Genomic DNA, 56,885 nt, shown 5'->3' with positions numbered 1-56,885 from the left:
GCCCAGCATCACGCCCAGCGACTGGCTGCCGAACTGCCAGCTGGAATAAAACCCGCGCTTGTCCGCGGGCGCGTGCTCCACCAGCAAGGTGGTGGACGCACCGACTTCGCCGCCTGCGGCAAAGCCCTGAATCAGCCGCGCCAGCACCATCAGCACCGGGCCGGCGACGCCCATCTGGGCGTACGTGGGCGCGGCAGCAATCAGCGCACAGCCCAGCCCCATCAGCCACAGCGTCAAGGTCATGGCGGCGCGGCGGCCGTGGCGGTCGGCATAGGAACCTATCAGCATGCCGCCCACCGGGCGCATCAGAAAGCCCACGCCGAACGTGGCGGTGGTGAGCAGCAGCTGGCCGTACCCCGAGGCGGCCGGAAAGAACAGCGGCCCGATCACCAGCATCAGGAACGTGAAGACGGTGAAGTCGAAGAATTCCAGCGCGTTGCCAATGGTGGTGCCGGCGATCACGCGCCGGCGCATGGCGCTCGAATGCAAATCCTGCCGGCCAGGCGCGGCGGCAATGGCGATAGACATGTTTTCCCCTTGATGTCCGTTTTTCCGGGCGGCCGGTCCGTGAACCGGACGCTGTGGCCGCCCTGACTGGATGAATATACGGATGGCGCACGATAAGGAAAAGACAGTATTTTTATTCCAGTGAAACCTTTTTCTTATATCCCCCCAGTTCGCTGACCCGTGATCCACCACCCGGCCCTATCTCTGGCCGCGGCCACGGCTGCGGCTACGTCCGACCCCGTCTTGAGACCTCGCCCATGAACCTGCGCCAGTTGCGCGCCTTTGTCTTGATTGCCGAACACCGCAGCATCCGCGCCGCGGCGCGCGCCCTGTTCGTGACCCAGCCCGCCGCCACGCGCAGCCTGCGCGACCTGGAGCAAAGCGTGGGCGCGGAGCTCGTGCGCCGCAGCGCACGCGGGGTCGAGCTCACCACTTATGGTGAAGCGCTGTACAAACGCGCCGTCATCATCCTGCAAGAGACGCGGCGCGCGCAGGAAGAGATCGGCCAGATGCTGGACGGCGAAGGCGGCACGTTGAATCTGGCCATCAGTTCGTCGGCGCTGACCGCGCTGCCCGCCGCGTTGATGGCGTTTCGCGCGCGCATGCCGCGCGTGGCCGTGTCGTTCAACGAAGTCGCCCCGCCCTATAGCCACGAGCAACTGGAATCGGGCCGCTACGACCTGCTTGTGCAAACCGAGTACGACGGCGACATCGAAGACGGCTTCGCGCGCCGCACCCTGTTCACGCTGCCGATGGCGATTGGCGCACGCGCCGGCCACCCCTTGCGCCATGCGCGCAGCCTGGCCGACCTGCACGGCGCGCTGTGGCTGCTGCCGGGCAATATTCAAGCGCCGTCGAACCTGCTGCGCCTGGCGTTCGACGCGCATGGTTTGCCGCCGCCGCGCGACGTCATCCCGTGCCAGTCCATCGCCATTGCGTTGGCCATCATGGCCGAAAGCGATGCGCTGGGCATCTTTGTGCGCGCCTTGTTCGACCATCAACTGATGCCCCGGCCCCTGCGCATGATGCCGCTCACGCACGCGCTGCCCGCCGCCCGCGTATCGATTCTGACGCGGGCCGATTCGCCGCCCACACCGGCGGCGCAATGTTTTATCGACTGCCTGATGGCGGCGCGTTCCAGTCCGGCGGGCAAGCGTCCAAAGGCCGCCGACAGACCGGTTATCATTGGCGCCGGGCCACGCCGATGACGTTTTTATTGGCCAGTCGCCCCCACTCTGCGGTTCTCATCCATGGCGTTTCCACGACTTCCCTCCCCGCCCACCTTGACCGATACGGTCGCCAAGCGCCTGCTCGCCGAAATTGACGAGGGCCGCGTGCTGCCCGGCGAAAAGCTGCCCACCGAAGCCGCGCTGGCGGAACAGTTCGGCGTCAGCCGCACCGTCATCCGCGAAGCCGTGTCGCGGCTGCGGCAGGATGGCATCGTTGAAGCGCGGCAAGGCAGCGGCGTCTATGTCACCGGCTTGACGGGCAACCGTGCGCTGCGCATCGACGCCGCCGACCTGAGTTCGCTGGACGCCGTGCTGCACATCGTGGACCTGCGCCGCGCGCTGGAAACCGAAATCGCCGCCCAGGCCGCCGCCATGCGCAAGAAGCGCGACATGGCCGAGATCGACGCGGCGCTCGCCGCGATTTCACAAGCGGTGGCAGACGGTGGCGACGGCGTGAAGGAAGACGTGGCGTTTCATCGCAGCATCGCACGCGCCACGGGCAACCCGTACTTTCTGACGACGCTGGCCTTTGTCAGCCAGTTCCTGGAAGCCGCCACCCGCGTGACGCGCGGCAACGAAGCGCGCCACGCGGACCTGATGCGCGACGTGCTGCAAGAGCACAATGCCATCGTTGAAGCCATCCGCCGCCAAGATGTGGAAGGCGCCCGCGAAGCTGCCCGCATCCACATGGTGAATGCGGCCAAGCGGCTTAGCCGGGCGCACCGCTGACTTGCAAGCCGCGCCTGCGCGTACCGATTTCCCAGCGCTGCGCGACCAGACCCATCACGACGATCACCCCCGCCAGCAATGACGTGTAGGCGACTTCGTTGCGGTACGTGCCTTCGACCACCATGGTGATCAACGCGGCGATGATGCACACGATGACGGCATAGGTCAGCCACGGGAACAGCCACATCTTGAACGTCAGCTCAACGCCTTGCGCCTGCAACCGGTAGCGCATGCGCAGCTGCGACAACGCAATCGCCAGATATACGAACAACGCAATGGTGCCCGTGGCCTGCATCAGCACGTCGTACAGATCCATCTTCGACGTCGCCATCATCCAGATCGCCACGAACGCGAACACGCTGGACACCAGCACCCCGACATAAGGGGTGCCGGTGCGCCGCCCCGTCACTTGCATGATGCGGTGCGCGTCGCCGCGCCGCGACAGCGAATACAGCATGCGCGACGCCGTGTACAACGCGGAATTGAAGCAGCTGCACACCGAGGTCAACACGATGAAGTTGACGATGGCCTGCGCATGCGGCACGCCCAGCCTGCTCAGCGCCACGTTGTAGCTGCCGTGGGTGGGTTGCGACAGCAACGGGTCGTTGTACGGCACCAGGCACACAATCAGGAAGATCGAGCCCACATAGAACAGGCAGATCCGCCACACCACCGACCGCGTGGTCTTGATGATTTCGCGGGCGGGGTCGGCGGATTCGGCCGCGGCCACCGTAACGATTTCCGCGCCAATGAACGCGAACATCACGCCCAGCATGGCCACCACCACCGACTTGACGCCATTGGGCATGAAGCCCTGCGCGGTCAATTGCGACACGCCGCGCGCCTCACCCCACGGCCACAGATGCACCACGGCCAGACTGCCGATGATCAGGAACGCCACGATGGCGATAACCTTGATCAGCGCGAACCAGAATTCGAATTCACCGTAGTTTCGAACATTCATGAAGTTGACGATGATGAGCGACACGGTGATGAATAGCGCGTAGCCCCAGTCCGGCACCTGCGGAAACCAGCCGTGCAGGATCTGCCCGGCCACATAGGCTTCCCAGCCCATCAGAAACGCCCAGAAGTACCAGTACAGCCAACCGATGGTGAAGCCCGCCCACCGCCCGATAGCGCGGTCCGCATAGGTGGAAAACGAACCCGTATCGGGCTGCGCAACGGCCATTTCTCCCAGCATGCGCATCGCCAGAATGACCAGAATGCCGCCGCCCAGATAAGCCAGGATGACGGCCGGGCCAGCCAGTGCGATCTGCTTGCCCGAGCCGACGAACAGCGCCGCCCCGATGACCCCGGCGATGGACATCATCGTCAGGTGGCGCGATTTCAAACCGCCTTTAAGCGTATTTTTCGGGGTGGTCGTCTGGTTCTGGTTTCTGGACAATGCCCTGTCTCCTGCCTGTCTGAATAGCGGAATCGCGTCGTCAGCGAAACGCCTTGATGAAGAAGTCCTGCGTGCCGAAGTTGCCCGACTTCAGCGCGATGCTGACGTCCGCATTCGCCACCGGCGTGTAACCCGCGCACCACGGCACGCCAGGGTCGATCTGTTCGCCAATGGCGATCTGCTCCAAGCCCAGCGCCTGCACCACTGCGCCCGACGTTTCTCCGCCGGCCACGATCAACTGGCGCACGCCGCGTTCGACCAGGCCCACCGCAATGCGCGCGATGGCCGCTTCGATCATTGCGCCCGCGCGCTCCACGCCCAACTGCCCTTGTGCGGCCTTGACCTGATCCGGCTGCGCGGTGGAATAGACCAGCACGGGGCCGTCTTGCATGCGCGGCTCGGCCCATGCCAACACGTCCGCCACCACGTCATCGCCGGACGCCAAGCGCATCGGGTCCAGCGCGTAGGCCGGCCGGCCGCTGCCGATGAATGCGGCGACTTGCCCGTTGGTCGCGGTGGAGCAGCTGCCTGCCACCACGGCCTGCAAGCCCGCTGAACGGGTTTGCGTCGCGGCCTGCGCGGCGCTCAGCCCCCAGTTGCCCGGCAGCCCGATCGCCACACCCGAACCCGCGGTGACCAACGGCATGCCGCACAACGCCGGCCCCAGAGTCAGCAGATCCTGGTTCGACACGGCGTCCACGATGGCGATCTCGACGCCGTCTTCCTTCAACGCTTGAATGCGTGCGCGGATCGCGTCAGCGCCCGCCGCCACCACGGTGTAATCGATCAGGCCGACTTTGCGTGAGGTCTGCGCAGACAAGACGCGCACCAGGTTCGGGTCCGTCATCGGTGTCAGCGGATGATGCTGCATGCCCGATTCGTTCAACAGCACATCGCCCGCAAACAAATAGCCCTTGAATACCGTGCGCTTGTTGTCGGGGAAGGCGGGCGTGGCGATGGTGAAGTCCGTGCCCAGGCGCGTCATCAGCGCATCGGTCACGGGGCCGATATTGCCCTGCGCCGTGCTGTCGAACGTGGAGCAGTACTTGAAGTAGATTTGCTTGGCGCCCTGCTGTTGCAGCCATTCCAACGCCGCCAGCGATTGCGCGACGGCCTCGTCGGCGGGCAACGTGCGCGTCTTCAGCGCGACGACCACCGCGTCGGCGTCATCGCGCAGCGGCGCGCCGGGAATGCCGATGGTCTGCACCGTGCGCATGCCCGCGCGCACCAGGTTGTTGGCCAAGTCGGTGGCGCCCGTGAAGTCGTCGGCAATACAGCCCAGTTTGATGCTCATTTTTCCTCCGGCAGCGTGATGCCCGGGAATATTTTGATGACGGCGCTATCGTCTTCGCGGCCATGCCCGGCGGTGGACGCCTGCATGAACATCTGATGCGCGGTGGACGCCAGCGGCAGCGGAAATTTGGTGTGGCGTGCGGTGTCCAGCACCAGCCCCAGGTCCTTCACGAAGATGTCCACGGCGGACAGCGGCGTGTAGTCGCCCGCCAGCACGTGCGCCATGCGGTTTTCGAACATCCAGCTATTGCCCGCGCTGTGCGTGATGACTTCGTACAAGGCGTCGGCGTTCACGCCTTCGCGCAGGCCCAGCGCCATGGCCTCGGCGGCGGCCGCAATGTGCACGCCGGCCAGCAGCTGGTTGATGATCTTGACCTTGCTGCCCGCACCCGCGCGGTCGCCCAGGCGGTAGACCTTGCCCGCCATGGATTCCAGCACCGCGCCGCAGGCGTCGTACGCCGCCGCGCTGCCTGCCGTCATCATGGTCATCTGGCCCGACGCCGCCTTGGCTGCGCCGCCCGAAATCGGCGCATCCAGATACAGGACGCCCTGCTCGGCCAGCCGCGCTTCCAACGCCACAGACCAGTTGGGGTCCACGGTGGAGCACATCACGAACACCGCGCCGGGGCGCAGGGCCGCGGCAATGCCGCCATCGCCGTACAGCACGGCTTCGGTCTGCTGCGCGTTGACGACCACGCTGATGATGATGTCGCACGCGGCGGCCAGTTCGGCCAGCGTGGCGCAGGCCACGCCGCCCTGCGCGGCAAAGGCGGCGGCCGCTTCGGCGCGGATGTCGTAGACGTGCACGTCGTGGCCCGCGCGGCGCAGGCTTTGCGCGATGCCCGCGCCCATGGCCCCCAGGCCAATGACGCCAACGCGGCGGGAAGTCGATTGCGAAGAGTTCATGTTGGGTTCGTCCGGGTAGATCGTCGGGGCGCGAGCGCTGCGCTTAACGCGTCAGGTCGTCGGCCATGTAGGCGCGGATGATGTCGGCGAAGTCCTTATCGCCCGCCAGGCCCAGACGCGCCGCGCGCGTGGTGTCCCAGCGGCCCGGCCAACTGCCAACGATGCGTTCGACGCGCTCGTCGCGTTGCCACGTAATGCGGTCGGCCACGGCGTCGCCCGCCACCTCGCGCAGCGCCTGCGCCATCTCGGCAACAGAAACGGATACGCCGGGCAGGTTGATCGGTGCGCGGTCAGCGACCGCTTCTGCCGGCAATTCGCAACCGGCAATCAAGGCCTGGATCGCGCCGCGCGGCGACAACAGCCACAAGCGCGTGTCGGCGCCCACGGGGCACACGGCGGGTTCGCCGTTCAACGGTTCGCGAATGATGCCGCTGGCAAACGATGACGCCGCGGCGTTCGGGCGGCCCGGCCGCACGCTGATGGTAGGCAGGCGCAGCACACGGCCGTCAACAAAGCCGCGCCGCGTGTAGTCAGCCAGCAGCAGTTCGGCAATGGCCTTTTGCGTGCCGTAGGACGACTGCGGATTCAGCGCGGTGTCGTCCTGCACGGTGTCCGGCAACGCGCCGCCGTACACCGCCACCGAGCTGGTGAAGATGACGCGCGGCTGGTGACCCAGCGCCCGGCATGTTTCCAGCAAAGCGCGCGAGGCGTCCAGGTTGATGCGCATGCCCAGATCAAAATCCGCCTCGGCTTGCCCGCTGACAATGGCTGCCAGATGGAAGATGGCGCGCGTATTCTTGTCGATGGCCTGGCGCAGCACGGCGGGGTCAGCGATATCGCCCACCAGCGAGTGCACGCGCGGGTCGGTGAAGGCATCCGTCTTGACCACATCCAGCAGATCGATCTGCGTGATGGGTTGCGGCCCGATGGCGTCCAGCGTCAGCGAGCCTTGCTCCAGCAGTTTGCGGGCCAGCCGCTGGCCCAGGAATCCGGCGCCGCCGGTGATCAGGATCTTCATGATGGGATGCTCATTGATTGTGTAGGTAAGGACGGGCCCAGCCCAGGCCGGCGGAGGTGCCGGCGCGCGGCCGGTATTCGCAGCCGATCCAGCCCGTGTAGCCCAACGCGTCGATGCGCTCAAACAGATACGGATAGTGCAATTCGCCAAGATCAGGTTCGTGCCGGTCTGGCACGCCCGCGATCTGGATATGGCCGATGCCTGCGATGTCGCGCTGCAACTTCACGGCGATATCGCCTTCGACGATCTGGCAGTGATAGCAGTCGAACTGCACCTTCAGATTGTCGGCGCCGACCTCTGCGCAAATGGCTTGCGCGTCGTCTTGGCGGTTCAAAAAGAAGCCGGGGATGTCACGCGTGTTGATGGGTTCGATCACGATGGTGATGCCGGCGGATGCCGCAGCAGCGGCGGCGCGCGCCAGGTTCTTCAGATAGACCTCGCGATGCGCCGCGCGGTTCTGGTCAGCGCGAATCAGCCCCGCCATGACGTGCAGGCTGCGGTTGCCCAGCTGTGCGGCGTATTCCAGCGCTTGATCCAGCCCGCGCTGGAACTCGGCCTCGCGGCCGGGCAAGGACGCAATGCCGCGTTCGCCAGCCGCCCAGTCGCCCGGCGGCGCATTGAAGAGCGCTTGCGTCAGACCGTTGTCTTGCAAGCGCGCCTTCAGGTCCGCGGCCGCGAACTCATACGGAAACAAAAACTCCACGCCTTGGAACCCGTCGCTGGCGGCCGCCTTGAAGCGGTCCAGAAAGGCGTGTTCGGCGTACATCATGGTGAGGTTGGCGGCCAGGCGCGGCATGGCGATTCCTTATGAATAATGCAGTTCAGCGGTTGACCAGCTTGGCCGGCGTGAACCAGACCGCGATGGCGCCCACCACCAGCACGGCGGCCAGCACGTACATGCCGGACGCGGTAGAGCTGGTGACGTCTTTCAGGTAGCCGATCATGTAGGGGCTGGCGAAGCCGGCCAAGTTGCCAACCGAGTTGACGATGGCGATGCCTGCGGCAGCGGCGGTGCCAGACAGGAAGGCGGTGGGCAAGGACCAGAACAATGGCGCGCACGTCAGCACGCCGGCGGCGGCCATCGACAGGCAGATCAGCGAAATCACGGTGTTGTCGGCAAAGGACGCCGCCGCGGTAAAGCCCACGGCGCCCGCCAGCGCCGGCACGATCAGGTGCCAGCGGCGTTCGCGGCGCTTGTCGGCCGAGTGGCCCAGCAGGTTCATCACGACGATGGCGCACAGGAACGGAATGGCGCTAAGCAGGCCGATGTTGAATGCACCGGTCACGCCAGTGGATTTGATCAGCGTGGGCATCCAGAACGTCAGGCCGTACTGGCCGGCGACGAAAGCAAAGTAGATCAAGCACATCCACCACACGCGCGCGTCCGCAAACACGGCGCGCAGCGAATGCTTTTGCGTGCCGGTCTGCTTCTGGTCTTGTTCGATCTCGCGGGTCAGGATCTGTTTTTCATCGGCAGTGAGCCACTTGGCGCTGGAGATGCCGTTGTCCAGATACATGACGGTGACGACGCCGATGAGCAGCGCCGGAATGGCTTCAATCAGGAACATCCACTGCCAGCCTTGCAGGCCGTGCGTGCCGTGAAACGCTTCCATGATCCAGCCCGACAGCGGGTTGCCGAAAATGCCGGCCACCGGAATCGCCGACATGAACAGCGCAATGATCTTCGCGCGGCGATGCGCCGGATACCAGTAGGTCAGGTACAGGATGACGCCGGGGTAGAAGCCCGCTTCAGCCAGACCCAACAGGAAGCGCAGGATGTAGAAGCCGGTGGGCGTCTCGACGAACATGAACATGCCCGACAAGATGCCCCACGTGATCATGATGCGCGCAATCCAGATACGCGCGCCCAGGCGGTGCATCAACAGGTTGCTGGGCACTTCAAAGAGGAAGTAGCCGATGAAGAACACGCCCGCGCCCAGGCCGAAGACCGTTTCGCTGAAACCCAGGTCTTGCGACATTTGCAGCTTGGCGAAACCGACGTTGACGCGGTCCAGATAGGCGATCACATAGCAGAGCATCAAGAACGGCACGAGCCGCCAGAACACCTTGGCATAAGCGCGGGCGGTCTCGCGGGATTCAGGCTGTAAGGCCGCAGCGGGTGCGGCGGTCGACGCCAAGTCCATCGGGGGCATGAAAAGTCTCCAGGGATGCGCCGTGCGGGTCCGCGCGTGTTGGCGTGGCGGCCTGCCGGCTTTGTACGGGTATGGGGAGTAATGCGAGGGTGGTCAGTACGGCGAAATCAGTAGCGCGCGCCGAAGGTCACGCGCAGGTCTTCGATGGCTTCGGCGGACAGCGGCGCGGGGCGCGGGTTGGACATCAGCCACAAGCGCGCGGTCTCTTCCAGTTCTTCCAACGCATACGAGGCGTGGGCGACCGAACGTTCCCATACCACCGGGCCCAGCCGCTCGAACAACGCGCCGCGCACCTGGCTTGCGACCGCGGCCACGTCGGCCGCCGCTTGCGCGTCGCCGGGCCGGCGATAGCCGATCAGCGGAATGCGGCCCACCTTCATCACCTGATACGGCGTGATGGGCGGCAGCACTTCATCTGGCCGCCACACACCCGCCAGCGTCAACGCAACCAGATGCGTGGAATGCGTGTGAATGATGCCGCGCGACTCGGGGCTGGCGCGGTAGATGCCTTGATGCAGCACGAGCGTCTTGGACGGCTTGGCGCCCGACACCCAGTTGCCGTCCAGATCCACCTTGGCCAACTCGGCCGGATCTAGCCGGCCCAGGCAGGCGTCGGTGGGCGTGATGAGCCAGCCGTCGTCCAGGCGGGCGCTGATATTGCCCGCTGCACCAACGGTGTAGCCGCGGTTGTAAAGGCTGGCGCCGACGGTGCAGATTTCTTCGCGGACGCGGTTTTCGGCCTGCATGATGATGTGTCTCTTGAGTAAAAGTTATCGGGTCATCATACAAATTTTGGCTTTGCCTGCCATACCGGGTAAACCCTAGTCAGACATAAAAAAGGCCCGGACTGCTGCCCGGGCCTGACCTGCATTCCAGATGACGAACGACGTTTATTCCAGCACGCGCCCCTTGGTTTCAGGCAGCAGCAACACGGTCACGATCACCACCGCATACGCGCCCGTGGCGAACGCGCCGATGGCCCAGCCCAGCCCATGCGTCTGGCTCAAAAAGCCCACCAAGCTTGGGAACAATGCGCCAATGCCGCGCCCGAAGTTGTACGCGAAGCCTTGGCCCGATGCGCGCACGCCAGACGGGAACAGTTCGGTCAAATAAGCGCCGATACCGCTGAAGATGCCCGACGCCGCAAAGCCCAGCGGAAAGCCCAGGAACAACATCTGATGATCGGTCAGCGGCAGCTGCGTGTAGGCGTAGACGCTGATGGTGGACAGCACCGAGAAGATCAACAGGTTTGCGCGGCGGCCCAGGCGGTCGGCCAGATACGCGCCCGCGATGTAGCCGCAGAACGAGCCGAAGATGATGACCATCAAGTACCCGCCGGTGTTCAGCACCGACAACTGGCGCTCCACCTTCAGGTAGGTCGGCAGCCAGGTGGTGATGGCGTAATAGCCGCCTTGCACGCCCGTGCACAGGATAGCGGTGATGACCGTGGTTTTGATCAGCGCGGGCGAGAAGATCGTCCAGAACGAGGCGCGCGCTTCTCCCGCCTGCACCTTGGCCTGCGCACGCTGGAACACTTCGGGTTCAGGCACGTTCTTGCGGATGTACAGCACCAGGAAGGCGGGCAACACGCCAATCCAGAACAGACTGCGCCACGCCCATTCGGACGGCAGCACCGAGAACGCCACGGTGTACAGCACCGCCGCTGCGCCCCAGCCCACGGCCCAGCCGCTTTGGACCGTGCCGACCGCTTTGCCGCGATGTTCCGCGCGCACGATTTCGCCCATCAGCACCGAGCCCACGGCCCATTCACCGCCAAAGCCCAGGCCTTGCAACGCGCGCAGCACGAACAGCTGTTCGAAGCTCTGCGCAAAGCCAATGGCCACGGTGCACGCCGAGAACCACAGGATGGTGTATTGCAGCACGCGCACGCGGCCGTAACGGTCGGCCAGAATACCGGCCAGCCATCCGCCAATGGCGGAGAACAGCAGCGTGACCGTACCCAGCATGCCCGCCTGGCCCTTGTCGATGCCCCACAGCGTCATCAGCGTGGCGATCACGAAGGTGAACACCATGAAGTCCAACGCGTCGATCGCCCATCCGCCAAACGCCGCAATAAACGTGCGGCGTTCGGTTTTGTTCAATTCTCTGTACCACTGCATGATTTGCCTCGTTCGTTGTTGTTGTGAGGGGCTTATTTCGACGGCGCGAAGCCGTACAAGCGTTCCGGATTGCTGACCAGAATGCGGTGGCGGATGTCAGCATCGGGCGCCCACAGCGCCAACTGGTTGCGCAATCGGCCCGTGTTGACCATGCGCGTCAGATGCACGTGCGGCCAGTCGCTGCCCCAAAGCATGCGGTCGGGTGCGGTGTCGATCAGCGCTTGCGCCCACGGCACGACATCGCTGAAATCATCGACGCGTTCGCTGATGCGATACGCGCCCGACAACTTCACCCACCAGCCGTGATCCTGCACCAGATGCTGCAAGGCCTGGAACCCGGCGCTGTGAATGCCTTCGGCAACCGGCATGTGGCCCATGTGGTCGACCACGCCCGGCACCGGCAGCTTGCGCATGCGCGGCAGCAGCTCGGGCAGTTGGCGCGCGTCCAACAGAAACTGCATGTGCCAGCCAAAGTCTGCAATGCGGTGCGCCAGCGTTTCCATCGCATCAAAACCGATGCCGCCGCCAAACAACACGTTGATGCGCAAGCCGCGCACGCCCGCGGCATGCATGGCTTCAAGCTCGGCGTCGGTGACGGTGGGCGCGACCACGCCGATACCGCGCAGCTGGTCGGGATGACGGCGCAGCACCTCAAGCATGTAGCGGTTATCGGTGCCGTAAACGCTGATCTGCACCAGCACACCGCGCGACATGCCGGTTTGCTTCAGCATGGCCAGATAGGCGGATTCGGAAGCCGGCGGCGGCGTGTAGCTGCGTTCTGGCACCAGCGGATAGGCGGTGGCGTCGGTGGCGATGACGTGCGCGTGCGTGTCGCAAGCGCCCGCGGGAATATCGAACGTGGCCGCGTCCATGTCGGGCAGCGGCGCAAGGCAAAGGGGCGGTTCCTGCTGAGGCAGGCCAGAGGGCGTCGAGCTCATGCGTTTGTCTCCTTGATGGCCGGGGCGGCGGTCTTTAAATCGAGTAGTGGTATTCGCAGGTCAGCGTCGCCTTGAGCGGGCTGTTGGTTTGCGCACCCGCCGCCGAGCGCGGACGGGGCGCCGTCAGCTTGGCCTGGAACGTGCCGGCGACTTCGCCATCGGCCTTCTTTTCAATCGCCACGCTGGACGGCAGCGCGTACAGCGTCAGCGCGACGCCCTCGGCGGGCACCAACAGCGTGAACACCGATTGCGGGAAATCTGACACGACATAGCTGTTGGAATTCGTGTCCGACGTGAACGCCAGATTCGCGTCGAAATAACGCAGGGTCACGTTCAGGTCTTCCGACGACGGCGACGGGATGACGCCTTTCAACGCGACGTTGCCGCTTTCCGATACGCAAGACAGTTCGGCCGGCGCGGAGCCGGCGTGGGCGACGCCCGCCAGCAGCATGCAGGACAGGAACCAGGTGGCGCGTGCAGTCATGGGCGTTTCCTTGCGAATGGGTAGCGGGAAGAAGGCGCCCAGTTTATGCGGAAACGGCGGCCGCGCACGAGGGCGAGATTCCGCGACGTTCAGCCCCGATCAGTCCCGTTCAACCGCGTTCAACCGCGTTCAACCGCATGCAGCCGCATTCAGCCGCGTTCAGCCACCCATGGCCCGGCAGAACGCCTGCGCGTCGCCATCGATGATCACGCCCGACGGCAGATAGCCTTCGCGCTGCTTCGTGGCCCGCAGTTGCTGCGCCAAGGCCGCATCCCCGCCCACCGCGTAGACGAAGACGCGCACCGATTGGGCAGCCGCGTCGCGCAACAGTTGCGGGTTGGCGGCCAGCGTCATTGCGTCCACATGCACGCCCACGGGCGCGCCCACATTGGCCGCCAGGTTGGCCAGCCATTGCCGCGTGAGCTTGGGCGCGGTGGCGCGTTGCGCCACGTACTTGCCCAGCGGGTTGGCGCTGACCGACTCCGCGTGGCGCGGGTCAAAGACGATCAGGCCCAGATAGCCCTGGCGATCGGTGCCGCGCACGCAACGCAGCGCCTCGGGAAAGGCCGACGTGATCATCCAGTTGCCATGCGGCAGCGCCTGCTTCATGCCCGCCACCAGTTGCCCCACTGGCGCGCAGTCGCGATACACCACCTTGAGTTCCGCATTGAACGTCTTGGCGGGCTGCGCCGCCGCCACGCGCAACGCGTCATCCAGGAACGGCGGCGGTGAACCCCCGCCCTGCCCCAACAGTTTGGCCCCGCGCCAATCCGCGCTGCTCAGTTGCAGCACCGCCTTGCGCCCGACGCCGCCCACCGTGCGGCCCGTCAGCATGTCGTGATGCAGCACCCAGCGGCCGTCCTTCAGCCGTTGCATGTCGATCTCGACGCCATCCCAGCCGCCCGCATACGCCGCGCTGATCGACGCCAGCGAATTCTCTGGCAGCGTGGGCGCGCCCCGGTGCGCGTGCACCTGCATGCCCAGGCAGGCGGCGCTTGCGCCCGACCACGGCAGCGCAGCGGCAAGCCCCACCGCGATCACACGCTTGGCCCGCGACGCCGCGGCAAAACGCTTAGCCGGCAACGCCGCAAGCCAATGCTTAGCCCGCACCGCCGCAAGCAAGTACTTAGCTCGCATCGCCGTGATATCCGTACTTGATGCCGCCCAACACGCGCGTGCGCACCGTTTCGTTGAACGGATAGGTGTAGGCCTGGCCCACCACCACCACGTGCGCCACATTGGCCAGCACGCGGCGGCGCAGCGCCTGGCCGATCGATTCATCATCGCGGCCGGATTCCACCCGCGACATCTGCTGAAAGAGTTCGCTCTTGGTCACCCCGTTCTGCATGAACGAGAACGCCGTCCACACGCAGGCGAGCGTCAGCACCAGCGCCAGCCCGGCCGCGCGCGTGGCGGTGCGGCCCGGCTCCTGGCCGGCCGGCGTGCGCCACCACACCACCAGTTTCGCGATCAGGTACAGCAGCTTGGCAAAGTGGCCCACCGCGCCCAACAGCGAGAACAACAACGCCACCGGCGGCACGATGGCCGCGCGCGCCGCGTCTTCACCCAGCTTGTAGTGCTGGCCGCCGCGTGCGAAGTCGGCATTCGTGGCCGAGAAGCGCGGCATCGCTTCGTCCACCGCGCGGTCCAGCATGCTGTCGTACAGGCGTTTGAAGCTGGCGGCATCCGTGTAGTTCGACGCGACAGGCATGTTGACCGGCACCATCAAGGTTTGGCGCAACAGTTTCTGCACGCCGGGGCGCCCCACGAAATCCTCGTACGACAGGCCCGGCGGAATGGCGTCGCCTTCCACATGCACGGTGCGGCTGCGCATCGTCTTCCAATACTGCTGCGCAACCGCGGCATTGAAGGTGGCGCGGTCATGCGGCTGCCAGTCGCCCGGCACCGGAATGCGCTTGCGCACGTCTTGCACGACCCGGCCTTGATAGCGGGCAGGCACGTTTTCCGGCGTCCAGCCGCGGCGCGACAGGTTGCGGCGGTAATCGCTCCAGGCGCTGTCCTGCTCGCGCGCCAGACCGATATCGGACGCAACCGGCACGCCCGCGTATTTCTTCCAGCGGTCAGCCACCGACTGCATCACGCTGGTGTAGACCTGGTGATAGCCCCGAATGCCCGGCGCCGTCATGCGGACTTCGCGGTCATCGAACGTGAAGGTCTTCATCTGGCGTTGCAGATCGGTGCGGATGACCTGGCGCTTCTTGGGCTCGACCTTCTCGTCCAGGTTCTCGATGTTGGACAGCAGCACCTGGAACACCGCCAGGAACGCCTTGCCCTCGGGCCGCGCATAGACCTCGTCGTCGACCAGCCCGTCCAGATGCAGATCGCCCTGGACCAGCGAGCGTTGCAGCAAACCGGAATTCGTGGCGATGCGGCGGAAGTCGCCATCACGCGTATCGACCAGCACATTCACAATCAGCTTGATGGCGCTGAACACCAGCAGCGCGGTCACGGCGCAGGCGACGGCGATCTTCAGATACGACGGCTGGCCACCTGTGCGCAAGCGCCGGGTCAGCAGCAGTTGCAGCACGACCAGGGCGGCCGCGATGCCGGACAGCGTGCGGCCGAAGAATTCGAGCTCTTCGATGTCGTGCGGCGTGGCGCGGCTGCCCACCACGTCCAGCAGGCGGGCGTTGAATCCCAATTCAAAGCTGAGGTAAATCACCGTCAGCACGATCAAGAAAAGAATCTGGCGAATCTGAGCTTGGCGCACGTCAATCCCTCAGATCAAGGCGAGTCGAGGTGATTTCCTCGTCAGGCAGATCCAGCTTGGCCGGCGTGCGCGATGCGCTGGCGCTGCGGGAAGAGGCTGCACCGGTGGCGGCGGCCGTCGGCGCATCGCCGCCCGGCACGCGTTGCGGTGGCGGCGGAATGACCCGGCCTGCGGATTGGGCGCTGGTCTGCATCGGCGCAGGCGCATCGGGCGTGGCCGAACGCGACGGCGCGGCAGATGGCGTTGACGTTCCCGGCTTGCCAGGCTTTCCCGATTTGCCCGATCGGCCCGATTTCGCGGCGGGCGCGGCCGGTGGCGGATACACCCCATACAGGCGCAGCGAATCCATGTACCCCGGCGGGTACAACGATTCGTCGGCAAAGGGCTTTGCGCGCGGGTTCATGCCCGCCACGGTCTTGACGTCGCCCCGGCGCATGCGGCCGTCCTGCGTGTAGACGAAACGCTCGATGACGGAGCCCTTCGGGAAGTCGAACGTCAACGCGCTGCGGTCGTCCTGCACCAGCACGGCGGGCCGGTCGCGGCAGTTGCCCAAGTCCCACGACAACACGTCGGACCCTTCAATCGCCAGCACGGTGTAGCGGTAGTCGCAGTTACGCCGCTGCGTTTCGATGACGACAACGGTGCGCGGCCCCACGTTCTCGGTACGCGCGATGCGGGCCGAATCCACGTTGTTCAACGGCACCACGCGCTGGTTGCCCGACAGCTTGACCGAGAAGTTCTTGCCCTCGCGGCGCAGCGTGCCCAGCCCCCCGTCCTGCAAGGGGAACTGGCCGATCTCGGTGCCGAACAAGGCGGCGGTATCCACGCCATAGACCAGCCCGCCCCGCGAATTGGTCTTGACCGCGCAGGCGCTCAGCGTCCCCAGCAACAGCAGCATGGTCGCAAGGCGCAGGAGCAGAGAACGGGAAAAGAACTGCGGAGACAAAGACGAACGGGATAAGGGCAGGCGCATCGACATCATCGTGGTGGCGGGAAATCCAGCGGCGGCAAGGCGCAATTTCCGTCAAAGCCCTGCAATGTATCGCAAAGTTACAGCGCAGGGCCAGGGCTGTTTCAATTCCGCCTTGCCGGTTTGGCCTTTATTGCGAGGCCGCTTGCTTGAGCTCCAGCGCGTCTTTCACCAACTCGCCAGCGCTGTGGCGGATGACCGACACGCAACGCGCCACGATGGCGCGCAGCAGCGCTTCGGCGGGCAAGGTGTCGGGCGCGGCCACAAAGCTTTCCAGCGAGGCCGACACGCGGCCGGCCTTGCCGCCACGGTCTTGTTGCAGGCTCAGCTTGACGGCCTTGCAGCGGTTGTTCACCGCGTTGATGACTTCCAGCAGCTGAACGCGGGTCATGCCCAGTTCCTCGGCGTCGACAAAGCTCGGGTAGACCAGGCGCAGGAATTCCGGGTCCGACTCGCTCAGGCTGAAGAACATGGTGCCCAGGTCGGGATAACGGAACTGCACGTCGCCGTCGTCGTCAACGCGGGCGACCAGGCCCAGTTCTTCTTGCACGACGGTCTGGTACAGGGCGGCAAGCGGGGTGGGGTTCGACATGATTGGACTCTCCGGGTGGATGGTTGGCGGCGGGAATTGCGCGCCCTTGTCCCCTGCTACGCGCCAGCCGCGAAAAGGTTCGAAAAATTTTTATCGAAAAATAAATCGAACCTTTTTCGCCGCCATGCATAGCTAGGGGTACAGGCACCCCGCCACCACTAATAAGGAAAGACCATGCAAGAAGCGAAAGAGCCGCGCGACGTACTGACCCAGGCCAAGGCGCACGGCGCCCGCTGGGCGTCCCTCTTCGTCCAGCGCGTGAACCGGGGCGACGCCGTGGGCGCCGTCCTGTTCCTGCTGGCCACCACAATGTTCTCGGTGATTTCCGTGCGCATGATGGGGTCGAACGCCAGCTTGAGCTTCTATGACCTGCTGCGTTTGCAGAATGGCGGCAACGTGCAGGGCGCAATGGCCGGTCAAGGCTCGGGCGCCGGTATCTATGCGCTGCTGTGGCTGCTGGCGGTTGTGGGCCCGCTGTTGCCGTCGCTGTTGAACCATCGCGCCGGCCGTCTGGGCTATTTCGCCCCGCTCGTGTTGTGGCTCATTGCGTTGGCCGGTGTGGTCTCGCAAGTGCGTGAAGTGATGAACGCCACGCGCCAGTTCGCCGGTTTCATGGGCAATTCGCGCGCCAGCCGCAACCTGGCGGGCGACATGGCGTCGAACCTGTGGAACAGCATGAGCTTCGGTTTTGGCTTCTACCTGTCGCTGGCGATCGTCATTGCGTTTACCGTCCGCGGCGTCGCCGTGCTTCGGCGCCGCGCTTGATTTTCCGCCCCTGCACGGCTAAGGTGCCGCAGCCCTCGCCCTGGAGGGCTGCGGCATTTTCCGCCGATGGGCTGACGTTCCGCGTCCAGTTCGACACCAAGAATCTGAACCATGAACACGCTCGATCCCAAGCGCTACGTCATCAACAACGTCGACGCGTTGCTGCGCATCATGCATGCCGACCCGCGCTACGCGCTGGAATTCCGCAACAAAGCCGAGCAGCACATCACGCTGAAGCTGCGCAAGAAGTTCTTCAACACCTCGCCGGAAGGCGTGGTGGACGCCTTCAATAATGCGCTGATGAAGTTCCTGCAAACGCGCACGTTCAAGGACGAAGGCTTCCAGCATGGCCAGCCGCCGGGCGGCTGGGCCGCGCATGAACTCGCGGTCAGCAAGCTGGGCGGCTACCTGTATCGGGGGTCGCTGCACGAGCTGATCCAGATGCATCGGCGCACCCGGCACGAAGTGCGATGGACCGGGGCGGACGGTGACGGCGGGCCCGACGACACTGCCTTCGACGACGCGGAAGACGTGGGCGACCCGTCGCCCTTTGCCGACCCCGCGCACGCCTACGAGCATCTGTCGCTCGTCAAGCGCATGCGCGACTGCCTGAACAAACTCAGCGATACCCTGCGCGCCACGATGTTCCTGTATCTGGACGAAGTCCCGATGGAGCAGATCGCCAAGCAGCAGGACCTGCACGTGCCTACCGTCAAGAGCCGCCTGCATGCCGCACGCAAGCTCGTGGCCGAGTGCACGCGCAAAGGAATGGACTGATCATGTCTGAAGACCGAGTGCTGTCCTATTTGTCGGGCGAGCTCGACGACGACGCCCGCCGCGCCTTCGAAGCCGACATGGCGCGCGACCCCGCGCTGCACGCCGAAGTCGAAGAATGGCGCACGCTGTCCCAGGCGCGCCAGCTGGCCCACAACGAAATCGGTCAGGCCGACCGCGACTCCGCGTTTCTGCGCGCGCTGGCCGAACGCCCGCAGCCTGCCCCCGCCGCGCCTTCGCGCGCGCGCCGGCTGTGGCAATGGCTGTGGCCCACGCCCGCCAGCCCGCTGATGCCGTTGGGCTGGGCGCTGGCCATCATGTTGTCGGTCATCGTGGTGCAACAAGCCCCGCTTGACGTCGCCGCGCCGGACGGCGTGCTGACGCGCGGCGGCGGCTCCTGCCCACGGCTTGTCGTGGACCTGCCTGACGCGCTGAGCGCCAAACAGCTGCGCAACACCTTGTCCCAGTACGACGTGTCGATTGTGGACGGCCCCGACGCCGATGGCCGCTACGTGCTGAGCGCCGCGCGCGAGTCCTCGTTGCAAGATGCCGCCCGCGCGCTGGGCGTGCTGTCCGCCACCCCCGGCCCGGCCGGCGTTTGCCCCCGTCCCTAAGGTCCGGCATGAAGACGAATCCGCTTCCGGTTGCGATGCCCTTGCCTATGCCTTGCTCTGTGCCTTTGACGCGCCGGCGGCTGCTTGCCGCCATGCTGGGCGCGGGGTTGTTGCCGCTGCATGCTGGCGTATTGGCCAACCCGGCCGGGGCAGACTCGCCCACACCCGCTCCCAAAGCCGCGCCGACACCCACCGCCGCCAAGCATCGCTACGCGCTTGTCATCGGCAACGCCCGCTACGCGGTGCCGGCCAACGCGCTGGTCAACCCGGTCAACGACGCGCGCTTGATTGCCGAGTCGCTGCGCAAGCGGCAATTCGACGTCACGCTGCTGACCGACCTGACCACGGCGCAAATGGAAGACGCCGTCGACGAATTCGCCACGCGCGCAACGGGCGCCGACCTTGCGCTGGTGTATTTCGCCGGCCACGCGGTGGCGGTGGACGACGTGAACTACCTGTTTGGCGTGGACCTGGCGTTGCCGTTGGGCGAAGTCCGCATCCGCACCGCGCAGCAAAGCTCACTGAGCCTGAAGCGGGTATCGCAAGCGATGCGCCGCGCCAACGTGCGCGCGCGGCTGATGGTGCTGGACGCCTGCCGCACGAACCTGACGCGCGGCGCGTCTTCGGCCGGGCTGGTCCACACCGTGCCGGCGGGAGGTGAACTGATCGCCTTCTCCACGCAGCCCGGCGCCACGGCCGAAGACGGCTTTGGCAACGACGGCCCGCGCCATAGCCCCTACGCGTATTACTTCGCGCAGGGCTTGGACGACCTGCCCGCCTCCGCCCCGGTCGAGAACTTCTTCAAGCAGCTGACGGGCGACGTGCAAGTCGCCACCGCTTACCGCCAGATTCCGCACTACGCCAGCAGCCTCGTCGGCACAGTCACGTTCACGACGCTGGCCGACGGGCAGACGCCCGCTGTGCCGGGCGGCAAACCCGGACAAGCCGGCCGCGGGCCGTCGCCCACGCTGGGCCGCGACTTGATCAAGGCGCGCATGAGCGCGTGGGAATTCGAAATTGAACGGGGCGCGAAGTACCTGGACGAGCCCCGCCTGGCCTCGCTGCAAGCGCGCGCCAAGGCTGGTGACGTCGTCGCCATGACCACGCTGGGCCTCATCGCCGAAAACGGCGAACACGTCGAGCAGGACTACAAGGCGGCGGCCCGCTGGTATCAACGCGCCGCCGACCAGGGCTTCGCACCCGCGCAAACGTACCTGGGCGAACTGACCGGCATGGGCCGGGGCGTACCCAAGAACTACAACGTGGCCGAGCGCCTGTTCCGCGAAGCCGCGGAAGCCGGCCACCGCCGCGCCGCGCTGGATCTGCTTGATGTGCGCGCGCGCATGGGCGAACCGATGGACCCGCGCGAATGGATGACCGTGTTGCAAGACGCCGCGCTCAACCCCCTGGGCATGCCCACGCCGGGCATGCCGCAGATCCAGGGGCTGCCCGATATGCCATGGATGCGCGCGCCGGTCATGCGTGCGCCCGGCCGGCCCTGAACTCGTCGGCGCGGCGCACTTCGGCTAGGATGGAGCACTTGTCCCGCCAAAGGAAACCGCCATGCCCTTGATGAAACATCTGGCCTGCGCCGCCGCCCTGGCCCTGTCGCTGCCCTTGGCCGCGCACGCCGAAACCGTCACCCTGCAAGCCGCCAGCGCCACGCCCAGCGCCGACCCGCACACCGGCGCCCGCGTCGTCGACGTGGCCTTGAAACCCGAAAGCCAAAAGGCCCTGGCCGACTTCACGCGCAACCGCGTGGGCAAACGCATTCAGCTGCGTTCGAATGGCGTGCTGCTTACGTCCGCCACCTTGCAAAGCCCGCTGGAAGGCGACAGCTTTCGCATCACGGCAGGCGAACACGGCTTTGCCGGCAAGAGCGCCGAAGACATCGCGCAAGGCATCATGAAAGACGGTGGCCTGACCGTGGACGACGAGAACACGGCCAAGTAGCCCTTGCAGTCAACGCTGGCAGGCGGGCAGCGGGTTCAGTTCGTGATTTCGAACAAGCCCGCCGCGCCCATGCCGCCACCCACGCACATCGTGACGACCGCGTAGCGCACGCCGCGCCGGCGGCCTTCGATCAGCGCATGCCCTGCCATGCGCGCGCCTGACATGCCGTAGGGGTGGCCAATGGCAATGGCGCCGCCGTTCACGTTCAATCGGTCGTCCGGAATGCCCAGCTGGTCGCGGCAGTACAGCACCTGGCAGGCAAACGCTTCATTCAATTCCCACAAGCCGATATCGTCGATCTTCAGGCCATGGCGCGCCAGCAAGCGCGGCACCGCAAGCACCGGGCCTATGCCCATTTCCTCGGGGCCGCAACCGGCGACCGCCATGCCTCGGTACGTGCCCAACGGCGTGAGTCCGCGCCGGCGCGCCTCGGCCGCGTCCATGATCACGCAGGCCGACGCGCCATCGGACAGCTGCGACGAATTGCCCGCCGTGATGTGTTCCCCGGTCTGAAGCCGCTGGCCGTTCTTGAACACCGGTTGCAGCTTCGCCAGACTTTCCAGCGACGTGTCCGGGCGGTTGCCTTCGTCACGCGCCAGGGTCACGGCTTGCGTGGACGTCTGGCCCGTGGCGCGATCAGTCACTTGCATCAGGACGGCAAGCGGCACGATCTCGTCATCGAAACGCCCCGCGGCTTGCGCCGCAGCGGTGCGCTGTTGCGAACGCAGCGCGTAGGCGTCTTGCGCGGCGCGCGGAATGCCATAGCGGCTGGCCACGATCTCGGCCGTTTCCAGCATGCTCATGAAAATTTCGGGTTGCTCGCGCATCAACGCATCATCAAACCAGCGGTGGCGGTTCATCGTGTCGTTCTGCACCAGCGAGATGGATTCCAGGCCGCCCGCCACCACGATGTCCATACCTTCTTGCGTGACTTGCCGCGCGGCCGTGGCAATGGCCATCAAGCCGGACGCGCACTGGCGGTCCAGCGTCATGGCGGCCACGTGCGCGGGCAAGCCGGCGCGCAATGCCGCCTGGCGCGCCACGTTCATGTGGGTCGTGCCTTGCTGCAGGGCCGCGCCCAGGATCACATCTTCCACCTCGCCGGGCGCAATGCCCGCGCGCGCCACCGCATGTGAAATCGCGTGGCCGCCCAAGGCAGGCGCGGTGGTGTCGTTGAACGCCCCGCGATAAGCGCGGCCAATCGGCGTGCGCGCGGTGGAAACGATGACGGCTTCTCTCATGATTGGGTCCTGTGACTTAGCGATGCCAGACGGTGTGGCTTTGTTCACGTGCGAATTGGGCGACGTAGTACGGCCCCAGGCCGCCCTTGCCGGTCATGCCTGAACCCTTCCAGCCGCAAAACGTCTGGATGCCCGGCCACGCGCCGGTCGTCGCGCCGCTGGCCCGGTTCACGTACAGCGCGCCGGCTTGGGCGCGATGCAGGAACAGGTCGATTTCGTCCTGCTCTTGCGCGTAGCAGCCCGCCGTCAGGCCGTAGTCGACGTTGTTGCCGTCGTCGATAGCGGCATGCAGATCGGTAAACGGCAGCACGGAGACGAAGGGCAGGAAGAGTTCCTTGCGATTCAAGCGGTGATCAGAGGGCAATCCGGCCGCCACCGCAGGACGCACGTAGTGGCCATAGGCCAGTTCGCCCGCGCTCAATCGGCGCCCCCCGGCCAGCAGCCGGCCCGCGGCGCTGACGTCTTCGCACGCCGTGCGGTAGCGCCGCCAGGCGGCTTCATCGATCAGCGGCCCCATGAACACGCTGCGGTCGCGCGGGTCGCCCACGGACACGGCTTCGGTCGCGGCGCACAGCCGTTCCAGGAAGGCGTCGTGCACGGACGCGTGCGCATAGACCTTCGAGCCCGCCGAACACTTTTGCCCTTGCAGCCCAAAGGCCGATCGCACAACGCCTTGCACGGCCACATCCAGATCGGCGCTGGCCGTGACGTAGGTGGGGTTCTTGCCGCCCATCTCAGCTATCACGGGCCGCGCATGGCGGCCTTGGGCCACGGTTTGCAGCAAGTCCATGCCCACTTCCAGGCTGCCGGTGAAGGCATAGCCGTCCACATCCGCGTGATGCGCCAGCATCGCACCGGTCTGCGCGCCGCCGAATACGCCATTCACGCAACCCGGCGGCACGCCCGCCGCATCGCAGGCGCTGAGCAGCAGCGCGCCCGTCAAGGCGGCGCGGGGCGACGGTTTGTAGACGACCGCATTGCCCGCCAGCAAGGCCGCGCACACCATGTTCACCGACAAGGCCAAGGGAAAATTGAAGGGCGCAATCACGGCGAAGACGCCATAAGGGCGCAACACATCGTGCGTGCTTTCATTGTCGAAGGCGCGCGCAAGCGGCTGGCGATAGCCGTCGCTGCGTTCGGCCTGATCGCAGTAATAGCGGATCAGGTCCACCGCTTCTTCGGCTTCGCCCAGCGCTTCCATGCGCGACTTGCCGATCTCGATCATCGTCGCCATGGCGAAGTCGTACTTGCGTTCAGACAGCACCATCGCCAAACGGCGCAACACGGCGATGCGCGCCGTCCAGCCCTGCCCGGCCCACGCGGGCTGCGCGTGGCGGGCGCAGGCGATGGCCTGGTCGACGGTGTCTGCGCCCGCGCTGGGAAAGCGGCCAATCAGCAGCCAGTGATCAATCGGCGAATACGATTCCTGCAACGGTTCGCCCGCCACCGCGCGGCCATCGAAGCGATGGCGGTAATCCAGGCCCAGCATGCGAGATTCAAAATCGGGCAGGCGCTGGTCCAGCACGTTGTGCACCGCTGAAAAGTCGGTATGGATGTTCGAGTACGTGACGCGAGGCAGGGTGTGGTCGATCACAGTCGCTCCCGAAGCGGCGTTCAGGCCGAGGCGCGCACCAGCGGTTCCAACGCGCGCCGCAAGGCCGGCGGCAATTCGACGGGCCGGCTGCTGGCGCGGTCGACATAGGCGTGCGTGTAGCTGCCTTGGGCGGCGGCGCTGTCGTCGTCGCCGCGGAACAGCGCAAATTCGTACGTCACGCTGGTGCGGCCCAGGCGGCCCACGCGCAGGCCCAGCACGACTCGGTCGGGGAATGACACCGGGCGGAAGTACGACGTCTGGCTGTGCACCACCAGGCCAATCACGTCGCTCTTTTCCAGGTCCAGCACGCCCAGCTCGACGAGTGTCTGGTTGACCGCCGTATCAAAGTACTCGTTGTAGACCACGTTATTCATGTGGCCGTAGACGTCGATATCGCGCAGCCGCGTGGTCATCGCCAGCACGCGCGAATAGTCGGCGCGCACGTGCGGCGCGGCGCGTTGGGGTTGGGCGTGGTCGCTCATGCGGCCTCCTGTGCGCGCTTCAAGATGCGCGCCACATGCGCCAGGCCTTCGGGCGGTTCGATGGGGCGGGACAGGCTGGCGATCTCGTCAAAATTCGCAGCGATGTTCTCCGGCGTGCGTTCACCTTCGGGGAAATACATGCCCTCGCTTTCGACAATGGCCAGGCGCGCGTAGGTGCCCGCGCCCGCCAGCAACGCCGTGCGGCTGGGCGCGCCCTCGCCCACCAGGAACAAAGCGGCGGGGGTAACGAACGCCGGGTCCAGCGCCCGCAGCGCATCGGCATCAAACATCTCGGCCGTCATGCGGGTGGCGGCGGTGGGCACCAGTGCGTTGACGTGGATGCCGTGCTTTTGCCCTTCGAGGTGYAGCACGTTCATCAAGCCCACAACGCCCGCCTTCGCCGCACCGTAGTTCGACTGGCCGAAGTTGCCGTACATGCCAGACGTGGAGGTCGTCATCAGGATGCGGCCGTAGCGCTGCTCGCGCATGATCGGCCACACGGCGCGCGCGCAATTCGCCGAGCCCAGCAGGTGCACGTCGATCACGGCGTTGAAGTCGTCGGCGCTCATCTTCGCGAAGGTCTTGTCGCGCAGGATGCCGGCGTTGTTGATCAGGATGTCGACGCGGCCCCAGGCGTTCATGGCGCGCGCCACCATGGCGTCCACGTTGGCGCTGTCGCACACGTTGCCGTCGTCAGCAATAGCCTGGCCGCCTGCGGCCACGATCTCGTCCACCACGGTTTGTGCGGCGCCGCCAAAGTCGTTGACCACAACCCGGCAGCCGCGCGCGGCCAGTTGCAGCGCATGGCTGCGGCCCAGGCCTTGGCCGGCGCCCGTCACGATGGCGACGCGTTCATCGAAGCGAATGCTCATGGAGTTCATCCTTGAAGAATGGTCATGGTGATCCAGTCGGCCACCAGCGCGGGGCGCGGGGCGCCCTCGATCTCGACGGTGACGGCGTACCGGGTCGTGAATTCTCGCGCGTTGCGCGGCGTGAATTCGCTCAACACGAAGCGGCCCCGCACGCGCGCGCCCACCGGCACTGGCGTCAGGAAGCGGACTTTGTCGAAACCGTAGTTGATGCCGATGGCGCCCTCGAACGCGGGCAACACTTTCTGGCTCAAGGCCGTCAACAGCGATAGCGACAAGAAGCCATGCGCGATGGGCCCGCCAAAGGCGCTTTCGCGTGCGGCGCGCGCCGGGTCCACATGGATGAACTGGTGGTCATCGGTGGCGTGGGCAAACAGATCCACCTGCGCCTGCGAAATGGTCACCCATTCCGATACGCCGATTTCCTGCGACACCTGATCGGCCAGGGCTTGGGGGCTTGCGGGAGCGTGAACAAGGTCTGTGGTCATGGGCTGCTGGGAGTCGAATGCGAGGGGGATGGCAGGCTAAAAGGCCAAAAACATACCGAGTAGTATAAACTTCGATTTTCTGATTTGTACAGCCATTCGGCCACACGGACGAGGCCGCACCCCACCACGCGTTCAAGCCAGGGGTTCGGCCATGTATTGGCGGGCAATTGGCTAAACTGGCGCTTTGCCGTAACGCATGGATGGAGGAAGGCGCATGAAGGGGGAACCTACGGTGACGGCTGCACGCGATGACGGCATGGGCAACATTGAACTGCTGACCGCGGCGGCTGAATGCTTCATGGAGCAAGGGTTCCACGCATCCAGCATCGACGACGTCGCCCGCCGGCTGGGGGCTACCAAGGGCCGCGTCTACCACTACTACCGGTCCAAGACCGATCTGTTCTTCGACGTGCACCGCGAAGGCATGCGGCGCAACTTCGAAGCCGTGCGCCCAGTCATGAAGGAAAAAGGCACGGCCGCCCACCGGCTGGCGCTGATGCTCAAGCACCACGCGCTGTCGATGATGGAGAACCTGGCGTTCGAGACCGTCGTGGTGCAAGGCGTGCATATGCATCGCCTGGGCGCGACCACCCCGGCTCAGCGCCAGACGCTGGCCGAACTGATGACCATCCGGGATGACTTCGAAGCGCTGTTCAAGCGCGTGGCGTACGAAGGCGTGGAAGATGGGTCGTTGGCTATTGACGACGTTTCCGTGGCGGTGAAGGCGGCGCTGGGCGCCATCAACTGGCTGGCCGTGTGGTACCGCCCGCGCCTGGGCGAAACGCGCGATGACCGCGAGATCCTGGCGGGCAAGGTGGTGCACACCATCATCGCGGGCTTGGGCACGCGCGGCTGAGGGCAACACGGCGCGCTTCTCGTCGAAGCGCGCCGCACACTATTGCTATCGCTTTCAGGCCAGCCGTTTCCGACCAGCCATTTCAAGTCAGCCGCTTTCTGGCCAGCCGCTTTCAGGCCAGCCGCTCACGACGCAACCGTATCCCCGCCGCGTCACGGTCCCACGTGCCATCGGCCAGCCCCTCGCTGCGCAGCACATGCTTTTGCAGCTTGCCGCTGGCGGTCTTCGGCAGTTCTTCCACCACCCGCACGTAGCGCGGCACCATGTAATGCGGCACGCGTTCGGCCAGCCAGTTCACCAGCGCGCCAGGCTCGATTTCCGCACCGTCCACCGCCGTCACCACCGCCAGCACTTCGTCTTCGCTATGTTCGCTGGGGACCGCCACGGCAACCGCTTCGCGCACGGCAGGGTGCGCGCAGATTTCTCCTTCCAGCTCGAACGACGAGATGTTCTCCCCACGCCGGCGGATGACGTCTTTCAGGCGGTCCACGAAAAAGAACGTGCCGTCTTCGTCGCGCCGGAACGCGTCGCCCGTGTGGAACCAGCCGTTGCGCATAGCGGCAGCGGTGGCCTCGGGGTTGCGGTAGTAGCCGGAGAACAGCGCCCAGGGCCGATGCGAGCGGATCAGCAGTTCACCCACCTGGCCGTCTGGCACCGCGCGGTCTTGCGCGTCGCCCACGCGCAGTTCAAACCAAGGGCGGGGCTTGCCGCAGCGCCCGGCTTCGGTGAGCCCGGGGCCCGCGCTTAACGGACTGGCGATTTCGGTCATGTTGTAGACCGTGTACAAGTCCACGCCAAAGCGCGTCTTGAACGCCGGCGCGTCTTCGCCGAAGGGCACGATGAACGCCTTCTTCAAGGTGTGCTCGTGGTCGCGCGGCGATGGCGGCTGCTTGAGCAAAAAGTTCGCCATCACGCCCAGCAGCAGCACCACCGTGCTCTCGGTGTCGCGGATGGCGTCCCAGAATTCGGCCGTGCGGAACTCCGGCACCATGGCGATCGAGCCGCCATAGGCCAGCATCGCGTACACGTACAGCGTGCTGCCGCAATGGAAGATAGGGCCCGCGATCATGCAGCGGTCATCCGGCGTGATGCAGTCAAACGCGTCCGGCCCCATGGTGTAGATCTGCACGTATGACGTGACGACGCCCTTGGACAGCCCGGTGGTGCCGGACGTGTACATGATGGATTGGGTATCCCAGGGTTCGATGGGCGTTTCGGTAGCCAACAAGTCCGCTCCCGGTTCGCCCGATGCATCCACCAGCGCGGCAAACGAAACGCCCGCGGGCGCCGCAGGGGGAGCTTCCCCTTCACCCGTCAGCAGCACGCGGCTAAGCGCCCCCGGCGACAGATCCTGCAAACGCCCGACCAGCGCGCGGTGCGCGAGCATCAGCTGCGCCTGCGCGTTGTCCAGCACATGTTCCAGCGGCCGGCCGCGCAAAGCGGTGTTCAGCGGCACATACACCGCGCCCAGGTAATTGATGGCAAACCAGTTGGTCAGCAGCTCTGGGCCGTTACCCATCCAGCACAGCACGCGGTCGCCCTGCTTGACGCCTTCGCGACGCAGCGTGGCCGCGCGGCGGCGAACCTGCGCCAGCGTTTGGGCATAGGTCCAAGTAGGTCCCCCATGGAAACGGACAAAGATTCTGTCCGGTATCTTTTTCGCCTGGCTTTCCAGCAGATAGCGCAACACGCACGCCTGGCGGTCGGGAACGGCCGCCCGAGCCTCGTCGTTCATCAACTGTCTCCTCGCTTTGTTATTTCGCTTATTTTTCATGACTTTTCCGCCGCCATCCAGCGCGGGCAGATGCGGACTTACCCGCACACCCCCCGCCAGACACCCCGCGGAGTCTTGCGACTTTCAACATACTTGGTAGTATATCCACGAAATAAACCTGAAGGACAGCGGATGAGCATGGTTTCAATCGAGCGCGATGACGGCGTGGCGGTGGTGCGTTACGACCGCGGCGGCAAGGCGAACGCGCTGAATCTGGCGGCTATCGAAGCGTTGATCGACGCCGCGCACGAACTGGCGCGCGATGACCGCATCCGCGCCGTGGTGCTGACAGGCACGCCCGCCATCTTCAGCGCGGGCATCGACCTGAAAGACCCTGCGCTCTGGCAGCAGGGCGACCCCCTGGCCACGCAACGCGCGCTGGCGCGTGGCGAAGCGCTGTGCCGCGCCTGGAGCGAACTGCCGCAGGTGACCATCGCCGCCATCGAGGGCGCGGCGGTGGGCGGTGGTGCGGTGCTGGCGCTGGCGTGCGACTGGCGCGTGCTGGGCGCCGATGCGTTTCTGCGTTTGCCGGAAGTGCGCCTGGGGCTGCCGCTGGCCTGGGGCGGGCTGCCGCGCCTGGCCAGCCTGGTCGGCCCGGCACGCGCGAAGCGGGCGCTGTTCACGGACTTGCAGCTGGATGCCGCCACGGCTGAAGCGTGGGGCCTGGCTGACGGCGTCGCCCCCAAAGGCGAAGTCGTTCACGCCGCGACGGCACTGGCGCGGGACGCCGCCGCCTGCCCGACGCTGGCGTTGCGCCTGACCAAGCGCGCCATCGACGCGCAATTCGACGCGAGCCCACACGCGCACGCGCAGACCGATCAATTCCTGTTGTGCCATTTGCTGTCCCCCGCTGCGGCGGTGTAGCGCCACCTTGTAGCTCCCACTTTTAGATACGCCATTCAGACCCGATCAAAACGGGCACCCATCCTGGAGGAAAGACATGAAACCACTGCTTAGCGCCCTGCTTGTGGCCGGCGCCTTCGCGCTGCCGGCTGCGCACGCGCAATCCGACAAGCCCATCCGCATCGGTGTTCTGACCGACCTGTCCGGCATGAACGCCGACCTGTCTGGCCCGGGCTCGGTGGAAGCCGCCCGCATGGCGGTGGAGGACTTCGGGCCAACCGTACTGGGCCGCAAGATCGAAGTCATCGTCAGCGATCACCAGAACAAAGCGGACGTGGGTTCGGCCACCGCGCGCCGCTGGATCGACCAGGACAACGTGAAGGCCATCGTAGATGTGCCGACGTCTTCCGTCGCGCTGGCCGTGCAAGAGATCACGCGCACCGCCAACATCGCGTTCCTGGCATCCACCGCCGGCACGTCGGACCTGACGGGCAAGGCGTGTTCGGCGTCAACCGCGCAATGGACCTACGACACCTACGCACTGGCCAACGGCACCGGCCGTGCGCTGACCGAATCCGGCATCAAGAAGTGGTACTTCCTGACGGCCGACTACGCGTTCGGCCACGCCTTGCAGGCCGACACGGAAAACGCCGTGAAGCAAGCGGGCGGGCAGACCTTGGGCGCCGTCAAACACCCCCGCGCCTCGAACGATTTTTCGTCGTTCCTGCTGCAAGCTCAGGCCTCAAAAGCCGAGATCGTGGCGCTGGCCAATTCGTCGGGCGACACCACCATGGCGATCAAGCAAGCCAATGAATTCGGCCTGATCAAAGGCGGCCAGAAGCTGGCCGGCCTGCTGATGTTCATTACGGATGTCGATGGCGTGGGGCTGGACCAGGCGCAAGGGCTGGTGCTGACGACCGGCTTTTACTGGGACATGGACGACCGCACGCGCGACTGGAGCAAGCGCTACGCCGAACGCATGAAGGGCCGCGTGCCGACGATGGCGCAAGCGGGTGTGTATTCGTCGGTGCTGACCTTTCTGAAGGGCGTGAAGGAAAGCGGCAAGCTGGAAGGCGATGCGGTGATGAAGCAGATTCGCGGCATGAAGATCGACGACATGTTCGCGCGTAATGCCTATCTGCGCGAAGATGGCCGGCTGGTGCACGATATGTACCTGGTCGAAGTGAAGAAGCCGTCGGAATCCAAAGCGCGCTGGGACTACTACAAGATTCTGCGCACCATCCCCGGCGACAACGCGTTCCGCCCGCTGAACCAGGGCGGCTGCCCGTTGTTGGCTGCGAAGTAACCTTTCGCTCGCGCACCCAACAAAAGGCCGGCCCGTGCAAACGGTGTCGGCCTTTTGCTGGGCGCGCACCATCGTTTGGCGCCGTGCGCGCCGCGCCCATCGCCCTTAATCTAATCGTCAAATCCTCCACGCATTCAGCTGACTGTCATTAACCTTTCATTTGCGACTTCTAGCATTGCTCGTCCCTTCAAGGCACAGCCCCCAAGCCAGGAATCCAAATGAGCAAATCCATTTCCGACAAGACCGTCCGCAACCCCAGCCAGAACAGCCCGTTCAGCGACATTCTGGAAAAAAACATGTCGCGCCGAATGGTGATGCGTGGCGGTCTGGCGGCCGCCTTCGCCACCATGACGACGCTGGGCCTGGCGGGCTGTAACAGCAGCGACGACGATGACGACATCTCGGGCGGCGACACGCCGCCGACGCAACCGCCTGAAGTGCCCGGTGGCGGCACCGAGCCGCCCGCCGCGCTGAAGCTGGGTTTCGAATCGCTGCCCAACTCGATGACCGACGGCTGCGTCGTGCCCAACGGCTACGTCGCCCACGTGTTCGCGCCTTGGGGCACGCCGCTGAACGACAACGCCCTGCCCTGGGACCAGAACGGCAACAACTCGTCGAACGACCTGCTCAACTCGATGGGCATGCATCACGACGGCATGCACTTCTTCCCGATTGAAGGCAGCTCCACCGAAGGCCTGCTCGCCATCAACCACGAATACATCGACCCGGCTGCGCTGCATCCGAACGGCCCGACCACGGTTGCCGGCAAGCGCCCCGCCGAAGAAGTGCGCAAGGAAATCAACGCGCACGGCGTGGCCATCGTCCACGTGCGCCGCGAGAACGGCCGCTGGAACATCGTCAACAATTCGCGCTTCAACCGCCGCTTCACGTCGGCCACCGCCATGAAAATTGCCGGCCCCATCGCCGGCACCGACTGGGTCAAGACGCCGTTCTCGCCCAACGGCACGCAAGTGCGCGGCACCAACAACAACTGCGGCAACGGCTACACGCCGTGGGGCACCTACATCACCGCCGAAGAAAACTGGGCGGCCTGCTTCGTGAACACCGGCACGCGCCCTGCGCACCAGCTCCGCGTGGGCGTGTCCGCAGGCCCCGCCGGCCGCTACCAATGGGAAACCGCGCAAGGCGATCCGTCGGAAGTACTGGGCGAATTCGCGCGCTTCAACGTCACGGAAACGGGCGCCAGCGCCACGCAAGACTGGCGCAATGAAGTCAACGGCTTCGGCTACCTGGTTGAGATCGACCCCTACGACCCCGCCAGCATCGCCACCAAGCGCACGTCGATGGGCCGCTTCGCCCACGAAGGCTGCGCCTACAGCAAGCCCGAAGCCGGCAAGCCGCTGGCCTTCTACAGCGGCGACGATTCGCGCTTTGAATACATCTACCGTTTCGTGTCCGAAGCCGTGTGGGACCCGAAGGACGCCGAGCGCACCGACCGCCTGGCCGTGGGCGCCAAGTACCTGGACAAGGGCACGCTCTACGTCGCGCGCTTCAACGAAGACGGCACTGGCGAATGGCTGCCGTTGATTGGCGCCACGAAGGGCACGGGCGGACGCACGCTGGCCGATGAATTCGGCAGCCTGGACGCCATCCTGATCAACACGCGCGGCGCCGCCGACTTCGTGGGCGCCACCCCGATGGACCGCCCCGAGTGGACGGCCACGCACCCGACCAACGGCGACATCTACCTGACGCTGACGAACAACAGCAGCCGCAACGCCACCAGCGGCACCAACCCGCCCAACCCGCGCCTGAACAACGTCAACGGCCACATCATCCGCTGGCACGACGAAGCCGGCTCGACCCAATTCGAGTGGGACATCTTCGTCTTCGGTTCGAACGCCGCCGCCAACGCCGACACCAACCGCTCGGGCCTGACCACGCTGAACCAGCTGGCCAGCCCCGACGGCCTGGGCTTCGACCCCCGCGGCATCCTGTGGATTCAAACCGACAACGGCATTGATGGCGGCCGCAACAACGACGTGGCCCGCGCCACCAACGACCAGATGCTGGCCGTGATCCCCGGATCGCTGGCCGACAGCACCGGCACCGGCCCGGCCATCAACGCGTCCAACCAGGCCGACCTGCGCCGCTTCTTCGTTGGCCCCAACGAAGCTGAAGTTACCGGTTTCGCCTTCACGCCGGACTACACCAGCATCTTCCTGAACATCCAGCACCCGGTGAACTGGCCGGCGTACGGCACGGATGACGCCACCGTTGCAAGCACGGGCACCGTTCGCCCGCGTTCATCCACGGTGGTGATCCAGCGCGCCGATGGCGGGCCGATCGGGGTGTAACCCACACGGCCACCGTTCAGAAAGAGAAGCCGCCGCAAGGCGGCTTCTCTTTGGACGCGGCGCCGGGGGTTCCGCTGCGATCCGCCGCGATCTGTGCCACGCGATTCGAACCGGGCCAGCCGCCTGGCGCCGGGGTCACACGCCACCGTGGTAACGCACCACCGTGTATCGTTCGCCTATCCGTTTTCCTGACCTCTACATCCCCTATGACTCCAGACCAACAACTCCTGCACGCGGCAAGCAAGAACGACACCGCGGCCATCGAACAGGCGCTGGCGCTGGGCGCGTCCGTGAACACCCGCAACGACTTCGGCGGCACCGCGCTGTTCTGCGCCGCCACAGACGGCGCGGCCGATGCCGCCCGCATCCTGCTCGCGCACGGCGCCAGCCTATCCAGCCGCGCCGGCCACGGGCTGACCGCCCTGCATCAAGCGGCAAGCTGGGACCGCGAAGCCGTGGTCGCCTTGCTGCTGGAGGCAGGCGCCGACGTCGACGCCGTCATGGATGACGGGGGCACGCCCTTGATGGCTGCCGCGGCGCGCGGCAATCTGAAGATCGCGCAACTGCTGCTCGCCCATGGCGCCCAAGCAGACCTGCGTGACAACGAAGGCTGGAACGCCTGGGCCTGGGCTACCGAAAAAGGCGCCGAAGAACTTGCCGATCTTCTGGAAGAGGCAGGCGCCGAACCTGCGTTTCCGGGGGAGTAAACGGAAAGCCGGAGCCTCGGATCCACATGCAGATATTTACATTCGAGGCGAACAAAAGCTGATCCGTTTTTGAATCTCGGGGGCATGAGGGGTAAGCACTTATTCGGTACAATGGCATATCCCATACGTATATCCCCAGGAGATCAACATGGAACAAGGCTCCATCTTCAAGAGCAATCGCAGCCAGGCCGTGCGGCTGCCTAAAGCAGCCGCTTTTCCTGACGACGTCACGCGCGTGGATATTGTGACGGTCGGCCGCGCGCGACTCTTGGTCCCCGCTGGGGAATCCTGGGACACCTGGTTTGCCGGCGATTCAGTGACGCCGGACTTTTCTAATGATCGCGATCAACCCGCAGATCAAAGGCGCGAGGACTTGTAATGCTCAAGTTCATGCTCGACACGAACATCTGCATCTTCACTATCAAGAACAAGCCAGACGTGGTTCGGCAGGCATTCAACCAACGACACGCGCAACTCTGCGTCAGCGCAATTACTGCGATGGAACTCGCCTATGGCGCCGAAAAATCGGCAGCTGTTGCACGCAATCAAGCCGTTGTTGAGGGCTTTCTGGCGCGACTGGATGTTCTTGACTATGACTTGGCCGCAGCAGACAGCACGGGGCAACTACGCGCAGAGCTGGCCCGAGCAGGGACTCCTATCGGACCTTATGACGGAATGATTGCCGGGCACGCGCGTTCTCGGGGTTTGATTCTTGTCACGAACAACACGCGTGAGTTCGCTCGCGTGCCAGGACTGCGTCTGGAAGATTGGACCTGACATCGAACCATTAACCCGTAGCCTTCGCGCATTTTCTTTGTATTAATCGCGCATGATTAAACAGTCCGATTGAATATCAATCAGATAATCTCTAAATAATAAATTTCGTCGAAATTGATTTAAAAAAAGATAATCTTCGTTGACCGCCACCCATCGATTAAGTAATCTTCAAATGTGAGTTAAAGCTCACTATATTTACAAAGCTACCCTCATCCTTAGTACGATTAGGAGCTCGACCATGAAGAAGCAGCTTTTGATGATTGGCCTTATCGGTTCGATGGCCTTTTCGGGGGCCAGCATTGCGGCCGATGCAAAGAAGCCACTCGCCTTGTGGGATTGCCAGGATTTCCTGGGCGTCCAAGAAAGCTATCGGCCCATCGTCGTCAGCTACGCTGAAGCCCTCAACCACAAGGGCAAGCCCGAAGACGCCGTTCTCAATGTCGAAGGCATCACCACCAAGACCCCGCTTTTGGTTAAGCACTGCACTGAAAATCCGAAAATCAAACTGCGCGACGCACTCGTCGGCATGAATAAGCAGTAATCGCTACGGGCCTCACCTGGAACTTGCGTGACAGGTGGGGCCAAACCTCTCTGCATAGGCCGCTCTTTGCGGTCTTTTTTGTGCGCTTAAGCGCGGATGACCAATCGACGCGCCTGCATTGCGCGCAACGCCGCACACACGACAACCGCCACGCCGCACATCAACAGGAAATAGAACAACGCAGGGTCAGATCCCCCCGCCTTTCCTGACAAGTCGCGAAATTTCGCCACCACGGTAATGCCCAGCAACTGGCCGAACTGTTTGGATAGCGTTGCAATGGAAGAGGCATCCCCGGATCGCTCCGCCGGGAAGATGCTCATGATGACTGCCGTGACCGATGCATTGGCAAAGCCGTAGCAAAGGCCGGCAAACGCAAGTGCGGATATCGCCCAAGGAAGCGACGCATTGCGCTCGGCGATGTAGGCCACGCTTCCCAAGCCAAGGATCGAAAGTCCGGCGAGCAAGAAGGCCAGGTTGGATCTTTTGGAGGCCAGCAACGGCTCCGTGATGAAGCACGCGAGAAAGCCGGCCGCCGCCATCGGCAGACAGCCCAGTCCAAATACCAACCCGCTTTGGCGCAAGTCGACCTGAATGAAATAGGATGCCCACAGCATCGAACCGACGATAGCCGCGAACGTGAACACGCCCACGCATACCTGCGGCGCCATCGCAAACCCACGCATCCACGTGTCTGGCCGCAACGCGGCTTCGCGTTTGACAAGCAGCCAGAGGATGAGCGCGGCGGCCAGCGCATAGCAAAGCAGGGCCCAGTCATACTGGCCTACAAAATACGCAACCGCCGCAAGCATGGCGGCCACCGCCAGCTCACCCAGAATCGAAGGCTTGCGTGCCGTGCTTTGCGGCGCGGCCTTCTCACGAATCCGGAAGCCGACAAAGACGATGGGAATCGTGGCAAGCGCGGTCACCCAGAAGATGGACCGCCAGCCCCAGGCATCCAACAGCATGCCGCCCAACACGGGTGACAGACCAAAACCCGCCATCCCGGCGGCGGACCAGATACTCATTGCCGCCGCTAATTTGCTGGGTGGCGTGTGAGAGCGCAACAGCACGAGCGCGGATGGCGACAATAACGCGGCGAATGCGCCTTGAACAAAACGCAGGCCGATCAGTAGCGCTTCCGAGCCGACCAGCGAACAAAAGATTGACGTGACGGCGAACCCCGTCATGCTCAACAGGAAAATTCGGCGTGCACCAAGGCGGTCGCACAGCGCGCCGCCGGGCCGCAAACCGGCAATCCGCGCCAACAGATAGCCCGAGATAATCCACTGCACTTGCGCGGCAGTGAAGTGCAGGTCAGCAGCGATATGCGGCAGCGCAAGGCTTACCGCGCCGCCCATCGACGCGCCAACATACGTCGCCGCCGCAGCGCCGGCGACCACCAGTTTCTCGCTGGCGCTTAACCGAGGGGTGGGCGGCGTTTGGGTCATCGGCGTCCTTGATCACCCACGGCGGTCAGGTCATGCGGCATACAGGTTGTATCCCATCGCCTTCGCCACAGCCGCCACCATCAGTTGCCCTCTGACGCTGTTGCCCACGGGGTCCAAAGGCGGCGAGAACGCAGCGATTCCCATCTTGCCTGGCACAACGGCAAGAATGCCGCCGCCAACGCCACTCTTTGCCGGCAGGCCAACCGTATAGGCCCAATCGCCAGAGCTGCCGTACATGCCTTCCATGGTCATTTCCGCCAGAAGAAATGGGGCATTGGCCGCCGTAAGAACACGTTCTTTGGTGATGGGATTGACGCCCTTGCCAGCAATCGTGGCGCCCATCGTCGCCAACTGCACGGTGGATACCAGCGTTGAGCACTGACGCGTATAAACGTCGCACGCCTCCATGGGGTCGCAGTACATGGCGTCGGCCGAATACAGCAGCCAGGCAATCGCGCGATTGTGGAAATTCGTGCTTTGCTCGGATTGGTTGACGTCGTGCGACATCTCAAGCTTTGCGCCGGCAAGCCGCGACTGCATGTCGAGGATGCGCGTCCAGCGTTCTTCAACGGAACTTGCCTTGATGACGCTAGTCGTCGACATCGCGCCGGCGTTGACCAACGGAGACAAAGGCTTGTCGCCATGCAATTCCAATGCAATGACCGAATTGAATGGCAGCCCGGTCGGGTCCGCGCCTATCTTTTCCTGTACGGCGTCCGGCCCCACATCCTCCAAGGCCAGCGCCAGTGTGCAGACTTTGGAAATTGACTCGATAGCGAACGGATAGTCTGTGTCGCCAGCGGCGAAGACGTCGCCGTCGACGGTCACGACCACAACGCCTGACAGGTCGGACGGCACCTTTGCCAGGTAGGGAATGTAGTCAGCGTTGGCGCCGCCCGGCGCCGCATGATGTTGAGCGTAGGCAGCATCAACCGCCGCCTTCAGCGTATTGAGATCAATAGCCATGAGAATCTCCGGCGATAACCGGGAAATCCGTTGAGCGGATTTCCCGGCTTCGCTTATCAGGATCTGGAGGAAGGCGAGGTGGCCGAGCCGCTTGCCGCAGGCGAAGCGCTGCTTGTAGCCACGGGCGTACCCGTCACCGTTGTGCTGGGTACCGTCTGTTTTGCCTGCCAGGTGAACGGCGCAAAATCACTGTCCTCATCACGCCAGCCGGGCTTGCGCACCATGTAGATCAAGAACGGAATGATGCAGAAGAAGACGGTCAAGCCCACCAGTATTTCAACGTACGTGGAGGGGCTGCCCACGGAGATCTGACTGGGCGGAATGAAGCTGAAGACGAACGCCAGCAACGAACCGACGAATCCGGCGCCACCGATGATGTACATGCCCATGTCCCCGCCCGGTATGCGGTAAGGCCGCGGACGGTCGGGCTGGCTGCGGCGCAGATAAATTGCCGCGGAGAACATCAACAGGTACATCACCAGGTAGAGGATGACCGTCAGCTGGCTCAGCATCTGGTACACCGCCTGCACCGAAGGCAACACCACGAACAGCGTCGCCAACAGGCTTACGATGACCGCCTGAAGCAACAGGATGTGCGTGGCCATGCCGTGCGCATTGGTGTGCTGCCACCACCGCGGCAAGTAGCCCGCCTTGGCCACCACCAACAAGCCGGACGATGGGCCAGCCACCCAGGTCACCACACCCGCAAGCACCCCAATGGCCAAGGCCACGGCGACGACGGGTCCCAGCCAGGCCACGCCAGCCCACTTGAACATGTCGTTGTAGGCCACCAGCAGACTCTGTGTCAGGTTGATGTCTGATTGAGGGATGACAAACGCAATCGCCAGCGTACCCAACACGAAGATCAGCACCGTGCCTACCGCCGACAGCATGATGGCGATGGGGTAATTGCGTTTCGGGTTATCGACTTCCTGGACGTGGATGGCGTTCATTTCCATGCCGGCATAAAACAGGAAGATGCTTGCCGCCAGCACGATGTTGTCAAAGTTGGTGAAGTCGGGAATCACCTCACCCCAAGACAACTTGATTTGCGGCGTGTTGCCCGCAAACAGATACGAGAACCCCAGCACGATGAGGATAATCGCCGGAATGATGGTGCCGACTATCCCCCCCCACTTGGAGACCTTTGCAAAAGTCTCCACGCCACGGAACGCAATGAATGTGGCTAGCCAATAGATGCCGAGCACGATGGCCAGGATGAAGTACTTGTTGGCGGACAGTGCTTCATCCCATCGCTGGTCTGGCCCGATGAACGCCAGCGATACCGCCCCGAACGTGAGCGCGGTAGGAAACCAGACGGTGACCTCGACCCACAACATGAACATGGCGAGGAAGGCCAGGCGTGGCCCGAAGGCCTCGCCCACCCAGCGGAAGATCCCGCCTTTCTCGGACCATCCCGTTGCCAGTTCAGCTGCAACCAGCGAGACGGGAATCAGGAAAAATACCGCAGCAAAGAGGTAGTAGAAGATGGAGCTCAAACCGTATTCGGCTTCTGCCGGCAAACCACGCAGGCTGACCACCGCGACGATGTTCATGATCGCGACGGTGCCGATTCCGAGTTTTTTGAGCGAAGGCTTGCTCACCGCTTTGTTTGGAAGCGAGTCAGGCATAGATCATTCCCCCAGAATGGAGATCTATTGACGATCGGATGGGAAAGCTTCAGACCACGTTCAGGTGTGGTTGAACCCTTCTTCACTGGCGACGCCGTGCAAGGACGGGTGCTCAGCCAGATAGGCCAGTGCGCCCTTCATGTCCTCGATCAGCAACGCTGCGAAATCCATCTCGAACCCGCGCCGGCACATGATGCGCATCACGACGGTGTCAGACATCTTCCCGTTCAGTGCGAATGCCGGCACTTGCCATCCCCGAAGCCGTAAGCGCTCGGACAAGTCGTACAGCGTGTACCCGATCTTTGCGCCTTCCTTGATCTTGAAGCACACAGCGGGAATGCCCTCTTTCGGATCGCCGCTGCAGATCATCTCGTAAGGCCCCAGCTTGGCGACTTCTTGCGCGATGTAAGACGCGACCTGATAAAGCGCGGTCTGCACTTTGGTATAGCCTTCACGGCCCAGGCGCAGAAATTCGTAGTACTGGGCAATGACTTGCCCCGCAGGCCGGGAAAAGTTGATGGCGAAGGTGCCCACCTGCCCGCCCAGGTAGTCCACGTTGAACACGAGTTCGTTGGGCAGCGCCGCGGCGTCGCGCCAGATGACCCAGCCGCAGCCTAGCGGCGCCAGGCCGAACTTGTGACCCGATGAGCTGATGGATTTCACGCGGGGCAGGCGGAAGTCCCAAACGATGTCAGGCGCGACAAACGGTGCAAGAAAGCCGCCGCTTGCGGCGTCGATATGCATGTCGATGTCCCAGCCCTTGTCCTTGTGCAGCTTGTCCAGCGCCTCGTGCAGGGCCAGCGGAAACTCGTAGTTGCCGGTGTACGTCACGCCGAACGTGGGCACGACGCCAATGGTGTTTTCGTCGCAGGCGGCGATCATGCGCTCGGGGTCCATGAACAGCTTGCCGGGCTCCATCGGGATTTCGCGGATCTCGACATCCCAGTAGCGCGCAAATTTGTGCCAACACACTTGCACGGGACCACAAACAAAATTGGGCTTGTCGGTAGGCTTGCCGGCGGCCTGCATACGCTTGCGCCAGCGCCACTTCATGGCCATTCCGCCCAGCATGCATGCCTCGGACGAACCAATGGTGTTGGTGCCGACCGCCTGGCCGTTCGCGGGCGTCGGGGCATTCCAGAGGTCCGCCATCATGTTCACGCAGCGCAAATCGATGGCGGCCGACTGCGGATATTCTTCCTTGTCGATCCAGTTTTTGTTGATCGACAGATCCATCAGCTTGTGGACGTTTTCATCGTCCCAAGTCTGGCAAAAAGTCGCCAGATTCTGACGTGCATTTCCGTCAAGATACAGTTCGTCGGTGATGATCTGGTATGCAACGTCTTCCCGCATCTGGCCTTTGGGAAAGACCTTTGATTCCGCGACGTGCCCCATGACTTCCGAGCCAAAACGGGAATCGAGGGAATCGGACAGGCCCGGAACGGGCGGCTTATCTTGCATGGTCTACCTCTCTTGCGATCTTCGTTGAAACAAGCACTAAACAGTGCAGCGAACTACCCGAAAATTTGAAGATGGTGTGCGGTCATGCAATCCCCCGTATCCGAGCTGGGGATTAATCCTGTAGGCGGTGCAACGCGGGCGCCGCGACAGCTGAAATGTAAGTAGTTACGTGAGCTGACAGGAAGATTACAGAGAGATTCTAAGCAAGCTGGATAATATTTTTACTAATTGTTGTGTCTGTTTAATACAATCGTTCCAAATAGTTTAGTTCCGAAATTATGAACTTAAACTGTGTATGATTTTTTCGCCCTTTCAGGCGGTTTGATAATCGAAGGACACCCATGCAAAAGCGTGATTCGCACTTCCTCAAGCCGCCAATTGGCTTGCTCTTGTCCGTCGGGCTCGTTACGCTCGCGCCGCTCGCCGTGGCAAATAACAGTTTGCCGGCACTGATGCAGGTGCCGGCAGATAACTCAATCGCGTGGAATGCGCCTGCGAACGGGCACATTACCTATGTGTGCCAAACCAGCCGTACGGATGGCGCCAAGCTTGCCTGGATAATCAAATCCGCCTCGGCCACGCTAGGCAATTCAAGCGAACGCCTCAGTGGCACCTACACCAGCCCGCCAGAAACCTGGAAAAGTGCTGACGGGTCGGCATTGACGGGAATGGAAATCGTGCGCGCGCACGCCGGCGCCGACCGGCTATATGACCAATTGGTCCTCGCCAATCCGTCCGTGGGCGTGGGAGTACTGACAGGCGTCACGTACATTCAAAGACTCGTCAGCGCAGGCGGAGCGCCTCCTCAAACACCGTGCGCGAATTCGAACGTTGGCGAGCAAGTCAAAGTGGCGTATCAGGCAAATTACGTTTTCTGGAAGCCAAACTAGGTTTCACAAAGTGCGTGGCCGGCCCCGCTTCGCGAGCGCCCATACCGGGCGGAGTAAAATCCGCTCCCCATGCGCTTTTCAGACTTCGACCTACGCCTTGCGGCCCTTGGCGCCCAGCCCGCTCATCGCGGCCGGGTCGTGCGCGCCTGGCTGAGCGGGCAAGCGTTCGACAGCGACACATGGCGGCGGCGCTTCGACAACTTCCTGCCGCTGGCGGTGCGTGACGCGCTGCCCGCGCTGGCGATGGAACTGGACGGCCTTGCCCGCATCCACGCCGAACACGCTGGCAACGATGGTTCGCGCCTGCTGCTTTCACTGGCCGACAGCCAGATGGTGGAAAGCGTGCTGCTGCCGCGCGACGGGCTCTGTGTGTCTACCCAGGTCGGCTGCGCGGTGGGCTGTCTTTTTTGCATGACGGGCAAGAGCGGCCTGATCCGCCAGGTCACCAGCATGGAAATCCTTGCCCAGTTTGTGATGGCGCGGCGTCTGCGCGCGGTGAAGAAAGTGGTCTTCATGGGCATGGGCGAACCGGCGCACAACCTGGCCAACGTGCTCGAAGCCATCGACCTGCTTGGCACGGAAGGCAACATCGGCCACAAGAACCTGGTCTTCTCCACCGTCGGTGACCGGCGCGTGTTCGAGGCCTTGCCGCAGCAACGCGTGAAGCCCGCGCTGGCGCTGTCGCTACATACGACCAAGGCCGATCTGCGCCGGCACCTGCTGCCACGCGCGCCGCACATCTCGCCGGAAGAACTGGTCGAGCTGGGTGAAACCTATGCCCGCGATACCGGCTACCCGGTGCAGTACCAGTGGACGCTGCTCAAGGGCGTCAACGACGGTGACGACGAACTCGACGCGATCCCGCGCCTGCTCAAGGGCAAGTTCGGCGTGCTCAACGTCATTCCCTTCAATAGCCTGGAGGGAGATGACTACGAGCGACCCGATACCGAACGCATCCGCGAGATTGTCCGCACCCTGCACCGCCGCGGCGTGCTGACCAAGGTAAGGAACAGCGCGGGGCAGGACGTGGAAGGCGGTTGTGGCCAGCTGCGGGCCCGGGCCGTGGGTGCCGAGCAAGTGATCGAGCTGCGCCGCTGATAGGGTGGGAGGAGACGGGAAGCCGTTTAGCGCTTCCTTCCCTTTAGCGCTTCCGCGTTTAGGGCTTCCGATTAGCGCTTCCGTTTAGGGCTTCGGTTTAGCGCTTCCCTTTAGCTCTTCTGTTTAGGGCTTCCTTCCCTTTGGCGCTTCCCTTTGGGACGTTGCCCGCAATCAACAATGGAAGCGCAAACGCAAAAAAGCCGGCCCGCTTGCGCGATACCGGCTTTCAGCTAAAAGTGTCGGGAAACACTTTCAAAAATTCGACCACATCAAGTGGTCGGGGCGAGAGGATTCGAACCTCCGACTCCTGCGTCCCGAACGCAGTACTCTACCAGGCTGAGCTACGCCCCGAGTCTTACTACTGGAGTATCACTGCTGAGATATTGCTACCCCGAGCACTTCCACTCTAACTACCTGCTCGGCTACGCTCAGTGCAACCAAACATCTTTCGCTGATGACTTTTGTTGATGAACTTGCTAATCAACAGCGATCGCTATTAGAACCTAAATTCAGTTTTTTTGAAAATCGGGTTTTTCAACCGAACTTCCAAACCCTGAATCAGTGCGCCCTCGGGCTTTTCAGCCCAGTTCGCGTTAGCGATCTCTATTCACCGCGAAAGCGCAGAATTCTAACAGAGAATTCAGGAAAGGGGAAACGGGGTAGATCGACAGGGCTTCGCGGGCACGGTCGGCTTCGGCCACGGCGGCCTGACGGGCGTGTTCCAACGCGTCCGTGGCTTGAATAGCGGCAGCCACGGCGGCGAAGTCGGCGTCGCCAGTCTTGATGGCGTCGCGGATCAATTGCTGTTGTTCCGGGGTGCCCACTTCCATCACGCGGATCAGCGGCAGGGTCGGCTTGCCTTCGCGCAGGTCATCGCCCACGTTCTTGCCAAGCGCGGCGGCGTCGCCGCTGTAGTCCAGCACGTCGTCCACCAATTGGAAGGCGGTGCCGACGTGGCGGCCGTAGGCGGCGGCGGCGGCTTCCTGCTCGGGGGTGGCGCCCGCCAGCACGGCGCCGACTTGGGCGGCGGCTTCGAACAGCTTGGCGGTCTTGTAGCGCACGACTTGCAGGTAGCGCTCTTGCGAGACGTCCGGGTCGTGCACGTTCAGGAGTTGCAGCACTTCGCCTTCGGCGATGACGGTGGTGGCTTCGGACAGGATGCTCATGATGCGCATCGAGTCGGCTTCCACCATCATTTCGAAGGAACGGGAATACAGGTAGTCGCCAACCAGCACGCTGGCCGCGTTGCCGAAGACGGCATTGGCGGTCTCGCGGCCACGGCGCAAGTCGGATTCGTCCACCACATCGTCGTGCAGCAAGGTGGCCGTATGGATGAATTCCACAACGGCGGCCAGCAGCTGGTGATGCGTGCCTTCGTAACCGAGCGCGCGCGCCACCATCAGCACCATGGCCGGGCGCATGCGCTTGCCGCCCGCGCCAATGATGTAGTCGCCAATCGTGCGGATCAGAACCACATCCGAATTCAGCCGATCGCGGATGACCGCGTCGACAGCCTTCATATCGTCAGCAATGGGGGCAATAAGCGCGGGGAGATTCAAGACGTATCCGACAAGTGAAACGAGCCGCATGGGGGCTCTTACCGCTGGGCCGCCGGAAGCGGCGGGGGATTCGACCAGCGATTATACGGGGTGTTCAGGAGCGGGACGCAGGGCAAGACGCCGGGGCGGGACGCTAGCATCCCCCGGCACTTCGCATGCCTGCCCCCGCCTTATTCCCCGCCCTTATTCCCCGCCCTTATTCCCCGCCCTTATTCCCCGCCCTGTTCCCCGCCCTGTTCCCCGCCCGGCTTCCAGCGGCCTGGACTTATGCCGCCGGCGCTTTCGGAAACACGCCGCGCTCGGCCAGGTTGGCGTACAGCGCACGCACGCCGAACGTCCAGGGCGCAATCTCGGTGGACAACTGCACGTCGTTCACCAGCGCGCCGATGCGATCGGACGCGATGACGACGCGATCGCCCAGCTTGTGCGTGAAGCCGGTGCCAGGGCCTTTGCGGTCCTGGCTGGGGGAGAACATCGTGCCCAGGAACAGCATGAAGCCATCGGGATATTGATGGTGCGCACCGCAAGCCTGGCGCACCAGGTCGAGCGGGTCGCGGCTGATTTCGCGCATGTGGCTCACGCCGTCCAGCTCGAAGCCGTCGGCGCCTTCGATGCGCAAGGACACATCCGCCTGGCGCACGCTATCCATAGTGAAGGCGTCGTCGAACAGCCGGATGAAGGGGCCGATGGCGCAGGAACCATTGTTGTCCTTGGCCTTGGTCAGCAGCAAGGCGCTGCGGCCTTCGATGTCGCGCAGATTGACGTCGTTGCCCAAGGTGGCGCCCACGACCTCGCCGCGGCTGTCCACCGCCAGCACGATTTCGGGTTCGGGGTTGTTCCACTGGGATTCGGGCAGCACGCCGATCTGCGCGCCAAACCCCACCGACGCCATGGCGGGCGTCTTGGAGAAGACTTCGGCGTCGGGGCCGATGCCCACTTCCAGGTATTGCGACCACTGGCCGCGGTCAACCAGTTCGGTCTTCAGCTTGGCCGCCTCGGGCGAGCCGGGGCGCAGGCGGGACAGGTCCGACCCAATCAGCGCCTGCATCCGCACGCGGATCTCGTCAGCGCGGCTGGCGTCACCGCCCGCCTCTTCTTCGATCATGCGTTCCAGAAGGCTGATGGCGAACGTGACGCCCGCCGCCTTGATGGGTTGCAGATCGCAGGGGGCCAGCAGGCGCGGCCCGCCGCCGCCTTGCAGGGTGGCGGCCATCAAGGCCCGCACATCGCCCAGCGATTCTCCTTCGGCGCTTGCCGCGAACGCCACGCGATCAGGGCGATCCAGCAAGTCCGACACGGTGGGCGCCGCGGCGGTGATGTCGAAGACTTCACCGTTACGCACCACCACCACGCTGGGGCCGTTGACCGGCGCCGGACGCCATACCCGGCCCACGAGCAACGCCCGCGTCAAGTCGGAAGGCAGAGTGTTTGCTTCGTTCATTTGTCTCCTCGCTGTATGCCTTCTGTGCGGCATTCAAAATGATGTGCGACGAGTCTAGGGGAATCCATTTATCATGTCCAACATTATGAATTCATGTCCAACTCATTGGACGAAAGAGATCGATGGCCACTGAATACGACGTCCCCGCCATTCGGCGCGCCCACGACATCCTGCGCGTGCTCGCCAACCGCCGCACCCCGGTCAAGGCGGCCGAACTCGGCCAAGCCTGCCAACTGGCAAAAAGCACGCTGTACCTGCTACTGGACTGCCTGGAGCACCGCCGCTGGATCGAACGCAAAGACGGCGGCTACATCATCGGCATCGAATTGATGGCGCTGGGCTTCGCCTATCTGCGCCACGACGGCCTGCAAACCGCGTTTCATGAAGCCGCCAGCGAGTTCGTGGCCCGCCACAACGAAGTCGTGCAACTGGCCGTGCTGGACGGGTTCGACGTGGTTTATATCGCCCGCGAAGACGCGCGCCGCCCGGTGCGGCTGGTGTCTGAACTGGGCATGCGGCTGCCGGCCCACGCCTGCGCGCTGGGCAAGGCGTTATTGGCCAACCTGCAACCGGACGAGCTGGCCGCCTGCGTGCCGGACGAGCTGCCGCGCGTCACCGACCGCACGCTCGCCACCCGCCAGGCGCTGAATCAGGAGCTGGATCTTGTCCGGCAGATGGGGCTGGGGCAGGACCTTGAGGAAGTGGCGACGGGCCTGGTCTGCTACGCCGCCTATGTGGGCGTGACGCCGCTGGGCAAGCGGGTGGCGGTCAGCACATCGATCCCCACCGACCGGCTGGACGACGCCCACCGCCGCGACGTGATGGAAGGCATCCGCCAGGTGGCGCGCGACATCGCTCGGCGGGTGGTTCCCCCGGCATGAAGCGTGCGCGCCACACCTAAGCCCTTACCCTGCAACGGCTTTTTGACTTTTGAAAAGCCTCGCGCTAATATCCCGGATTCGGTCAGCAATGCCCGAATTACGTCGGTTGTTTGCGTAACCCGTCTGGAAGCTGTGCTGTAAAGCGCTAGGGTCCTTTCCTTCTTGCCAGTCTTCTGGCGACTAGACAGGAATGCGATCTTTCCAGAAACGGACATATCCCGCCCAGCAGGGTTGGGACCCCGCGCAAATAAACCCATTTACCTATTTAAGGAACACCCCATGTACGCGGTCGTAAAAACCGGTGGCAAGCAGTATCGCGTTGCCGCTGGCGAAAAACTCAAGATAGAACAGATACCGGCAGACATTGGGCAAGAAATCACCCTGGACCAAGTGCTGTCCGTGGGCGAAGGCGACCAACTGAAAGTTGGCACGCCCCTCGTCTCCGGCGCTGTGGTCAAGGCAACGGTTCTTGCGCAAGGCCGCCACGACAAGGTCAAGATCTTCAAGATGCGCCGTCGCAAGCACTATCAGAAGCGTCAGGGCCACCGTCAGAACTACACCGAAATCCGCATCGAAGCCATCACGGCTTAAGGCGCGACTCGGTACCACTTAGCAGGAGCTAAACATGGCACAGAAAAAGGGCGGCGGCTCTACGCGAAACGGACGCGACTCAGAATCAAAGCGTCTGGGCGTCAAGACTTTCGGCGGTGAACTGATTCCCGCTGGTTCGATCATCGTGCGTCAGCGCGGTACTCGCTTCCACGCTGGCGTGAACGTCGGCATGGGCAAGGACCACACCCTGTACGCGCTGATCGACGGCAAGGTTCAATTCGGCTTCAAGGGCGCATTGAACAAGCAAACCGTTTCGATCGTCGCTGCCGAGTAATCGGACAAGCACGGTCAGCGCAACGCGGTGTACCGCGTTGCCGAACGGCAAAAGCCCTGTCGCATGCGGCAGGGCTTTTTTGTTTTAAGGCAATTGGCGAGTAAGCTTTCCAATGCCTCCTGGCGGCGCCCCCTGGGCGCCTGCCCCATTACCCACTACACGCGCAAACACCATGAAATTCGTAGACGAAGCCACCATTGAAGTGGTCGCCGGTAAAGGCGGCAATGGCGTGGCGAGCTTTCGCCGCGAAAAGTTCATCCCCAAAGGCGGCCCGGACGGCGGCGACGGCGGACGCGGCGGCACCATCTATGCGGTGGCCGATCGCAACATCAACACGCTGATCGACTTCCGCTACGCGCGCCTGCACCGCGCCAAGGGCGGTGAAAACGGCCGCGGCTCTGACCAATACGGCGCAGCCGCCCCCGACATCACCTTGCGCGTGCCCGTGGGCACGGTCATCCATGACGCCGAAACCGGCGAAGTCCTGTTCGACATGGACACGCACGACCAGAAAGTCGTGCTGGCCGCAGGCGGCCAGGGCGGCATGGGCAACATCCACTTCAAATCCAGCTTGAACCGCGCGCCCCGCCAGTGGACGCCCGGCAAGGAAGGCGAACACCGCTACCTGCGCATGGAATTGAAGGTGCTGGCGGACGTGGGCCTGCTGGGCCTGCCGAACGCCGGCAAGTCGACGCTGATCACCCGCATTTCGAATGCGAAGCCGAAGATCGCCGACTACCCGTTCACCACGCTGCACCCGAACCTGGGCGTCGTGCGCACGTCGCCGTCGCGCAGCTTCGTCGTGGCCGATATTCCCGGCCTGATCGAAGGCGCGTCCGAAGGCGCGGGCCTGGGTCACTTGTTCCTGCGTCACCTGGCGCGCACCCGGGTTCTGCTGCACCTGGTTGACGTGTCCACGCCCGACCCCGACGCCGATCCGGTCGAGCAAGCCGTCGTCGACGCGCGCGCCATCGTTGAAGAACTGCGCCGCTACGACCCGGAACTGGCTCAAAAGCCGCGCTGGCTGGTGCTGAACAAGCTGGACATGGTGCCGGACCCCGAAGACACCAAGCGCCGCTTCCTGGAGCTGTATGACTGGAAGGGCCCTGTGTTCGCCATTTCCGGCCTGACCGGCGAAGGCACGCAAGACCTGCTGTACGCGCTGCAAGACTACCTGGACGCCGAGCGCGAAAAGGAACACCTGTCGCGCGACCAGGCCGAAGGCACCTATGTGGCGCCGGACCCCCGCTTTGACGACACGCGCTCGGATGCCGACAAGCCCGCCGCGCCGCGCGCAAGCGACGAATAAGCCATAATCGCAGTCCTTACGATTACGTCTTTTCTCGCCGCAGCCGGCGCCCAACATGTCTGCTGAAACACCCGCCGTTTCCGTCGTCACCAACGCCCAGCGTCTTGTCGCCAAAGTCGGCTCGTCGCTGGTCACCAACGAAGGCCGTGGCCTGGACCGCGCCGCCGTGGCGCACTGGGCCGCACAGATCGCCGCCCTGCACAAGCAGGGCAAGCAGATCGTGCTGGTCTCCAGCGGCGCCATTGCCGAAGGCATGGCGCGGCTGGGCTGGCGCAAGCGCCCGTCCGTCATGCACGAACTGCAAGCCGCCGCGGCCGTGGGCCAGATGGGGCTGTGCCAGGCCTATGAAGCGGCTTTCGCTGAATACGGCCTGCGCACCGCGCAGATCCTGCTCACCCACGAAGACCTGGCCGACCGCCACCGCTACCTGAACGCCCGCAGCACGCTGTTTGCGCTGCTGCGTTTGGGCGTCGTGCCGATCGTGAATGAAAATGACACGGTCGTCACCGATGAAATCCGGCTGGGCGACAACGACACGCTGGGCGCGCTGGTCACCAACCTGATCGAAGCCGACACGCTGATCATCCTGACCGACCAGCGCGGCCTGTACGAAGCCGACCCCCGCAAAAACCCCGACGCCAAATTCATGTCGCACGCGCAAGCAGGCGACCCCGCGCTGGAAGCCATGGCGGGCGGCGCCGGCAGCGGCATTGGCACCGGCGGCATGCTGACCAAGGTGCTGGCCGCCAAACGCGCAGCGCACAGCGGCGCGCACACCATCATCGCCTCGGGCCGTGAACGCAATGTGCTGACGCGTTTGGCGCAAGGCGAATGCATCGGCAGCGAACTGCGCGCCGTGCTGCCCGTATGGTCTGCCCGCAAACAATGGCTGGCCGACCACCTGCGTCTTCGTGGCCGCGTGATTCTGGATGACGGCGCGGTGCAGGCCTTGCTGCGCGAGGGCAAGAGCCTCTTGCCCATTGGCGTGACCGATGTCGAAGGCGAGTTCGGACGCGGCGACGTCGTAGCCTGCGTGGACAGCCAGGGACGCGAATGCGCCCGCGGCCTGATCAACTATTCGTCTGCGGATACCCGGCGCATCCTGCGTCAGCCGTCGTCACAGATCGCCCGCATTCTGGGCAGCATGACCGAACCCGAGCTCATGCATCGGGACAACCTCGTCGTTCTCTGAACCCGCGCTGGCCGCGACGGGCGTGTGCTGCAGCAGAATGTAGCCCCACCCCCGCACGGCCAGCACCGGCAGTTCGATGTCAAAGCGGCGCGCCTTGCTGCGCAGCCGCGAGACCAGCACATCGACGCTACGCGCGCCCTCTTGCGGATTACGCGGAAAGAAGCGATCACGACGCAGGCAATGGCCTGGCGCCCGCAACAAGCGGACAAAAAAGGCACGTTCGGTCAGCGTCAATGGCAGGCGCTCGCCGTCGGGGCCGGATAGCACCCGTTCATGCAAACGCCATGCCGGGCCATCGGTGGCGGGCGGCAACATGCGGCGGCGCAGATTGCGCAGCAACGCATCCCACTCCAACGCCCCCATGCGGGCTGAACTATAGGCATCCACGCCCGCCTCCAGGGCCTCGACCCGTTCGCGCGCTGAGGCCGCTGGCGCCTGCCACACGACTGCCGCATCAGGCGCTGCGCGGCGCAACGCCGCAATCAGCTTCGGCACCCCTTCTGCCTGCCCACGCAGCACCATCGCGTCGACATCTTGCGTGCGCAACCGATCCAGCAGCTCATCCGGCGATTCACAGGCGCTGACCTGCCATTGAAATTCTCGCAAGGCCGCGACAAAATTATTGCTCGCCATTTCATCAAGTTGCACGACCAACACATAGCCCCGTTCAAGCATGTGACCGCGCCTCCCAAAACTATCACTCAGGTAATGCTTATAACCACCAAAGTAAATCCTGAGCAAGCTTCAATCGACGCGTGAAGACATTTTCAGACCGATTGAAGCAAGCCCGTCTTCTGCGTGGTCACACGCAGAAGACGCTCGCTCGTCTCGCGCGAATCTCGCAAAGTGCAATCGCCAGTTACGAAAACGGCCTTCGGCACTCCAGCCGATCGACCCGTAAGCTCGCGCAGATTCTGAAGATTGAGCTTGAATGGCTGGAGACAGGTAAGGGTCCCATGGAATTGCCCATGGAAGGCTACGACCTGTCTGATACTTTGCCTCCGGCTGGCATTGCCGAGACCATGCCACGCGTGGCCCGCCGCCCTCGCCCCCAAGCGCCATGGCCGTTCCCCAACATTGCGCCGTCGCAATTCGACGGCTTGACCCCCGATGACCGAGCCATGCTCGAAGCATTGACGCAAACCTTTATTGAAACGGCGCAGGCGCGCCGCACCGTCAAACCGCGCGGCCGCAAGATCGGCTGATTTTTCCTGCCGCGCGAGTAAGCTCATGATCACCCGCGCGCAATTGGCGCGCGGCGACTTGCAGGAATCGTGAGCCATGGACTTGAGCAGTTTTTCAAGCCAGTACGCAGAAGCGCGCCGCAAGTTTCTGGACGCGTGCGCCGAACGCGATCTGGCCGTGCAACACCACATCCATCCCCTGCCCGGACGCGACGGCGAAACGCTGGCGCTGGATGTCGCCCGGCTGGGCGCGCCCGACGCCCCGAACCTGCTCGTGATCAGCAGCGGCTGCCATGGCATCGAAGGCTATTGCGGCTCCGCCGTGCAAACCGCGCTGCTGCGCGACGCGCGCTGGCACGCGCAATGCACGCGCGACGATCTGGCGGTGCTCTACCTGCATGCACTGAACCCCTACGGCTTCTCTTGGGACCGCCGCGCCACGCACGAAAACGTAGACCTGAACCGCAACTTTCGCGACTTCTCGCAGCCCCTGGAAAACGACCGCCACTACCTTGCGATTGCTTCGCTGCTGGTGCCTGATGGGAATCACCCGCCGGGCCTGGGCAGTGAGTTGAGCCTGGCGTGGCGCGCGCTGCGCCATGGCCGCAGCGCCCTGCAAGCCGCGGTATCGGGCGGCCAGCAGGTTGACCCCAACGGGCTGTTCTATGCGGGCCGCGCGCCCACCTGGAGCCACCTGACGCTACGCGCCATCTTGCGCGAACACGGCCGGCGCTGCGCCCGCATCGCGTGGATTGATGTGCACACCGGCCTGGGCGCGCAAGGCGTCGCGGAATGCATCTATCAAGGCACGCCTGCGGGCCCCGAATCATTGGCGCGAGCACGGCGCTGGTGGGGGCCTGCTGTGACCAGCGCCGAAGAAGGCAGCTCAACGTCCTGCGAACTCGCCGGCACGTTGGACATGGCAGCGATGGATGAATGCCCACAAGCCGAATACAACGGGCTGACGCTGGAGTACGGCACGCTGCCTGGCCTGAAGGTATTGAATGCGCTGCGCGCCGAACAATGGCTGCACAACCATCCCGACGCCCCCGCCGCTTTGCGCCAGCGTATCAAGCGCGACCTGCGCGCCGCGTTCTATATCGAGACCGACGCCTGGAAACACGATGTGCTGATCCAGGCGCGGCGGGTTATGGAGGCGTCGCTGGCGGGCTTGGCCACGCCGCTATCCGCCTGAAGATTTGCATTGGCCTTGCGTTGGCCGCGCGCAAAAAAATATCCGCGCCGATGGGCGCGGATATTTAACCGGCGCGTGTCGCGATCAGGGCTTCGGCGCGGGGGCCGGTGCGCCGTTGGCCGGAGCCGGTGCGGCATCGCCACGGATCTTGGCGGCGATTTCAGAAGCAGCTTGAGCCGAGGCCACACCAAATGCCAGCACGCCACGGTTCAGCGGTTCGGCGATGCTCGGGGCAGCAACCAGTTCCTGATCAATCACCAGCGCCAGGCGCTTGCCGACGTTCTTGGTGCTGATTTCAGTCAGCTTGCGAGCGCCGGATTCCGAGAAACGCAGACCCACGAAGTTCTGGCCTTGACGATCAACCAGCGCGGCGGCGTCGGTCAGGTCGGCACGCGTCAGCACGGGCATTTCCTGCATGTAGAGCTTGCCATCGGGCAGCGAGATTTCGCGCATGCCGGGGGCCGGTTGTTGTTGCGCCAGATAGAAGTCCACCGACGAAGCGGTGGCCGGTTGCGTCGATTGCTGGCTGGCATCGGGCGTGGCCGCGGCGCCGGGCGCCTTTGTCGGGGCGGTCTTGCAACCCGCCAGCGCCAACGTCACGACAACCAAGGCGGGCGCCAATTTGCGTAGGGTCAGTTGCATGCTCGATTCCTTCTTCTTTAGTTAGCTATGCCCGGCGAGTCGATAGCCCGCCCAGCGATTGGTTGGAAAAAGTGTACAGAACCTGCATGACCGTGTCGCCGCAGTCTGAATCCAAATGTAAAGCAGTAATACCAGCTCTGGATGACGAGCAATTTAAGAATGGCTTCATGCAGGTTGATCATCGCTGGCGCCACGCAACATCGCATCGTTGAAGCGACTGGCCCGCCAGGCTCTATACTTCGCTTTCGCGCAGGGGTACTCGTCCCGCCTTTTCGGCTGGACGTGTTGAGAGAGTCCCTTCGTACCAGTACGGATAATGCCGATGCTGGGAGCCGTATTTCCGCCACGTGTCCCCGCACGCGTGGCGGAAGTCCATTCCCAATCGGCTCCAACCAATCGCTTGGAGCTTTCCATGAATGCCAATCCCAAATTCCTGGCCGCCACCGCCGAAGTCGACGCGGCGGCCGTCGCACCGCTGCCCAAATCGCGCCGCGTGTATGAGACGGGCTCGCGCCCCGACATCCGCGTGCCGTTTCGGGAAATCGAGCAGGACGACACGCCGACCATGTTCGGCGGGGAAAAGAACCCGCCCCTGACGGTCTACGACTGCAGCGGCCCCTACACCGACCCCGACGCCAAGATCGACATCCGCCGCGGCCTGCCCGAGCTGCGCCGCGGCTGGATCGAAGAGCGCGGCGACACGGAAGTGCTGTCGGGTCCGACCAGTGACTACGGCAAAGAACGCCTGACCGATCCCAAGCTGACGGCGATGCGCTTTGACCTGCAACGCCCGCCGCGCCGCGCCAAGGCCGGCGCCAACGTGTCGCAGATGCACTATGCGCGCCGCGGCATCATCACGCCCGAAATGGAATACGTGGCCATCCGCGAAAGCCTGCGCCGCGAGCACTATCTGCAAACGCTGCGAGACAGCGGCCCCGACGGCGAAAAGATGGTGAAGCGCCTGCTGCGCCAGCACCCCGGCCAATCGTTCGGCGCGGCCATCCCCGCCGCCATCACGCCGGAATTCGTGCGCGACGAAATCGCGCGCGGCCGCGCCATCATCCCCGCCAACATCAACCACCCCGAAGTGGAACCGATGGCCATCGGCCGCAACTTCCTGGTGAAGATCAACGCCAACATCGGTAATTCGGCCGTGAGCTCGGGCATTGGGGAAGAAGTCGAAAAGATGACGTGGGCGATCCGCTGGGGCGGCGACACGGTGATGGATTTGTCCACCGGCAAGCACATCCACGAGACGCGCGAATGGATCATCCGCAACTCACCCGTGCCGATTGGAACGGTGCCGATATACCAGGCGCTGGAAAAGGTGGACGGCAAGGCCGAAGACCTGACGTGGGAAATTTTCCGCGACACGCTGATCGAACAGGCCGAACAGGGCGTGGACTACTTCACGATCCATGCCGGCGTGCGCCTGCCGTTCATCCCGATGACGGCCGACCGCATGACGGGCATCGTGTCGCGCGGCGGCTCGATCATGGCGAAGTGGTGCCTGGCGCATCACAAGGAAAGCTTCCTGTACGAGCGCTTCGAAGAAATCTGCGAAATCATGAAGGCGTATGACGTCAGCTTCTCGCTGGGTGACGGCTTGCGTCCGGGCTCGGGCTATGACGCCAACGACGAAGCGCAATTCGCTGAACTGAAGACGCTGGGCGAGCTGACGCAGGTGGCGTGGAAGCATGATGTGCAGGTCATGATCGAAGGCCCTGGCCATGTGCCGATGCAGATGATCAAGGAAAACATGGAGCTGCAGCTGGAACATTGCCACGAGGCGCCGTTCTATACGCTGGGCCCCCTGACCACCGATATCGCACCGGGCTACGACCACATCACCTCCGGCATCGGCGCCGCGCTGATCGGCTGGTACGGCACGGCGATGCTCTGTTATGTGACGCCGAAAGAGCACTTGGGCTTGCCGAACAAGAAGGACGTGAAGGACGGGATCATCACGTACAAGATTGCGGCGCACGCGGCCGACCTGGCGAAAGGCCATCCGGGCGCGGCGATTCGCGACAACGCGCTGTCAAAGGCGCGCTTCGAGTTCCGCTGGGATGATCAGTTCAATCTGGGGCTGGACCCGGATACCGCGAAGGAATTCCACGACGAGACCCTGCCGAAGGACTCGATGAAGGTGGCGCATTTCTGCTCGATGTGCGGACCGCATTTCTGCAGCATGAAGATCACGCAGGACGTGCGGGACTATGCGGCGGCGCAGGGCGTGAGTGAGAAGGAAGCCTTGCAAAAGGGCATGCAGGAGAAGTCGGTGGAGTTTGTTCGGAAAGGGGCTGAGGTTTATCAGCGGCAGTGAGGGTTTTGGGGTGGGTGGTTGAGGTTTGGGTGAAGGGTTGAGGGTGTTGGTTCGTGGAGTCTTGGGTTCTTTAGACGTCCGATGTGGCGGGGGCCTGGGGTGGGCGGGGCAACGATTGCGGTCCGGAGCCTTCGCTCCGGACTTGCCTAGGCGGCCCCCCCCCCGTCGTCATCTTCGTCACCCGCCGTTGGCGGGTTCCTTCAGATTCCCTCGGGCTTATCGACGCCCCCCCACCCCAGGCCCCCSCCACACCGGACTCGTTCAGCGGCAATCTCTCGGCCGCTGGGGAGAACGGTGTGCTTAGGGTTCTTCTCCACGGCGAGGGAGTGGAGAAGGATCTTGCGGGGCCCGCCCCCGGCCGGCCGCGCAGGCGGCCTTGGGGGGCTTACGCGTAGAGGTACGTCGTCACGCTGTTCGCTTCGCGTGTGGCGGCGATGTTCGAGTTCTTCTTCGTGACTTGAAGCCCTTAAAAATGCAGTCAGACTCTGAGGTTTCCCCACGAATTTCCAGCGAAATTCATTGTGAATCAACGGCCTGCGCGGCGAGGCAGAGTCAAACGGTTCGGCTGACGTTGATTGGGGCGTGCATGGCGCCAGTCTTATACCCTTCATCAGGCGACCAAACCGTTTGAAGGAAGACCAGGCCATGCACGCAGTCGGAGTATTGCAGAAACTGCTCCAGGATTCGATCCCTRGCCTACATTTGAGCCGACTCAAGGCCTTGATGTGCATGGTGCGAAGTGCGATGGCAACGCGACGGTTGACACTCAGCGRACTGGCGCGCGGACTGCCCACTGGGCAAGCGATACGGCATCGGATCAAGCGCGTAGACCGGCTGCTTGGCAACCGTCATCTGCATAGCGARCGCTCCATGTTCTATCRACTGCTGTGCCGCCAGTTCATGGCCGGGATCAAGCGCCCCGTTATCTTGGTGGAYTGGTCTGATTTGAAGGCGGATMGAAGTTGGCTGGTRTTGCGAGCAGCACTATGGACACGCGGCGCTGCCATGCCTAWCTACGAGAGCGTTCATCCCTTGCGCGATCAGAACTCGCCGGGTGTTGAGCGGACATTTCTGARCAMGCTCAAGTCCTYGCTGCCCGARGGGCTACGGCCGATTATCGTGACCGAYGCGGGGTTCCGGGGACCATGGTTTGCCTATCTGAATCAACTGGGCTGGCACTGGGTGGGGCGCRTCCGCGGGCGCACGTTTCTGCGCTCGGGCGACGAACCGTGGCGGCGTTGCACGGCGGATTATGCAACCGCCAGTTCGCGCCCTCAGGACCTGGGCGAACAACAAATGATCCGCTCCTGCCCCGTGCAAACCCGGCTTGTGCTGTATCGAAAGCCGCCGCAGCAGCGTCAAGCACTGACTCAGTTCAAGCAGCGCAAGCGCAGCAGCCACAGCGAGGTCTGCGCCAGGCGAGAAAGCGAACCTTGGCTGCTGTGTGCATCGCCGTCGCTGGCCGATACGAATGCGCGTGAAATTGTTGAGGTCTACCGCAAGCGCATGAGTATCGAATGCACCTTCCGAAGCTTRAAATCCCATCAGTTCGGGTTCGCGTTCGAGGATAGTCAAAGCGCAGGTGCCGCGCGTCTGCAGATCTTGTTGCTGATCCACGCGTTAGCGACGTTCTTGATGTGGCTAGTCGGCAAATTGGCCGAGAGCCGAAAGCTGAGACCGGCCTATGAATCCAACAACCGGAAAGACCGGCCGACCATCTCRCTGCTCACGCTTGGGGCCATGATCTATGCCGAACGGACGCTGGCCTTGACCGAAACGTCAGTCCTTGGGTCCTTGGG

At 63.8% G+C, this 56,885-nt stretch carries 55 protein-coding genes and 1 tRNA gene (1 of these 56 running past the window's edge); 26 read left to right on the top strand and 30 right to left on the bottom strand.

The annotated features are described in order from the left end of the window. Positions 1–528, bottom strand: the 5' portion of a protein-coding gene (locus AC1DSJ_RS23230; RefSeq protein WP_441372257.1) for an MFS transporter. Its footprint begins 939 nt before the window's first position; 528 of the gene's 1,467 nt are visible here — the first part of the coding sequence; its start codon is at positions 526–528; the stop codon falls past the left edge of the window. Positions 529–764: 236 nt separating this feature from the next. Between AC1DSJ_RS23230 and AC1DSJ_RS23225 the strand changes: the two genes are divergently transcribed. Further along, entirely contained in the window at positions 765–1,715 is a 951-nt protein-coding gene (locus tag AC1DSJ_RS23225; RefSeq protein WP_441372256.1) for a LysR substrate-binding domain-containing protein, read from the top strand. 42 nt (positions 1,716–1,757) lie between these two features. Next, positions 1,758–2,465: a FadR/GntR family transcriptional regulator gene (locus AC1DSJ_RS23220; protein ID WP_342067067.1), complete on the top strand. Its 708-nt coding sequence runs from the start codon at positions 1,758–1,760 to the stop codon at positions 2,463–2,465. On the opposite strand, the gene AC1DSJ_RS23215 is transcribed toward AC1DSJ_RS23220, so the two are convergent. The 14 genes from AC1DSJ_RS23215 to AC1DSJ_RS23150 form a co-directional block, all read right to left on the bottom strand. Next, on the bottom strand, positions 2,446–3,795 hold the full coding sequence (locus tag AC1DSJ_RS23215) for an amino acid permease (protein WP_175171615.1): 1,350 nt from the start codon (positions 3,793–3,795) through the stop codon (positions 2,446–2,448). The two genes, AC1DSJ_RS23220 and AC1DSJ_RS23215, sit on opposite strands and share 20 nt — an antisense overlap. Positions 3,796–3,910: 115 nt before the next feature. Next, positions 3,911–5,164, bottom strand: coding sequence for a 3-oxo-tetronate kinase (otnK, locus tag AC1DSJ_RS23210; protein WP_441372254.1), 1,254 nt, complete (start codon positions 5,162–5,164; stop codon positions 3,911–3,913). Beyond that, the gene (gene ltnD, locus AC1DSJ_RS23205; protein WP_175171590.1) at positions 5,161–6,069 is read right to left on the bottom strand and encodes an L-threonate dehydrogenase; all 909 of its coding nucleotides are present in this window, start codon (positions 6,067–6,069) and stop codon (positions 5,161–5,163) included. Before ltnD ends, otnK begins: the two co-directional genes overlap by 4 nt. Before the next feature lie 43 nt (positions 6,070–6,112). Further along, a complete protein-coding gene (denD, locus tag AC1DSJ_RS23200; RefSeq protein ID WP_054426963.1) occupies positions 6,113–7,087 on the bottom strand; it encodes a D-erythronate dehydrogenase in 975 nt (324 codons plus the stop codon). A 10-nt stretch (positions 7,088–7,097) separates the two neighbouring features. Beyond that, positions 7,098–7,883 (bottom strand): 2-oxo-tetronate isomerase, encoded by a 786-nt coding sequence (gene otnI / locus AC1DSJ_RS23195; RefSeq protein ID WP_441372253.1) that lies wholly within the window; start codon positions 7,881–7,883, stop codon positions 7,098–7,100. A gap of 25 nt (positions 7,884–7,908) precedes the next feature. Beyond that, complete coding sequence (locus tag AC1DSJ_RS23190) at positions 7,909–9,240, bottom strand: MFS transporter (protein WP_441372252.1); 1,332 nt, start codon at positions 9,238–9,240, stop codon at positions 7,909–7,911. Between the two features lie 107 nt (positions 9,241–9,347). Then, complete coding sequence (otnC, locus tag AC1DSJ_RS23185; protein WP_054426960.1) at positions 9,348–9,986, bottom strand: 3-oxo-tetronate 4-phosphate decarboxylase; 639 nt, start codon at positions 9,984–9,986, stop codon at positions 9,348–9,350. A 144-nt stretch (positions 9,987–10,130) separates the two neighbouring features. After that, positions 10,131–11,360 (bottom strand): MFS transporter, encoded by a 1,230-nt coding sequence (locus AC1DSJ_RS23180; RefSeq protein WP_441372251.1) that lies wholly within the window; start codon positions 11,358–11,360, stop codon positions 10,131–10,133. 32 nt (positions 11,361–11,392) lie between these two features. Further along, entirely contained in the window at positions 11,393–12,298 is a 906-nt protein-coding gene (locus AC1DSJ_RS23175) for an amidohydrolase family protein (RefSeq protein WP_441372250.1), read from the bottom strand. Between the two features lie 34 nt (positions 12,299–12,332). Beyond that, complete coding sequence (locus tag AC1DSJ_RS23170; RefSeq protein ID WP_175171595.1) at positions 12,333–12,782, bottom strand: hypothetical protein; 450 nt, start codon at positions 12,780–12,782, stop codon at positions 12,333–12,335. A gap of 159 nt (positions 12,783–12,941) precedes the next feature. Next, positions 12,942–13,919, bottom strand: a complete 978-nt coding sequence (locus tag AC1DSJ_RS23165; RefSeq protein WP_245636454.1) for a glycerophosphodiester phosphodiesterase — start codon at positions 13,917–13,919, stop codon at positions 12,942–12,944. Continuing rightward, on the bottom strand, positions 13,909–15,513 hold the full coding sequence (locus AC1DSJ_RS23160) for a hypothetical protein (RefSeq protein WP_175171596.1): 1,605 nt from the start codon (positions 15,511–15,513) through the stop codon (positions 13,909–13,911). The genes AC1DSJ_RS23165 and AC1DSJ_RS23160 overlap by 11 nt, the downstream gene beginning before the upstream one ends. A 1-nt stretch (position 15,514) precedes the next feature. Further along, positions 15,515–16,411, bottom strand: coding sequence for a hypothetical protein (locus AC1DSJ_RS23155; RefSeq protein WP_054427086.1), 897 nt, complete (start codon positions 16,409–16,411; stop codon positions 15,515–15,517). A 202-nt stretch (positions 16,412–16,613) separates the two neighbouring features. Then, entirely contained in the window at positions 16,614–17,075 is a 462-nt protein-coding gene (locus AC1DSJ_RS23150; protein WP_054426956.1) for a hypothetical protein, read from the bottom strand. Positions 17,076–17,249: 174 nt separating this feature from the next. Between AC1DSJ_RS23150 and AC1DSJ_RS23145 the strand changes: the two genes are divergently transcribed. The 5 genes from AC1DSJ_RS23145 to AC1DSJ_RS23125 all read left to right on the top strand — a co-directional run bounded on the left by AC1DSJ_RS23145 (position 17,250) and on the right by AC1DSJ_RS23125 (position 21,181). Next, positions 17,250–17,840, top strand: a complete 591-nt coding sequence (locus AC1DSJ_RS23145; protein ID WP_175171598.1) for a hypothetical protein — start codon at positions 17,250–17,252, stop codon at positions 17,838–17,840. Between the two features lie 111 nt (positions 17,841–17,951). Continuing rightward, complete coding sequence (locus AC1DSJ_RS23140) at positions 17,952–18,617, top strand: RNA polymerase sigma factor (RefSeq protein WP_054426954.1); 666 nt, start codon at positions 17,952–17,954, stop codon at positions 18,615–18,617. Positions 18,618–18,619: 2 nt separating this feature from the next. Then, positions 18,620–19,228, top strand: coding sequence for an anti-sigma factor (locus tag AC1DSJ_RS23135; RefSeq protein WP_175171599.1), 609 nt, complete (start codon positions 18,620–18,622; stop codon positions 19,226–19,228). Positions 19,229–19,287: 59 nt separating this feature from the next. Next, complete coding sequence (locus AC1DSJ_RS23130; RefSeq protein ID WP_441372249.1) at positions 19,288–20,730, top strand: caspase family protein; 1,443 nt, start codon at positions 19,288–19,290, stop codon at positions 20,728–20,730. 61 nt (positions 20,731–20,791) lie between these two features. Next, positions 20,792–21,181, top strand: coding sequence for a SecDF P1 head subdomain-containing protein (locus AC1DSJ_RS23125; RefSeq protein ID WP_054426951.1), 390 nt, complete (start codon positions 20,792–20,794; stop codon positions 21,179–21,181). Between the two features lie 35 nt (positions 21,182–21,216). Here the strand turns inward: AC1DSJ_RS23125 and AC1DSJ_RS23120 are convergent, their stop codons facing one another. From AC1DSJ_RS23120 to AC1DSJ_RS23100, 5 genes are read right to left on the bottom strand one after another with little or no spacing between them, the layout of a single operon-like run. Beyond that, positions 21,217–22,422, bottom strand: coding sequence for an acetyl-CoA C-acyltransferase (locus tag AC1DSJ_RS23120; protein ID WP_441372248.1), 1,206 nt, complete (start codon positions 22,420–22,422; stop codon positions 21,217–21,219). A 16-nt stretch (positions 22,423–22,438) separates the two neighbouring features. Beyond that, the gene (locus AC1DSJ_RS23115; protein WP_441372247.1) at positions 22,439–24,016 is read right to left on the bottom strand and encodes an aldehyde dehydrogenase family protein; all 1,578 of its coding nucleotides are present in this window, start codon (positions 24,014–24,016) and stop codon (positions 22,439–22,441) included. Between the two features lie 20 nt (positions 24,017–24,036). Further along, on the bottom strand, positions 24,037–24,498 hold the full coding sequence (locus tag AC1DSJ_RS23110; protein WP_441372246.1) for an acyl-CoA thioesterase: 462 nt from the start codon (positions 24,496–24,498) through the stop codon (positions 24,037–24,039). Further along, on the bottom strand, positions 24,495–25,370 hold the full coding sequence (locus AC1DSJ_RS23105) for an SDR family NAD(P)-dependent oxidoreductase (RefSeq protein ID WP_054426948.1): 876 nt from the start codon (positions 25,368–25,370) through the stop codon (positions 24,495–24,497). The genes AC1DSJ_RS23110 and AC1DSJ_RS23105 overlap by 4 nt, the downstream gene beginning before the upstream one ends. A gap of 5 nt (positions 25,371–25,375) precedes the next feature. Continuing rightward, positions 25,376–25,855 (bottom strand): MaoC family dehydratase, encoded by a 480-nt coding sequence (locus tag AC1DSJ_RS23100; RefSeq protein WP_175171603.1) that lies wholly within the window; start codon positions 25,853–25,855, stop codon positions 25,376–25,378. A 214-nt stretch (positions 25,856–26,069) separates the two neighbouring features. Here AC1DSJ_RS23100 and AC1DSJ_RS23095 point away from each other — a divergent pair, with 214 nt between their 5' ends. After that, entirely contained in the window at positions 26,070–26,711 is a 642-nt protein-coding gene (locus AC1DSJ_RS23095) for a TetR/AcrR family transcriptional regulator (protein WP_054426947.1), read from the top strand. A 112-nt stretch (positions 26,712–26,823) separates the two neighbouring features. On the opposite strand, the gene AC1DSJ_RS23090 is transcribed toward AC1DSJ_RS23095, so the two are convergent. After that, entirely contained in the window at positions 26,824–28,446 is a 1,623-nt protein-coding gene (locus AC1DSJ_RS23090) for an AMP-binding protein (RefSeq protein WP_054426946.1), read from the bottom strand. A gap of 171 nt (positions 28,447–28,617) precedes the next feature. On the opposite strand from AC1DSJ_RS23090, the gene AC1DSJ_RS23085 reads away from it, so the two are divergent. From AC1DSJ_RS23085 to hdeA, 7 genes are all read left to right on the top strand, one after another. Further along, complete coding sequence (locus AC1DSJ_RS23085) at positions 28,618–29,349, top strand: enoyl-CoA hydratase/isomerase family protein (protein WP_441372245.1); 732 nt, start codon at positions 28,618–28,620, stop codon at positions 29,347–29,349. A gap of 76 nt (positions 29,350–29,425) precedes the next feature. Next, positions 29,426–30,634, top strand: coding sequence for an ABC transporter substrate-binding protein (locus AC1DSJ_RS23080; RefSeq protein WP_441372244.1), 1,209 nt, complete (start codon positions 29,426–29,428; stop codon positions 30,632–30,634). Positions 30,635–30,852: 218 nt separating this feature from the next. Further along, positions 30,853–32,952, top strand: coding sequence for a PhoX family protein (locus tag AC1DSJ_RS23075; protein WP_441372243.1), 2,100 nt, complete (start codon positions 30,853–30,855; stop codon positions 32,950–32,952). Between the two features lie 206 nt (positions 32,953–33,158). Further along, the gene (locus AC1DSJ_RS23070; protein WP_346552893.1) at positions 33,159–33,659 is read left to right on the top strand and encodes an ankyrin repeat domain-containing protein; all 501 of its coding nucleotides are present in this window, start codon (positions 33,159–33,161) and stop codon (positions 33,657–33,659) included. A 148-nt stretch (positions 33,660–33,807) separates the two neighbouring features. Then, a complete protein-coding gene (gene vapB / locus AC1DSJ_RS23065; protein ID WP_175171608.1) occupies positions 33,808–34,038 on the top strand; it encodes a type II toxin-antitoxin system VapB family antitoxin in 231 nt (76 codons plus the stop codon). After that, positions 34,038–34,436, top strand: a complete 399-nt coding sequence (gene vapC, locus AC1DSJ_RS23060) for a type II toxin-antitoxin system tRNA(fMet)-specific endonuclease VapC (protein WP_441372242.1) — start codon at positions 34,038–34,040, stop codon at positions 34,434–34,436. Before vapB ends, vapC begins: the two co-directional genes overlap by 1 nt. Before the next feature lie 238 nt (positions 34,437–34,674). After that, a complete protein-coding gene (hdeA, locus tag AC1DSJ_RS23055) occupies positions 34,675–34,977 on the top strand; it encodes an acid-activated periplasmic chaperone HdeA (protein WP_175172199.1) in 303 nt (100 codons plus the stop codon). Between the two features lie 86 nt (positions 34,978–35,063). Here the strand turns inward: hdeA and AC1DSJ_RS23050 are convergent, their stop codons facing one another. The 4 genes from AC1DSJ_RS23050 to gad are packed head-to-tail and all read right to left on the bottom strand — an operon-like array spanning position 35,064 to position 40,483. Then, complete coding sequence (locus tag AC1DSJ_RS23050) at positions 35,064–36,425, bottom strand: MFS transporter (RefSeq protein ID WP_441372241.1); 1,362 nt, start codon at positions 36,423–36,425, stop codon at positions 35,064–35,066. Positions 36,426–36,455: 30 nt separating this feature from the next. Further along, positions 36,456–37,391 carry a glutaminase A gene (glsA, locus tag AC1DSJ_RS23045; protein WP_342067087.1) on the bottom strand — a complete coding sequence of 312 codons (936 nt, stop codon included), beginning with the start codon at positions 37,389–37,391 and terminating at the stop codon, positions 36,456–36,458. A 56-nt stretch (positions 37,392–37,447) separates the two neighbouring features. Further along, complete coding sequence (gadC, locus tag AC1DSJ_RS23040) at positions 37,448–39,022, bottom strand: glutamine/gamma-aminobutyrate antiporter GadC (RefSeq protein ID WP_175172194.1); 1,575 nt, start codon at positions 39,020–39,022, stop codon at positions 37,448–37,450. 60 nt (positions 39,023–39,082) lie between these two features. Continuing rightward, positions 39,083–40,483, bottom strand: a complete 1,401-nt coding sequence (gad, locus tag AC1DSJ_RS23035; protein WP_441372240.1) for a glutamate decarboxylase — start codon at positions 40,481–40,483, stop codon at positions 39,083–39,085. 341 nt (positions 40,484–40,824) lie between these two features. On the opposite strand from gad, the gene AC1DSJ_RS23030 reads away from it, so the two are divergent. Next, positions 40,825–41,373, top strand: a complete 549-nt coding sequence (locus AC1DSJ_RS23030; RefSeq protein WP_441372239.1) for a DUF3455 domain-containing protein — start codon at positions 40,825–40,827, stop codon at positions 41,371–41,373. A 69-nt stretch (positions 41,374–41,442) separates the two neighbouring features. Beyond that, positions 41,443–42,471 carry an RNA methyltransferase gene (locus AC1DSJ_RS23025; RefSeq protein WP_441372238.1) on the top strand — a complete coding sequence of 343 codons (1,029 nt, stop codon included), beginning with the start codon at positions 41,443–41,445 and terminating at the stop codon, positions 42,469–42,471. A 274-nt stretch (positions 42,472–42,745) separates the two neighbouring features. Here the strand turns inward: AC1DSJ_RS23025 and AC1DSJ_RS23020 are convergent. From AC1DSJ_RS23020 to AC1DSJ_RS23010, 3 genes are all read right to left on the bottom strand, one after another. Beyond that, positions 42,746–42,822 (bottom strand) — tRNA-Pro (locus tag AC1DSJ_RS23020). A 242-nt stretch (positions 42,823–43,064) separates the two neighbouring features. Beyond that, on the bottom strand, positions 43,065–44,030 hold the full coding sequence (ispB, locus tag AC1DSJ_RS23015; protein WP_054426933.1) for an octaprenyl diphosphate synthase: 966 nt from the start codon (positions 44,028–44,030) through the stop codon (positions 43,065–43,067). 265 nt (positions 44,031–44,295) lie between these two features. After that, complete coding sequence (locus tag AC1DSJ_RS23010) at positions 44,296–45,471, bottom strand: fumarylacetoacetate hydrolase family protein (RefSeq protein ID WP_441372237.1); 1,176 nt, start codon at positions 45,469–45,471, stop codon at positions 44,296–44,298. A 122-nt stretch (positions 45,472–45,593) separates the two neighbouring features. Here AC1DSJ_RS23010 and AC1DSJ_RS23005 point away from each other — a divergent pair, with 122 nt between their 5' ends. The 5 genes from AC1DSJ_RS23005 (at position 45,594) to proB (ending at position 49,739) form a co-directional block, all read left to right on the top strand. Next, positions 45,594–46,352: an IclR family transcriptional regulator gene (locus tag AC1DSJ_RS23005; RefSeq protein WP_054426929.1), complete on the top strand. Its 759-nt coding sequence runs from the start codon at positions 45,594–45,596 to the stop codon at positions 46,350–46,352. Between the two features lie 279 nt (positions 46,353–46,631). Beyond that, on the top strand, positions 46,632–46,943 hold the full coding sequence (gene rplU / locus AC1DSJ_RS23000) for a 50S ribosomal protein L21 (protein ID WP_006216228.1): 312 nt from the start codon (positions 46,632–46,634) through the stop codon (positions 46,941–46,943). Between the two features lie 34 nt (positions 46,944–46,977). Next, positions 46,978–47,238: a 50S ribosomal protein L27 gene (rpmA, locus tag AC1DSJ_RS22995; RefSeq protein ID WP_050445798.1), complete on the top strand. Its 261-nt coding sequence runs from the start codon at positions 46,978–46,980 to the stop codon at positions 47,236–47,238. Positions 47,239–47,410: 172 nt separating this feature from the next. Beyond that, positions 47,411–48,547: a GTPase ObgE gene (gene obgE / locus AC1DSJ_RS22990; RefSeq protein ID WP_054426927.1), complete on the top strand. Its 1,137-nt coding sequence runs from the start codon at positions 47,411–47,413 to the stop codon at positions 48,545–48,547. 55 nt (positions 48,548–48,602) lie between these two features. Then, positions 48,603–49,739 carry a glutamate 5-kinase gene (gene proB, locus AC1DSJ_RS22985; protein ID WP_054426925.1) on the top strand — a complete coding sequence of 379 codons (1,137 nt, stop codon included), beginning with the start codon at positions 48,603–48,605 and terminating at the stop codon, positions 49,737–49,739. Here proB and AC1DSJ_RS22980 read toward each other — a convergent pair. Then, entirely contained in the window at positions 49,665–50,414 is a 750-nt protein-coding gene (locus AC1DSJ_RS22980; protein ID WP_441372236.1) for a response regulator transcription factor, read from the bottom strand. The genes proB and AC1DSJ_RS22980 overlap by 75 nt on opposite strands. A gap of 101 nt (positions 50,415–50,515) precedes the next feature. On the opposite strand from AC1DSJ_RS22980, the gene AC1DSJ_RS22975 reads away from it, so the two are divergent. After that, complete coding sequence (locus tag AC1DSJ_RS22975; protein WP_054426921.1) at positions 50,516–50,944, top strand: helix-turn-helix domain-containing protein; 429 nt, start codon at positions 50,516–50,518, stop codon at positions 50,942–50,944. A gap of 76 nt (positions 50,945–51,020) precedes the next feature. Next, the gene (locus tag AC1DSJ_RS22970) at positions 51,021–52,118 is read left to right on the top strand and encodes a M14 family metallopeptidase (RefSeq protein WP_441372235.1); all 1,098 of its coding nucleotides are present in this window, start codon (positions 51,021–51,023) and stop codon (positions 52,116–52,118) included. An 84-nt stretch (positions 52,119–52,202) separates the two neighbouring features. Here AC1DSJ_RS22970 and AC1DSJ_RS22965 read toward each other — a convergent pair whose 3' ends face one another. Next, a complete protein-coding gene (locus AC1DSJ_RS22965) occupies positions 52,203–52,760 on the bottom strand; it encodes a SecDF P1 head subdomain-containing protein (protein ID WP_054426919.1) in 558 nt (185 codons plus the stop codon). A 412-nt stretch (positions 52,761–53,172) separates the two neighbouring features. On the opposite strand from AC1DSJ_RS22965, the gene thiC reads away from it, so the two are divergent. Next, positions 53,173–55,086 carry a phosphomethylpyrimidine synthase ThiC gene (gene thiC, locus AC1DSJ_RS22960; protein ID WP_427949495.1) on the top strand — a complete coding sequence of 638 codons (1,914 nt, stop codon included), beginning with the start codon at positions 53,173–53,175 and terminating at the stop codon, positions 55,084–55,086. 645 nt (positions 55,087–55,731) lie between these two features. Then, a partial coding sequence (locus AC1DSJ_RS22955; RefSeq protein ID WP_476760399.1) for an IS4 family transposase occupies positions 55,732–56,885 on the top strand: 1,154 nt, incomplete at its 3' end.

The organism is Achromobacter sp. 01N37 (genome assembly GCF_056399725.1).
The sequence above is the reverse complement of the archived record's forward strand: the minus strand, read 5'-3'. Positions and strand labels throughout refer to the sequence as shown.

Coding starts and splice junctions, on each gene's coding strand:
- AC1DSJ_RS23125 (WP_054426951.1), top strand. CDS start 20,792: ATGCCCTTGATGAAACATCTGGCCTGCGCCGCCGCCCTGGCCCTGTCG.
- rplU (WP_006216228.1), top strand. CDS start 46,632: ATGTACGCGGTCGTAAAAACCGGTGGCAAGCAGTATCGCGTTGCCGCT.
- otnI (WP_441372253.1), bottom strand. CDS start 7,883: ATGCCGCGCCTGGCCGCCAACCTCACCATGATGTACGCCGAACACGCC.
- AC1DSJ_RS23225 (WP_441372256.1), top strand. CDS start 765: ATGAACCTGCGCCAGTTGCGCGCCTTTGTCTTGATTGCCGAACACCGC.
- gadC (WP_175172194.1), bottom strand. CDS start 39,022: ATGCCTGACTCGCTTCCAAACAAAGCGGTGAGCAAGCCTTCGCTCAAA.
- AC1DSJ_RS22970 (WP_441372235.1), top strand. CDS start 51,021: ATGGACTTGAGCAGTTTTTCAAGCCAGTACGCAGAAGCGCGCCGCAAG.
- proB (WP_054426925.1), top strand. CDS start 48,603: ATGTCTGCTGAAACACCCGCCGTTTCCGTCGTCACCAACGCCCAGCGT.
- otnK (WP_441372254.1), bottom strand. CDS start 5,164: ATGAGCATCAAACTGGGCTGTATTGCCGACGACTTCACGGGCGCCACC.
- glsA (WP_342067087.1), bottom strand. CDS start 37,391: ATGGCTATTGATCTCAATACGCTGAAGGCGGCGGTTGATGCTGCCTAC.
- AC1DSJ_RS23070 (WP_346552893.1), top strand. CDS start 33,159: ATGACTCCAGACCAACAACTCCTGCACGCGGCAAGCAAGAACGACACC.
- AC1DSJ_RS23075 (WP_441372243.1), top strand. CDS start 30,853: ATGAGCAAATCCATTTCCGACAAGACCGTCCGCAACCCCAGCCAGAAC.
- obgE (WP_054426927.1), top strand. CDS start 47,411: ATGAAATTCGTAGACGAAGCCACCATTGAAGTGGTCGCCGGTAAAGGC.
- AC1DSJ_RS23050 (WP_441372241.1), bottom strand. CDS start 36,425: ATGACCCAAACGCCGCCCACCCCTCGGTTAAGCGCCAGCGAGAAACTG.
- AC1DSJ_RS23010 (WP_441372237.1), bottom strand. CDS start 45,471: ATGAACGAAGCAAACACTCTGCCTTCCGACTTGACGCGGGCGTTGCTC.
- AC1DSJ_RS22980 (WP_441372236.1), bottom strand. CDS start 50,414: ATGCTTGAACGGGGCTATGTGTTGGTCGTGCAACTTGATGAAATGGCG.
- AC1DSJ_RS23150 (WP_054426956.1), bottom strand. CDS start 17,075: ATGTCGAACCCCACCCCGCTTGCCGCCCTGTACCAGACCGTCGTGCAA.
- AC1DSJ_RS23005 (WP_054426929.1), top strand. CDS start 45,594: ATGGCCACTGAATACGACGTCCCCGCCATTCGGCGCGCCCACGACATC.
- AC1DSJ_RS23110 (WP_441372246.1), bottom strand. CDS start 24,498: ATGAGCGACCACGCCCAACCCCAACGCGCCGCGCCGCACGTGCGCGCC.
- AC1DSJ_RS23085 (WP_441372245.1), top strand. CDS start 28,618: ATGAGCATGGTTTCAATCGAGCGCGATGACGGCGTGGCGGTGGTGCGT.
- AC1DSJ_RS23215 (WP_175171615.1), bottom strand. CDS start 3,795: ATGATGTCCATCGCCGGGGTCATCGGGGCGGCGCTGTTCGTCGGCTCG.
- AC1DSJ_RS23100 (WP_175171603.1), bottom strand. CDS start 25,855: ATGACCACAGACCTTGTTCACGCTCCCGCAAGCCCCCAAGCCCTGGCC.
- AC1DSJ_RS22965 (WP_054426919.1), bottom strand. CDS start 52,760: ATGCAACTGACCCTACGCAAATTGGCGCCCGCCTTGGTTGTCGTGACG.
- AC1DSJ_RS23175 (WP_441372250.1), bottom strand. CDS start 12,298: ATGAGCTCGACGCCCTCTGGCCTGCCTCAGCAGGAACCGCCCCTTTGC.
- AC1DSJ_RS23145 (WP_175171598.1), top strand. CDS start 17,250: ATGCAAGAAGCGAAAGAGCCGCGCGACGTACTGACCCAGGCCAAGGCG.
- rpmA (WP_050445798.1), top strand. CDS start 46,978: ATGGCACAGAAAAAGGGCGGCGGCTCTACGCGAAACGGACGCGACTCA.
- AC1DSJ_RS23165 (WP_245636454.1), bottom strand. CDS start 13,919: ATGCGAGCTAAGTACTTGCTTGCGGCGGTGCGGGCTAAGCATTGGCTT.
- ltnD (WP_175171590.1), bottom strand. CDS start 6,069: ATGAACTCTTCGCAATCGACTTCCCGCCGCGTTGGCGTCATTGGCCTG.
- AC1DSJ_RS23135 (WP_175171599.1), top strand. CDS start 18,620: ATGTCTGAAGACCGAGTGCTGTCCTATTTGTCGGGCGAGCTCGACGAC.
- vapB (WP_175171608.1), top strand. CDS start 33,808: ATGGAACAAGGCTCCATCTTCAAGAGCAATCGCAGCCAGGCCGTGCGG.
- AC1DSJ_RS23025 (WP_441372238.1), top strand. CDS start 41,443: ATGCGCTTTTCAGACTTCGACCTACGCCTTGCGGCCCTTGGCGCCCAG.
- thiC (WP_427949495.1), top strand. CDS start 53,173: ATGAATGCCAATCCCAAATTCCTGGCCGCCACCGCCGAAGTCGACGCG.
- AC1DSJ_RS23030 (WP_441372239.1), top strand. CDS start 40,825: ATGCAAAAGCGTGATTCGCACTTCCTCAAGCCGCCAATTGGCTTGCTC.
- AC1DSJ_RS23170 (WP_175171595.1), bottom strand. CDS start 12,782: ATGACTGCACGCGCCACCTGGTTCCTGTCCTGCATGCTGCTGGCGGGC.
- AC1DSJ_RS23080 (WP_441372244.1), top strand. CDS start 29,426: ATGAAACCACTGCTTAGCGCCCTGCTTGTGGCCGGCGCCTTCGCGCTG.
- AC1DSJ_RS23140 (WP_054426954.1), top strand. CDS start 17,952: ATGAACACGCTCGATCCCAAGCGCTACGTCATCAACAACGTCGACGCG.
- AC1DSJ_RS23090 (WP_054426946.1), bottom strand. CDS start 28,446: ATGAACGACGAGGCTCGGGCGGCCGTTCCCGACCGCCAGGCGTGCGTG.
- otnC (WP_054426960.1), bottom strand. CDS start 9,986: ATGCAGGCCGAAAACCGCGTCCGCGAAGAAATCTGCACCGTCGGCGCC.
- gad (WP_441372240.1), bottom strand. CDS start 40,483: ATGCAAGATAAGCCGCCCGTTCCGGGCCTGTCCGATTCCCTCGATTCC.
- AC1DSJ_RS23220 (WP_342067067.1), top strand. CDS start 1,758: ATGGCGTTTCCACGACTTCCCTCCCCGCCCACCTTGACCGATACGGTC.
- vapC (WP_441372242.1), top strand. CDS start 34,038: ATGCTCAAGTTCATGCTCGACACGAACATCTGCATCTTCACTATCAAG.
- AC1DSJ_RS23120 (WP_441372248.1), bottom strand. CDS start 22,422: ATGAGAGAAGCCGTCATCGTTTCCACCGCGCGCACGCCGATTGGCCGC.
- AC1DSJ_RS23095 (WP_054426947.1), top strand. CDS start 26,070: ATGAAGGGGGAACCTACGGTGACGGCTGCACGCGATGACGGCATGGGC.
- hdeA (WP_175172199.1), top strand. CDS start 34,675: ATGAAGAAGCAGCTTTTGATGATTGGCCTTATCGGTTCGATGGCCTTT.
- denD (WP_054426963.1), bottom strand. CDS start 7,087: ATGAAGATCCTGATCACCGGCGGCGCCGGATTCCTGGGCCAGCGGCTG.
- AC1DSJ_RS23180 (WP_441372251.1), bottom strand. CDS start 11,360: ATGCAGTGGTACAGAGAATTGAACAAAACCGAACGCCGCACGTTTATT.
- AC1DSJ_RS23190 (WP_441372252.1), bottom strand. CDS start 9,240: ATGCCCCCGATGGACTTGGCGTCGACCGCCGCACCCGCTGCGGCCTTA.
- AC1DSJ_RS23155 (WP_054427086.1), bottom strand. CDS start 16,411: ATGCTGCTGTTGCTGGGGACGCTGAGCGCCTGCGCGGTCAAGACCAAT.